The 57,671-nt window shown below is 31.4% G+C and carries 56 protein-coding genes (1 of these 56 cut by a window edge); 45 read left to right on the plus strand and 11 right to left on the minus strand.

Going from position 1 to position 57,671, the window contains the following annotated elements; translation table 11 throughout:
- Positions 1–59 precede the first annotated feature (59 nt).
- The 12 genes from M4I21_RS15805 to M4I21_RS15860 all read left to right on the plus strand — a co-directional run bounded on the left by M4I21_RS15805 (position 60) and on the right by M4I21_RS15860 (position 9,256).
- On the plus strand, positions 60–620 hold the full coding sequence (locus M4I21_RS15805) for a hypothetical protein (RefSeq protein WP_249560198.1): 561 nt from the start codon (positions 60–62) through the stop codon (positions 618–620).
- Positions 598–1,425 (plus strand): class I SAM-dependent methyltransferase, encoded by an 828-nt coding sequence (locus M4I21_RS15810; protein WP_249560199.1) that lies wholly within the window; start codon positions 598–600, stop codon positions 1,423–1,425. The genes M4I21_RS15805 and M4I21_RS15810 overlap by 23 nt, the downstream gene beginning before the upstream one ends.
- 364 nt (positions 1,426–1,789) lie before the next feature.
- Positions 1,790–2,296, plus strand: coding sequence for an OmpH/Skp family outer membrane protein (locus M4I21_RS15815; RefSeq protein WP_249560200.1), 507 nt, complete (start codon positions 1,790–1,792; stop codon positions 2,294–2,296).
- A 134-nt stretch (positions 2,297–2,430) separates the two neighbouring features.
- On the plus strand, positions 2,431–3,129 hold the full coding sequence (locus M4I21_RS15820) for a DUF6891 domain-containing protein (protein ID WP_249560201.1): 699 nt from the start codon (positions 2,431–2,433) through the stop codon (positions 3,127–3,129).
- Between the two features lie 173 nt (positions 3,130–3,302).
- On the plus strand, positions 3,303–3,710 hold the full coding sequence (locus M4I21_RS15825; RefSeq protein ID WP_249560202.1) for a hypothetical protein: 408 nt from the start codon (positions 3,303–3,305) through the stop codon (positions 3,708–3,710).
- A gap of 19 nt (positions 3,711–3,729) precedes the next feature.
- Complete coding sequence (locus tag M4I21_RS15830) at positions 3,730–4,155, plus strand: hypothetical protein (protein ID WP_249560203.1); 426 nt, start codon at positions 3,730–3,732, stop codon at positions 4,153–4,155.
- Between the two features lie 136 nt (positions 4,156–4,291).
- A complete protein-coding gene (locus M4I21_RS15835) occupies positions 4,292–4,600 on the plus strand; it encodes a hypothetical protein (protein WP_249560204.1) in 309 nt (102 codons plus the stop codon).
- Between the two features lie 38 nt (positions 4,601–4,638).
- Positions 4,639–4,983 carry a hypothetical protein gene (locus tag M4I21_RS15840; protein ID WP_249560205.1) on the plus strand — a complete coding sequence of 115 codons (345 nt, stop codon included), beginning with the start codon at positions 4,639–4,641 and terminating at the stop codon, positions 4,981–4,983.
- A gap of 379 nt (positions 4,984–5,362) precedes the next feature.
- On the plus strand, positions 5,363–6,187 hold the full coding sequence (locus M4I21_RS15845) for an SDR family oxidoreductase (protein WP_249560206.1): 825 nt from the start codon (positions 5,363–5,365) through the stop codon (positions 6,185–6,187).
- Positions 6,188–6,203: 16 nt separating this feature from the next.
- Positions 6,204–7,058, plus strand: coding sequence for an SDR family NAD(P)-dependent oxidoreductase (locus tag M4I21_RS15850; protein ID WP_249560207.1), 855 nt, complete (start codon positions 6,204–6,206; stop codon positions 7,056–7,058).
- 26 nt (positions 7,059–7,084) lie between these two features.
- A complete protein-coding gene (locus M4I21_RS15855) occupies positions 7,085–8,335 on the plus strand; it encodes a metallophosphoesterase (RefSeq protein ID WP_249560208.1) in 1,251 nt (416 codons plus the stop codon).
- Between the two features lie 9 nt (positions 8,336–8,344).
- Positions 8,345–9,256 carry a helix-turn-helix domain-containing protein gene (locus tag M4I21_RS15860; RefSeq protein ID WP_249560209.1) on the plus strand — a complete coding sequence of 304 codons (912 nt, stop codon included), beginning with the start codon at positions 8,345–8,347 and terminating at the stop codon, positions 9,254–9,256.
- Positions 9,257–9,306: 50 nt separating this feature from the next.
- Here M4I21_RS15860 and M4I21_RS15865 read toward each other — a convergent pair whose 3' ends face one another.
- Positions 9,307–10,713: a sensor histidine kinase gene (locus M4I21_RS15865; protein WP_249560210.1), complete on the minus strand. Its 1,407-nt coding sequence runs from the start codon at positions 10,711–10,713 to the stop codon at positions 9,307–9,309.
- A 237-nt stretch (positions 10,714–10,950) separates the two neighbouring features.
- A complete protein-coding gene (locus M4I21_RS15870; RefSeq protein WP_249560211.1) occupies positions 10,951–12,324 on the minus strand; it encodes a sensor histidine kinase in 1,374 nt (457 codons plus the stop codon).
- Positions 12,325–12,614: 290 nt separating this feature from the next.
- On the opposite strand from M4I21_RS15870, the gene M4I21_RS15875 reads away from it, so the two are divergent.
- Together M4I21_RS15875 and M4I21_RS15880 are read left to right on the plus strand one after the other, a co-directional pair.
- Positions 12,615–12,965 (plus strand): YciI family protein, encoded by a 351-nt coding sequence (locus M4I21_RS15875; protein WP_249560212.1) that lies wholly within the window; start codon positions 12,615–12,617, stop codon positions 12,963–12,965.
- Between the two features lie 2 nt (positions 12,966–12,967).
- On the plus strand, positions 12,968–14,212 hold the full coding sequence (locus M4I21_RS15880; protein ID WP_249560213.1) for an RNA polymerase sigma factor: 1,245 nt from the start codon (positions 12,968–12,970) through the stop codon (positions 14,210–14,212).
- Here the strand turns inward: M4I21_RS15880 and M4I21_RS15885 are convergent.
- The 3 genes from M4I21_RS15885 to M4I21_RS15895 form a co-directional block, all read right to left on the minus strand.
- Positions 14,202–15,200 (minus strand): phosphotransferase, encoded by a 999-nt coding sequence (locus M4I21_RS15885; RefSeq protein ID WP_249560214.1) that lies wholly within the window; start codon positions 15,198–15,200, stop codon positions 14,202–14,204. The two genes, M4I21_RS15880 and M4I21_RS15885, sit on opposite strands and share 11 nt — an antisense overlap.
- A gap of 153 nt (positions 15,201–15,353) precedes the next feature.
- On the minus strand, positions 15,354–15,755 hold the full coding sequence (locus tag M4I21_RS15890; protein WP_249560215.1) for a DoxX family protein: 402 nt from the start codon (positions 15,753–15,755) through the stop codon (positions 15,354–15,356).
- A gap of 3 nt (positions 15,756–15,758) precedes the next feature.
- Positions 15,759–16,910: a DNA polymerase III subunit gene (locus M4I21_RS15895; RefSeq protein WP_249560263.1), complete on the minus strand. Its 1,152-nt coding sequence runs from the start codon at positions 16,908–16,910 to the stop codon at positions 15,759–15,761.
- A 276-nt stretch (positions 16,911–17,186) separates the two neighbouring features.
- Here M4I21_RS15895 and M4I21_RS15900 point away from each other — a divergent pair, with 276 nt between their 5' ends.
- The 3 genes from M4I21_RS15900 to M4I21_RS15910 all read left to right on the plus strand — a co-directional run bounded on the left by M4I21_RS15900 (position 17,187) and on the right by M4I21_RS15910 (position 21,132).
- Positions 17,187–18,377, plus strand: a complete 1,191-nt coding sequence (locus M4I21_RS15900) for a phosphoglycerate kinase (RefSeq protein ID WP_249560216.1) — start codon at positions 17,187–17,189, stop codon at positions 18,375–18,377.
- A 114-nt stretch (positions 18,378–18,491) separates the two neighbouring features.
- A complete protein-coding gene (locus tag M4I21_RS15905; RefSeq protein WP_249560217.1) occupies positions 18,492–20,108 on the plus strand; it encodes a lytic transglycosylase domain-containing protein in 1,617 nt (538 codons plus the stop codon).
- A gap of 25 nt (positions 20,109–20,133) precedes the next feature.
- The gene (locus tag M4I21_RS15910) at positions 20,134–21,132 is read left to right on the plus strand and encodes a DUF4837 family protein (protein WP_249560218.1); all 999 of its coding nucleotides are present in this window, start codon (positions 20,134–20,136) and stop codon (positions 21,130–21,132) included.
- Between the two features lie 133 nt (positions 21,133–21,265).
- Here M4I21_RS15910 and M4I21_RS15915 read toward each other — a convergent pair whose 3' ends face one another.
- The 3 genes from M4I21_RS15915 to M4I21_RS15925 form a co-directional block, all read right to left on the minus strand.
- Entirely contained in the window at positions 21,266–21,436 is a 171-nt protein-coding gene (locus tag M4I21_RS15915) for a DUF6747 family protein (RefSeq protein ID WP_249560219.1), read from the minus strand.
- 279 nt (positions 21,437–21,715) lie between these two features.
- Positions 21,716–23,809, minus strand: coding sequence for an OmpA family protein (locus tag M4I21_RS15920; RefSeq protein ID WP_249560220.1), 2,094 nt, complete (start codon positions 23,807–23,809; stop codon positions 21,716–21,718).
- Between the two features lie 501 nt (positions 23,810–24,310).
- Positions 24,311–24,505, minus strand: a complete 195-nt coding sequence (locus M4I21_RS15925) for a twin-arginine translocase TatA/TatE family subunit (protein ID WP_283771799.1) — start codon at positions 24,503–24,505, stop codon at positions 24,311–24,313.
- A gap of 178 nt (positions 24,506–24,683) precedes the next feature.
- Here M4I21_RS15925 and M4I21_RS15930 point away from each other — a divergent pair, with 178 nt between their 5' ends.
- The 16 genes from M4I21_RS15930 to M4I21_RS16005 all read left to right on the plus strand — a co-directional run bounded on the left by M4I21_RS15930 (position 24,684) and on the right by M4I21_RS16005 (position 41,918).
- Positions 24,684–25,553, plus strand: a complete 870-nt coding sequence (locus M4I21_RS15930) for a M23 family metallopeptidase (protein ID WP_249560221.1) — start codon at positions 24,684–24,686, stop codon at positions 25,551–25,553.
- A 6-nt stretch (positions 25,554–25,559) separates the two neighbouring features.
- The gene (locus tag M4I21_RS15935; RefSeq protein WP_249560222.1) at positions 25,560–27,059 is read left to right on the plus strand and encodes a GH3 family acyl-acid amido synthetase; all 1,500 of its coding nucleotides are present in this window, start codon (positions 25,560–25,562) and stop codon (positions 27,057–27,059) included.
- Between the two features lie 57 nt (positions 27,060–27,116).
- Entirely contained in the window at positions 27,117–28,802 is a 1,686-nt protein-coding gene (locus M4I21_RS15940) for a DUF6909 family protein (RefSeq protein ID WP_249560223.1), read from the plus strand.
- A gap of 2 nt (positions 28,803–28,804) precedes the next feature.
- Positions 28,805–29,857, plus strand: a complete 1,053-nt coding sequence (locus M4I21_RS15945) for a hypothetical protein (RefSeq protein WP_249560224.1) — start codon at positions 28,805–28,807, stop codon at positions 29,855–29,857.
- Positions 29,858–29,907: 50 nt separating this feature from the next.
- Entirely contained in the window at positions 29,908–30,453 is a 546-nt protein-coding gene (gene rfbC, locus M4I21_RS15950) for a dTDP-4-dehydrorhamnose 3,5-epimerase (protein ID WP_249560225.1), read from the plus strand.
- Complete coding sequence (gene rfbD / locus M4I21_RS15955; RefSeq protein WP_249560226.1) at positions 30,450–31,229, plus strand: dTDP-4-dehydrorhamnose reductase; 780 nt, start codon at positions 30,450–30,452, stop codon at positions 31,227–31,229. Before rfbC ends, rfbD begins: the two co-directional genes overlap by 4 nt.
- Before the next feature lie 76 nt (positions 31,230–31,305).
- Positions 31,306–32,655: a nucleotide sugar dehydrogenase gene (locus M4I21_RS15960; RefSeq protein ID WP_249560265.1), complete on the plus strand. Its 1,350-nt coding sequence runs from the start codon at positions 31,306–31,308 to the stop codon at positions 32,653–32,655.
- A gap of 42 nt (positions 32,656–32,697) precedes the next feature.
- Positions 32,698–33,822, plus strand: coding sequence for a non-hydrolyzing UDP-N-acetylglucosamine 2-epimerase (wecB, locus tag M4I21_RS15965; RefSeq protein ID WP_249560227.1), 1,125 nt, complete (start codon positions 32,698–32,700; stop codon positions 33,820–33,822).
- A 2-nt stretch (positions 33,823–33,824) separates the two neighbouring features.
- On the plus strand, positions 33,825–35,039 hold the full coding sequence (wecC, locus tag M4I21_RS15970; protein ID WP_249560228.1) for a UDP-N-acetyl-D-mannosamine dehydrogenase: 1,215 nt from the start codon (positions 33,825–33,827) through the stop codon (positions 35,037–35,039).
- A 2-nt stretch (positions 35,040–35,041) separates the two neighbouring features.
- The gene (locus tag M4I21_RS15975; protein ID WP_249560229.1) at positions 35,042–35,566 is read left to right on the plus strand and encodes a hypothetical protein; all 525 of its coding nucleotides are present in this window, start codon (positions 35,042–35,044) and stop codon (positions 35,564–35,566) included.
- A gap of 13 nt (positions 35,567–35,579) precedes the next feature.
- Positions 35,580–36,623, plus strand: a complete 1,044-nt coding sequence (rfbB, locus tag M4I21_RS15980) for a dTDP-glucose 4,6-dehydratase (protein ID WP_249560230.1) — start codon at positions 35,580–35,582, stop codon at positions 36,621–36,623.
- A 19-nt stretch (positions 36,624–36,642) separates the two neighbouring features.
- Positions 36,643–37,509 (plus strand): glucose-1-phosphate thymidylyltransferase RfbA, encoded by an 867-nt coding sequence (gene rfbA, locus M4I21_RS15985; RefSeq protein ID WP_249560231.1) that lies wholly within the window; start codon positions 36,643–36,645, stop codon positions 37,507–37,509.
- Positions 37,510–38,202, plus strand: a complete 693-nt coding sequence (locus M4I21_RS15990) for a GNAT family N-acetyltransferase (RefSeq protein ID WP_249560232.1) — start codon at positions 37,510–37,512, stop codon at positions 38,200–38,202.
- Entirely contained in the window at positions 38,199–39,332 is a 1,134-nt protein-coding gene (gene rffA / locus M4I21_RS15995; protein ID WP_249560233.1) for a dTDP-4-amino-4,6-dideoxygalactose transaminase, read from the plus strand. Before M4I21_RS15990 ends, rffA begins: the two co-directional genes overlap by 4 nt.
- A gap of 5 nt (positions 39,333–39,337) precedes the next feature.
- Positions 39,338–40,489 (plus strand): TDP-N-acetylfucosamine:lipid II N-acetylfucosaminyltransferase family protein, encoded by a 1,152-nt coding sequence (locus tag M4I21_RS16000; protein WP_249560234.1) that lies wholly within the window; start codon positions 39,338–39,340, stop codon positions 40,487–40,489.
- Positions 40,479–41,918, plus strand: coding sequence for an MOP flippase family protein (locus M4I21_RS16005; protein WP_249560235.1), 1,440 nt, complete (start codon positions 40,479–40,481; stop codon positions 41,916–41,918). Before M4I21_RS16000 ends, M4I21_RS16005 begins: the two co-directional genes overlap by 11 nt.
- Before the next feature lie 206 nt (positions 41,919–42,124).
- Here the strand turns inward: M4I21_RS16005 and M4I21_RS16010 are convergent, their stop codons facing one another.
- On the minus strand, positions 42,125–43,927 hold the full coding sequence (locus M4I21_RS16010; protein WP_249560236.1) for a heparinase II/III domain-containing protein: 1,803 nt from the start codon (positions 43,925–43,927) through the stop codon (positions 42,125–42,127).
- Positions 43,928–44,296: 369 nt separating this feature from the next.
- Between M4I21_RS16010 and M4I21_RS16015 the strand changes: the two genes are divergently transcribed.
- The 8 genes from M4I21_RS16015 to purD all read left to right on the plus strand — a co-directional run bounded on the left by M4I21_RS16015 (position 44,297) and on the right by purD (position 53,797).
- Positions 44,297–45,127, plus strand: coding sequence for a hypothetical protein (locus tag M4I21_RS16015; protein ID WP_249560237.1), 831 nt, complete (start codon positions 44,297–44,299; stop codon positions 45,125–45,127).
- Complete coding sequence (locus M4I21_RS16020; protein WP_249560238.1) at positions 45,127–46,134, plus strand: hypothetical protein; 1,008 nt, start codon at positions 45,127–45,129, stop codon at positions 46,132–46,134. The genes M4I21_RS16015 and M4I21_RS16020 overlap by 1 nt, the downstream gene beginning before the upstream one ends.
- Entirely contained in the window at positions 46,097–47,359 is a 1,263-nt protein-coding gene (locus M4I21_RS16025) for an O-antigen ligase family protein (protein WP_249560239.1), read from the plus strand. The genes M4I21_RS16020 and M4I21_RS16025 overlap by 38 nt, the downstream gene beginning before the upstream one ends.
- A 76-nt stretch (positions 47,360–47,435) precedes the next feature.
- On the plus strand, positions 47,436–48,515 hold the full coding sequence (locus M4I21_RS16030; protein WP_249560240.1) for a glycosyltransferase family 4 protein: 1,080 nt from the start codon (positions 47,436–47,438) through the stop codon (positions 48,513–48,515).
- A gap of 193 nt (positions 48,516–48,708) precedes the next feature.
- Positions 48,709–49,446: a WecB/TagA/CpsF family glycosyltransferase gene (locus M4I21_RS16035; RefSeq protein ID WP_249560241.1), complete on the plus strand. Its 738-nt coding sequence runs from the start codon at positions 48,709–48,711 to the stop codon at positions 49,444–49,446.
- A 29-nt stretch (positions 49,447–49,475) separates the two neighbouring features.
- Positions 49,476–50,828, plus strand: a complete 1,353-nt coding sequence (locus M4I21_RS16040; protein WP_249560242.1) for an undecaprenyl-phosphate glucose phosphotransferase — start codon at positions 49,476–49,478, stop codon at positions 50,826–50,828.
- Between the two features lie 8 nt (positions 50,829–50,836).
- The gene (locus M4I21_RS16045) at positions 50,837–51,811 is read left to right on the plus strand and encodes a UDP-glucuronic acid decarboxylase family protein (RefSeq protein ID WP_249560243.1); all 975 of its coding nucleotides are present in this window, start codon (positions 50,837–50,839) and stop codon (positions 51,809–51,811) included.
- A gap of 714 nt (positions 51,812–52,525) precedes the next feature.
- The gene (purD, locus tag M4I21_RS16050) at positions 52,526–53,797 is read left to right on the plus strand and encodes a phosphoribosylamine--glycine ligase (protein ID WP_249560244.1); all 1,272 of its coding nucleotides are present in this window, start codon (positions 52,526–52,528) and stop codon (positions 53,795–53,797) included.
- A 99-nt stretch (positions 53,798–53,896) separates the two neighbouring features.
- Here purD and M4I21_RS16055 read toward each other — a convergent pair whose 3' ends face one another.
- The gene (locus M4I21_RS16055) at positions 53,897–54,130 is read right to left on the minus strand and encodes a DUF6341 family protein (protein WP_249560245.1); all 234 of its coding nucleotides are present in this window, start codon (positions 54,128–54,130) and stop codon (positions 53,897–53,899) included.
- A 41-nt stretch (positions 54,131–54,171) separates the two neighbouring features.
- On the opposite strand from M4I21_RS16055, the gene M4I21_RS16060 reads away from it, so the two are divergent.
- From M4I21_RS16060 to M4I21_RS16075, 4 genes are all read left to right on the plus strand, one after another.
- Positions 54,172–55,110: a hypothetical protein gene (locus M4I21_RS16060; protein ID WP_249560246.1), complete on the plus strand. Its 939-nt coding sequence runs from the start codon at positions 54,172–54,174 to the stop codon at positions 55,108–55,110.
- 30 nt (positions 55,111–55,140) lie between these two features.
- Positions 55,141–55,740 (plus strand): DUF4254 domain-containing protein, encoded by a 600-nt coding sequence (locus M4I21_RS16065; RefSeq protein WP_249560247.1) that lies wholly within the window; start codon positions 55,141–55,143, stop codon positions 55,738–55,740.
- A 37-nt stretch (positions 55,741–55,777) separates the two neighbouring features.
- Complete coding sequence (locus M4I21_RS16070; RefSeq protein ID WP_249560266.1) at positions 55,778–56,773, plus strand: glycosyltransferase family 9 protein; 996 nt, start codon at positions 55,778–55,780, stop codon at positions 56,771–56,773.
- A gap of 67 nt (positions 56,774–56,840) precedes the next feature.
- Positions 56,841–57,644 carry a CPBP family intramembrane glutamic endopeptidase gene (locus M4I21_RS16075; protein WP_249560248.1) on the plus strand — a complete coding sequence of 268 codons (804 nt, stop codon included), beginning with the start codon at positions 56,841–56,843 and terminating at the stop codon, positions 57,642–57,644.
- Here the strand turns inward: M4I21_RS16075 and M4I21_RS16080 are convergent.
- Positions 57,628–57,671 carry the 3' portion of a TetR/AcrR family transcriptional regulator gene (locus tag M4I21_RS16080; RefSeq protein ID WP_249560249.1) on the minus strand. 565 nt of this gene lie beyond the right edge of the window, so only the last 44 of its 609 coding nucleotides appear in the window; its start codon lies off the right edge, out of view; the stop codon is at positions 57,628–57,630. The genes M4I21_RS16075 and M4I21_RS16080 overlap by 17 nt on opposite strands.

A 57,671-nucleotide genomic window follows, 5' to 3' on the forward strand; every position in this document is an offset into this window, starting at 1 on the left:
TAATTCTTGGTTTAATTTTTGTTGCTACTAAAAACTAGATTCATCTTAAAAAACCGAAAATGAAAAATGTATTTGTTGTTGCCGTAGTTTTATGTTTATTTCATTCCTGTATTCCTTTGCGTGTTGCTCCCAATATTCAGGATTATAAAATTACCAAAGGCAAAACTTTTAAGAGGGGTTTGCCAAGGCAGCAGGTTTTTGTTTTTGAAGATCCAAAAAACGAAAGTGAATTCTATAAGTACATAGACACAAAGTTTCAGTTGTACAATACGGATGTTTTTGATAATGTTCCTTTTTTTATAAATAGTACTCCGTACTACTTTTCGTTTTACGAAGTAGAAAAGAAAGATAAGAGCATTGATATACTTACGCCAGCTCTTGGTGCTTTAGCAAATAGGGCAATAGGCTCTGAGGAAGATCCTTCTCATCTTTTTAATGATGAAGCTCACGTGCGTATAGATGGCAATTATTATATTGCTATAATTGCTTACGATGAGAGTGGAAAAGATTGTTTGGATAAAAAATCGCTTTCACGTCCTTTAGTTTTAAACTATCTTCGTGCTTTAAAGGAAGAATATTTAGTTACGCACAATTACAATGAAGTTTTATTTAAAAACTAAAGACCACTCTGTAACTCAAGAAGAGTTTACATTAAACTATAATGAAGATTTGGATATGTTGGTTACAGATCCGCAACCAGAGAATTTAGAAGTGTATTATGAGAGTGATGATTATATCTCTCATACAGATTCTAAAAAAACAGTTGTAGACAAAATGTACCAAACTGTAAAAAATTATAGTTTAAAGAAAAAGATACAGATCTTAACCAAGTTTACTACAGGAGAAAAAACCTTACTAGATGTTGGTGCAGGTACGGGCGATTTTTTAATTACAGCCAAAAACAATAAGTGGATTTGTGATGGTGTGGAGCCAAGTATCTCTGCAAGAGAAAAAGCAACACAGAAGGGTTTAGAACTTTTTAGGAGCTTAGATACTTTACCAGAAAAAAAATACAACGTAATTACGTTGTGGCACGTTTTAGAACATTTGCCAAATTTGGACCAACAAATAAAAACCTTGGAATCTAAATTAACCGATGACGGAACTCTAATTGTAGCTGTTCCTAATTTTAATAGTTACGATGCCAAACACTATAAAGAATTTTGGGCTGCTTATGACGTACCTAGACATTTGTGGCATTTTTCTAAAACAGCAATAAAAAAGATTTTTGCAAAACATAATATGAAACTGATACAAACCCAGCCAATGTTGTTTGATGCATTTTATGTTGCGCTATTATCTGAAAAATACAAAACCGGAAACCAGAATATGTTAACAGCATTTTATAGAGGTTTACGTTCTAATATATCTGCGATGAAGACTAAGGAACATTCTTCTATCATATACATCCTAAAAAAGAGTTAAAACGTATTTTAAAGCGATTTAAGAAGGGTTTGACACTTGTAACGAGTACTAAGTCCTTTTTTATTTTTTAATTAATACTGAGTTATTTATGAAAGCCTTTTTTTATAGTTTTTAGTTATCAATCACACTTATTTTTATAGTTTTTATTGATGATAGTTTTTATTTATCGAAATAGTACCTCTTTATTTGTTTTTGTTATAGTTTGTGAAATGAAGTTTTTTTAGAAAAAGATCGAAAAACTAAATTTTAATCAATTTTAAAACTAACACCAGTTTTTGTTGAAGATTAAAAAACTTTTCTATTTTTGCTCAACTTAAATTTTGACTTTCCGTCGGTTCGGAAGTTTTATATTAAAAACCTAGAAATGAAAAAAATTATTTTTGCACTTGCATTCATCGGTTTAGTAGGATGCCAACAAAGTAAAATGGGTTACGTAGATAACGTAAAACTAATGAACGATTATAACGAGAAAGTAGATCTTGAAGCTAAGTTTAAAACTAAGATTGAAGCTTTTGGTAAAAAAAGAGATAGCGTACAACAAGCTTTTCAGATGGAGGCGCAAGCATTCCAAGTAAAGGCTCAGAAAATGGCACAGGCTAAAGCACAAGAAGAGTACGGTATGTTACAGCAAATGAGCCAACGTATTGGACAGCAGTTGCAAGCAGAAGAAAAGCAATTACAAGTAAGTAGCCAAACAGAAATGGATAGCTTAGTTGCTAAAGTAAAGAGAGAGATTAAAGCATATGGTACAACAAACGGTTTCTCTTACATCTTTGGTGGTGGAGACGGTGGTAGCGTATTATACGGATCAGAAGCAGATGATCTTACAGATGAAATTACTAAGATCTTAAATGATAACTACAAGAAATAATAACTTGTAAGTTACACATATTAAGAGCCTCAGCATTTGCTGAGGCTTTTTTGTTTTTAACTCTAAATTAAAAAATCTATATTTATAGTTCTATAATTTGTACGCTTGCGTAAAAGTGCTACTAAAACAGTTGTATGACTAAAGAAATAAAGACAGAAGCATTAGAGATGATTAAAGAAAATGTTCTGTTTGGTTTTTATAGTGAAAAAGAAATATTTACCAGCATAAGTGATGCGTTTTACGATGCCGAAGATTTTGATAACGATTGGCTTACCAAAGAAATAGGCAAACAATTTGTAGCGCATAAGAATAATAGTAAGAGCTGGAACAGGCAGACTATATTTACAAGACTTGTATCTGTTTTTGATCAACTAAACAAAGAAAAAATAGTAAGCCTACATAAAGCCGGCTACACCAGGCAAGATGCTCAGGACGATTGTAGAGAAATAGTAGATGAACTAGGTGCTATTGGTATAATAGCAAAAGGATATTGCTATTACCACGCTCAAGACTTACAGAGAGCGTTAGGAGAAGACGGAATGCTTTATATTGGATATGATAGTATAGAACCAACAGATAGTGCAGCAGAAGCCGTAGCAAATAGAATTGTTACCTTGTTAAGAGAAAATGGCTTTACGGTGTCTTGGAACGGATTTATAGACACAAGAATAGAGATTAAAAACATTACGTGGCAAAAGGTTTATGATGGAGTAGACTACAACTACAGCCGTATTTTTTCTATTATTGAAGAACACCACGCGCCAAAAAATAACCTAGAAACTACCACAAATAATACGACCCAAAAACCTTTCTGGAAATTCTGGAAACACTAATATTTAGGGTGTAGAACAACTATTTTTTTATTTTAAACTGAATATTACGTAGGTAAAAACTGTCTATTTTTTAGCTTTTTACGTATTTCTGTAATTTTTATTGCCATTATCTTTTATATTTGAGAGGCTATTCTTTCCCTCTCCAGAGGTTTAATACATTAAATTGATATAAAATGAATGAAATATTAAAAATTATTGAAACAAGGAATTTGTATGCCCATTTAATTTTATTTAAAATATATCTAGCTTCTAAAGGAAGAACAGATCGCGGTTATAGTGGCAATTTGCGTAAAGATATTCAAGAACTATTTGGAGAAAATTTTAATCAAGAGGATTTTCTAATAGCAGAGCAATATCTAAATAGTAAAGGTTATCTTTTTCAGGAAAACTATATGTTCAGTTCTTATGGTAGGGATTATTTTGAAGATTGGATTAGAAATTTCTTAGAGATAGAAAATAAAGACATTGAAGTTCTTGAAAGTAAACTACCTGCCAAAATATTTAATTTTTTTGGTATTGTTGAAAAAGGAAGAAGTGTATTAGGATTTCTTAATAATTTAAAAGAGCTTACGACGGAATAACAAATTTAAAGCTGGCTTTATGAAAATCAGATACACTAAAAAAAAGGTAAATACCAATATTATAATGTCAACAGCTTTTGTTATATACTCATTTTACCAATCGGTTTATATCTCAATTACTGAAAATACAATACACTGGTTTGCCTGTTTTATGTTTATTATTGCGTTAGCTTGGTTTGTACAAAGCATACTAAAATCTACCTATTATTACCTGTCTATAGAAAATGGTATTATAAAAGAAAGAAATTCTTTTCGTAAAAAAATAGCATTAGAAGATATAAGTTACTTAAGAAAAACAGATGACCAGTATATTATAAAAACAGCAAAGTCGGAGTTGGTTGTTTATAGTAAGGAGGTAGAAATAGAATCTCTTAAAAACTTAGATAAAGTATTAGCAATTTTAAACTTGCCAGCAGAAAAAAATCCTTTTGCAGTTAGTCCGTAATTTTTTATTTAAGCTTAAGTTAACCACTTTAAAAAAACCAACGTTAGTTTTGTTGCTATTATTGGTTTAGTCTCTAAAAAGTGCTTAAAACAGCTTTAAAACAGAGGTTATTTGCGCTACACTGTAAAATTAAAATATGAATAAGATAAATTTTAAAAAGTGGGCATTTCATTTTACTATTTGGAGCATTATTATAAATGGAATATCCCTATTCTTTAAAATAAACTTTAATAATAGTACTGGTGAAATATATAATTATGAAGAAAGAATATTTTATTTAACTATTCTTTCTCAGCTAATGTTGTTACTAGCTATGGTGTTTTTGGTAATAAGCATTGTAAAAAAAGAAAAACGTAATTACCAATTCTGGACCACTCTTGTCTACGTGCTAGTTTTTGGTATTTTCCCTACTTTAATTCTTATGTTTGGTTATCACTTTATTTAAAAAAACCAAATGGTATTATATTCTAATTTAGAGCGCTTATGAAAGTTATAAAACTCATTCTTGTTTACATTCTTTGGGCAATTTTAATTTGTCTTTCTTCGCTTGGGCTAGTCCGTTTGTGGATGGGGCCAAAAAAAGTATCGGCAACATTTTTAGAGCAATTAATGGCTTGGGGTTATGGGTTAACTTTAATGGTAGATTCGGTTGTAATTGCATCTATATCATTAATTATTTTTATTTTTTTAGACCTTTTTTATATCAAGAAGAGAGTAACACTAACAAAGCCAATTGTAGTTAAACTAATTCTTGTTCTAATTTTAACCACAATAGTTGCAGTTTCTTATCTAGGTTTAGATTATTATTTTAAAATAAATAATATGTAATGCCGCTAAATGAAGATAGAATACAAAATTTTTAATCTTTTGTTTTTTGGGATTTTAAGTGTTCTATTTTTGTTTTGTTCGTAGCTACTTTTAAAATTAGAGTACAATAAGCACCTAACTTTCGGAGATATATTTACAATAGTTGCAGAGTATTGCTACTATTAGTACTTTTTCTTATTCCAATATATATATATATGTATTACCGGTTATATAAAATTAGTAAAACAGAAATGGAGAATTAATTATGCACTATTTCTATAGGATATTTTTTTATTAAGCCTCAAATAAGCAAAAAGTATACAAGAACCCGAAATTAATATAGAACTACTAGCTCTGTCCCCTATAATTTTGCATCATAATTAATCTTTTAAAGAATTAAATGATGAAAAAAACAATTTTTATAACAGGAGCAAGTAGTGGAATTGGTAAGGCAACAGCACTATATTTTCAGGAAAAAGGATGGAATGTAGTTGCTACAATGCGCAATACCGATTCAGGAAAAGAATTAGCAGCTTTGCCAAATGTCTTAGTAACAACGTTAGATGTTACAGACAGTAACTCTATACAAACAGCGGTTAGTAATGCTACATCAACATTTGGAACTATAGATGTATTACTAAATAATGCAGGTTATGGTATGTTGGGTACTTTAGAAGCAACTCCTGTAAAAACAATTCGCCAACAATACAATGTAAATGTTATTGGTCTTTTAGAAACTACACAAGCCGTTTTGCCAATTATGCGTAAACAGAAATCTGGAACTATTGTAAATATTTCATCAATGGGTGGCCGTATTGCATTGCCTTTAGGTAGCGTATACGGAGCAACAAAATATGCTGTAGAGGGTATCTCTGAAGCTTTGCAGTATGAGCTAGAACCGTTGGGCATTAATGTTAAAATTATAGAACCGGGTGTTATTACATCAAACTTTAGCAAATCTGTGGCATTTAATGATGAAAACATTACGGATTATAAAGTAGTTGTAGATAAAATAATGAAAACCTACAAAGGAGGAGAAAGTAACGAGGCCTTTCCTGTTAGCGAACCAATTACGGTTACTAAAGTTATAGACAAAGCTATTCACGACACAACAAATCAGCTTAGATTTCCTGCGGGTAATGATGCCGAACAAATGTTAGATGCAAGAGCAAAACTATCTGATAGTGAGATGATAACAATGCTTAAGGAAAACTTTGGTATTTAATTAAAAACGGCAAAAAATGAAAAGTATTATTATATCTGGAGCTACCAGTGGTATTGGTAAAGCGCTTGTTGAGGCATTAATTTTAAAAGGAAATTATAAAATAGGAATTATTGGGCGTAACCAAGAAAAGTTAAAGGATTTAACCAAGAGTAATAACGCAGAGAGCAATCAGATTTTTACCTATAAGGCCGATTTGTCTTCTTTAAAGGAAACTAAGAAAATAGCAAAAGAGATACTCTTAGATTTTAATGAAATAGATTTCTTAATAAACAATGCAGGAGTGTATTTGTATGAAAAGGAAATTACTCCTGAAGGGTTTGAAAAAACGTTGGTAACCAATTATTTATCTACGTTTTTACTTAACAAAATTCTTGTCCCTATACTTGTAGAAACGGCAAGTAAAAAGGGAGGTGCGCAAATAATAAATACGGGCTCTTCTGGTCATAAAAGACCTGTAAATTGGGGCGACTTAAATTTTGAAAACACGGCCTATGACGGACCTTTTGTTTATGAACATTCTAAGCACTTAATAATCTCACATACGTTTAACTTAGCAAAACAATTGCAGAACACAAATGTGAGGGTTAATACAATTCACCCAGGTTTTGTAACATCAGGATTAATAAAGGGCAAAAAAATGCCGTTCCCTATGAATATATTAACCAAAATTTTACCCATATTTATGGGGATTACACCAGAGAAAGCAAAGGAAACCTATCTTTGGTTATTATTTAATGAGGAGGCAAAGCAATTAAACGCGACTTATATTGATAATAAAAAAGTAACTAAGGTTTGGCCGCCTATAAGAGATGAAAAAGCTCAAGAACGTTTAAGAATAGAATCTGAGGGGTTAATTTCTAATTTTCTATAACTAAAAATACCAAACAACCATTTTCTATGAAATTTCGTTTACTAATTTTTCTTGTAATTTCTGCGCTTCTATTAATAGATTTATACGCATTTCAAGCCGTTAAAAACAGCACTAAAAATTTATGGGTTTATATACTTTATGGTGTATTATCTGCTGGGGTTTTAGTGTATCTTATATCTATTATTGTGAGGTATGATAATACTGCAGGCCCAGGAAAAGAGAGTTTAGCCTTTGGAGCTGTTTTTGCTTTGTTTTTGGTGCCAAAACTTATCGTAATTACCTTTTTGTTTGGAGAAGATATTATTAGGGTTATATCTGGGGTGTACCACTATTTTACACAAAGTACTACTGGTAAGGGTACAGGAGATTTTATTGCACCTAGAAGAACATTTATTAGTCAGTTAGCCTTAGGGATTGCGGCAGTGCCTTTTGCCTCTATTGTTTACGGTATATTTAAAGGAAAATACAATTATAAAGTTATATCGCATACACTTTATTTTGACGATTTACCAAGTGCTTTTGATGGTTTTAAAATTACGCATATTACAGATATACATTCTGGTAGTCTAGAAGATACTGAAAAAGTAGAATATGCTATAGACTTAATAAACCAACAAGAGACAGATATTATTTTATTTACAGGCGATATTGTAAATACCAAAGCAGAGGAAATGGATCCTTGGATAGAGACTTTTAAGCGCATAAAAACCCCTGAATTTAGTAAATATTCGGTGCTTGGTAATCACGACTACGGAGAGTATGTAGAGTGGCCATCAGAAACCGAAAAGGAAGCTAATTTTAATGCAATTAAACAGATTCACGAAAAAATAGATTTTAAATTGTTATTAAATGAAAGTGTGTATCTAGAAAAGGACAATGAAAAATTGGCGCTAATAGGGGTAGAGAACTGGGGACATAATTTTAAACAAGCCGGAGATTTAGATAAAGCATCTAAATTAACAGATAAAAGCGATTTTAAAATACTAATGAGTCACGACCCTAGCCATTGGGAATATCAAGTAAAAGAACACGCACACAACTACCAAGTTACGTTAAGCGGACATACACACGGATTACAATTTGGTATAGAAATCCCGGGATATTTTAAATGGAGTCCGGCGCAGTTTATGTACAAACAATGGGCAGGATTGTATAAGGAGTTTGGAAGGTATATAAATGTAAATAGAGGTTTTGGTTTTCACGGTTATTCCGCTAGAGTAGGTATTTGGCCAGAGATTACAGTAATTACATTAAAACAAAAAAAGACAAATAGTTAAGGACAGGGAATGAAACAAAATTTTATAAATATCGATTCTATAAGTGATGTAAATGCTATTTTTAATGCAGAGTCACCAGACCATCCATTGGTTTCCGTAATTCGTATAAACAACCCTAATATTCGTAAAAAATTTGATAACGAACACTTTATTATCAACCTATATAGCATTGCAATAAAAGATATTTCTATAAAAGATTTAAGTTACGGAAGAAACAAATTCGATTTTCAGAGTGGTACAATGATGTTTATAAAGCCTGGTCAAGTAATTTCTCCAGGAGACGAGGAAAAGGGAGTAGATGATGATGGTTGGATGTTGTTTTTTCACCCAGATTTAATTCGTCAATCTCAGCTTTCTAGTAAAATTAATTCGTACGATTTCTTTTCGTATGACCTGCATGAAGCATTGCATTTATCTAACAAAGAACGCAACGAACTTAAAATATTGGTAGATAAAATTGAAACAGAATATTCTCAAAACATAGACAGACATAGTCAAACTGTAATAGTCTCTACTATAGAATTAATACTAAATTATGCTACTCGTTATTATGATCGTCAGTTTTTTACAAGATCGGTTTTTAACAAGGATAAGGTAAGTGAGTTTGAAGAGCTACTTGCTGCATATTGTGACTCTGACCAGTTGCAAGAAAAAGGAATTCCTTCAGTACAATATTTAGCAGAAGCGTTGCATATGTCGCCCAAATATTTAACCGAAATGTTGAAAAAGGAAGCCGGCCGCAGCGCACAAGATCATATTCACCAAGTTTTAATATCAAAAGCCAAAACAATACTTTTAAGTTCGGATAAAAGCGTAAGTGAAATAGCCTTTGAATTAGGGTTTGAATACCCTCAGTATTTTAGTACTCTTTTTAAAAAGAAAACACAATTTAAACCTAGTGAATACCGTAGTCTTAATTAGCCATCTATAGCACTACCAAGCACTATTAAATAGGTCATTTAGTATATTTATTATGTGTTTTTTAAATATGTATTAATTGTAAACCTAAATGTAGCGCCAATTTCGGAGTTGTTTTCTAAGGTTAATTTGCCGCCAAGCATCTCTGTGTAGGCCTTTGCAATAGTTAAACCAATACCAGAACCATGTAATGCATTTTTATGGTCCACATCTACTTGGTAAAATGCTTTAAAAATGGCATTAAACTTATCTTTAGGAATGCCTATACCAGTGTCTTTAATTAGAAATTCTATAGTGTTTTGGTCTTTGTAAAAGCACCTAAAGTCTATGGTTCCTTTTTCGGTGTACTTAATAGCGTTTTTTAAGAGATGTTTTAGCACTTCTATAAGCTTTTCTTTGTCAGAATAGATAATGGCTTCAGTTGTACTAATTAAGTTATTCTTGGTAAATACAATTCCCTTTTCCTTGGCTGCCGGCAACAATATATTATGTACTAGATCTATAACTTCGGTCACATTAAAAGTAGACGCCTCTACAAGCATTAAGCCTGTTTCTACTTTAGAGACATTTACAATATCAGAGATAATATCTAGTAATTTATTACCGTTATTATTTATGAGTTCTACGTACTCTTGGTATTCTTTATCTTCCTTGTTGTATTCCTTTAAAAAATCTGTGCAACCTAAAATACCATACATTGGTGTGCCAATTTCGTGACTCACATTTGTTAAAAAGGCCGACTTTAATTGATCCGATTTTTCTGCCCTTAATTTAGCAGCAACGGCATTGTTGTGCTTTACCACTAGCTCTTGCTGTAGTACGTTTTCTTTAACTAAAGCATTATGTAATTGCTCTATTAAAAATGAAATAGAAAAGACCAGAATAAAGTTAAAGAGCACGTTATTAATGCTAACAACCGCAAATACATCAAAATCATATTCATTAAAAATCGGAAGATGAAATAAGTTAAGGTAGAACGCTGCTATTAAAATTACATATAAAACTACGCTTATTAAAACAGAATTTATACCAGCCTTTCGGCCTTTATATAATGTTATTAGTGCGGTAGTTGTAAATATTAAAATACTTCCGTTTCCTTTAAATCCTAGGTGTAGTAATAAAGCAAAAGATAAAAGATAAAGGTTTATAGAAAATATTGTTTTTTTAGTTTCAAAACTTAGCCCTTTATTAAAAACAATAAAAACTAAAACAAGCACGGCAATTGTATCTGTAACTAAAACAAACCAATCTCCCCTAGTTACTGCAACATATCCGCTGGGCAAATATGATAAAATACCTATTAAAAAGGTGATTAGCAGTATAGAGATAAACAGTTTGTCTCTAAAATAGGCTAATCCTTTTTTCTTATTTAGCTCTTTAAAATTACTGTAACTTACATACCAGGTTATATAAGATTTCCACCATTTCTGAATCATCTTAGGGTTTATTATAGCGTCCACAGCTTACATTTTTTGTTACAAGTGGTTGGTTTTGTTAATAGTTTTACTAAAAGTAGTAATTTTAAAGTTATTACTTTTAACTAGTTCTGTATTAAAACATAACTTTTAATACATTGTTTTCGCTATTTCTGTTTTTGGTGAAGTTATACTAAGGTAGGTTTTTAAGAATGTGATGCATTATGCCGCCAGCCAAATAAATTTATTTGGGTTCTTGTAGAAAAATATTTTCAGCACTTTTTATAAATGTATATTTATGGTAAATCTAAAAGTTGTTCCAAGCTCTGTGTTGTTCTCTAGACTCAATTTCCCGCCTAACATTTTTGTATATGCTTTTGCTATTGCTAAGCCAATACCAGAACCGTGTAATGCATTTTTCTGATCAGTATCTACTTGGTAAAAAGCCTTAAAAATAGAATCAAATTTATCTTTCGGAATTCCAATTCCGGTATCTTTTATTAAAAATTCAATCATATTTTCATCAGTGTAATAACACCTAAAATCTATAGTTCCTTTTTCAGTGTATTTAATGGCGTTTTCTAGTAATTGTTTAAGAACCTCCTTTATTTTTTCACTGTCTGAGTGTATAATTGCTTGATTGACATTAATTAAGTTGTTTTTGGCAAAAACAATACCCTTTTCTTTAGCAGCAGGTGCCAAACTTGTATGTATCTCGTCTATAATATCTATAATATTAAATGTGGAAGTATTCACCTCCATTAAACCAGTTTCTACCTTAGAGATATTTACAATGTTTGCTATTAAGTTTATTAATTTAGTGCCATTGTCTTCAACAAGACCTACGTAGCCTTGATATTCTTTATCGTCTTTATTATATTCTTTTAAGAAATCTGTAGACCCCAAAATACCGTACATTGGTGTGCCAATTTCGTGACTTAAATTTGCTAAAAATGCAGATTTTAGTTGTTCAGATTTTTCAGCTCTAAGCTTAGCAGATACTGCATTATTATGTTTAATTACGAGTTCTTCTTGTAGCTTAGTCTCTTTTATAAATGCCCTATGTAATTGGTTTATTAAGAACGATATAGCAAGAATAACGATTAGGTTAAACAGTAAATTATTTAGGGCTATTATAATAAACTCTGTAAAATGATAATTGACGGTATAAATAAGTGCAATGACGTCAAAATAGTAACTTAACAAGATACCAGTGTAGATTAGCACGGCTATAAAAAAAGCATATATACCACTTCTACGCCCACTATAAAGTGTAATAATACTTGTAGTCATAAACAGTAGCGTGGGTCCATTGCCACTTAACTCGTGGTTTATAAATAACACAGTAGACAATAGTAATAGAGTGGCAGAAAAAATATTTTTTTTGGCTCTTAAAGTCAGGGGTTTAAAAAAAGTAAGAAACAGTACAACACCTAAAGCAAAACTATCTGTGATTACCACAATCCAATTTTCATTTATAAAACCAACAATGATTGTTGGTACATAAGCTATAAAACCAATAAGTGTAACTAATAGTAATATTGAGATAAACAAGATGCTTCTAAAATAAGCTATGCTTGTTTCCTCTTTTTCTTGTGTAATACTAGTATAATCTAAATACCATTGCAGGTAAGATTTCCACCATTTTTGAATCATTTTCTGTGTGTATATGTAGTACACTAGTAACAAGAAAGTTGCTAATGCTCGGGGTTTTTAATTGACTACATACTAGTAACGGGTTTAGAACATTTCTATTTTTTAGAATGTTGGTTTTTCGTTGAACGGGTTGATTTTAGTAAAAAAAGTAAAAATAATTTTACCAAACGTGGTGTTTTTTTAACTAAAAGTAAAATTTCAATTTAATTTTTTAATAGTGTCCCCTTTTTTATTTTGGTATCGTTATAAGGTTGAAGTTTAATTTATTACTAATTTTAAAACAAAAAACAATGAAAGATTTTATGCTAATTTTTATTGGTAAAGAATATACAGATCTTGGCCTTTCTCCAGAACAAATGCAAGAACGTATGGGTAAATGGTTTGCTTGGAGCCAAAAAATGGAAAAGCAGGGTATTGTAAAACACGGAGAGGCTTTACATCCAGTAGTAAGACAAATTAGTGGCCCTAACAGAACGGTTACAGACCGTACAGCTGCGGAACTTAAAGAAATTGTTGGGGGTTATTATATGATAAAAGCTAAAGATTTAGATGCAGCATGTGCAATTGCACAAGATTTTCCAGATTTTGATCTTGGTAATACCGTAGAGGTACGTGAGGTAATGGTTTTTGATAATTTCTAAGAATGCAAGAACAACAAGTAATAGACCATCTTTTTAGACATCAGTACGGAAAGATGGTTTCTATTTTAACGCGCATTTTTGGATTCAAAAATTTTGAACTTATAGAAGACGCCGTACAAGATACTTTTGCAAAAGCTACTGTGCAATGGCGTACTAAAATTCCTGAAAACCCTGAAGCTTGGTTCACTACAGCATCTAAAAATAGGGTGATAGATTTATTGCGAAAGATAGATGCTGATAAAAACCGAATAGAGAAGTTGAATTATAGCGCTTCGGCAATCTCGTTTACCAATCTATTTGAAAAAGAAGAAATACAAGACAGTGAGTTACGAATGATTTTTACAGCTTGTCATCCGGAACTAAACGCTAATGACCAAATTGCGTTTGCATTAAAAACTATTGGGGGTTTTAGTACCTCAGAAATTGCTGCGGCATTGCTTATAAAACCAGAAACGGTAAAGAAACGTTTAACAAGAGCCAAGAAAACAATTGTAGACAGAAACATAGATTTTAGGTTTCCGTCAAAGGATAGGTTGCAAGAACGATTGTATATTGTGCTAGAAGTAATTTATCTTATTTTTAACGAAGGTTTTCATTCTAACCATAAAAAGTTATTGGTGCGTAAAGAATTGTGCGGAGAAGGGCTTAGATTAACTAAAATGATTTTATCTAAACAAGAGCTGAGGTGTGGAGCTAGTTATGCCTTATTTTCTTTAATGTGTTTTCATTCGTCTCGTTTAGAGACTAAGATAGATTCAGATTTTAATAGTATCAATTTAAAAAATCAAGACCGTACCAAATGGTATTTTCCTTTAATTAATTTGGGATACAATGCTTTAGAGAAAGCAGAAGACTATTTAGATTTTTCTGCATATCATTTAGAGGCGGCCATTGCGGCAGAACATGTAAAGGCCAAAACGTTTGAAGAAACTAATTGGGAAAAAATTCTAGAACTTTACAGCCAGTTACAAGAGAATGATAAAAATGCAGTAATTTCTTTGTCTATGGCAATTGTGTTTATACAACTACAGCAACCAGAAAAAGCGTTAGAAATACTAGAAGAGGTATGTCCGTCTATCCTAGGGCAACGATCTTATTTGTACTATGGGGTAAAGGCAAAATATTACCAAAGTACGGGTGATATAGGTGCTGCGATTAATTCTTTAAATACAGCCATTACTAAAGTTGCCAACCAGGTAGAAAAGGCATATTTAATTAAGAAAAGAGATGTGTTGCTTACACTATAAAAGCAGTTGGATTTTCTTCGCAAAAGCTTGTCCAATTTTTTAATCTTCCTAAATACATTTTTAGATAGTTTTCACTTAAAAATATGTTAGACCAATCAAAACGTTGTGCTTGTACCCCTAAATAAAATAACCAAATAGCTTTGCCGGCTGTAGGTATTACGTCTAATTCTTGTTTTGTAAGTGCTCTTTGTTCTTGATAACCTTTTAAAAACTCTTTTACTTTTAAGTCATAAGCCTCCTTATCTGTTTCTATATGATAAAGCTGCATACAGAAATAAGCAACATCTAGAACCAAAGAACCATTACCGCAAAAATCAAAATCAAAAATTGTAATTGCTCTATTGTCGGTAATACTCATATTATCATACCAAATATCTAAATGAATAATACCTTTTGGTATATCATCTAATGCTATATTTTTAAAGGTGCTTGCAACTTGTTCTCCTTGTGCTTTAACAAATTTAAGCTCTGGTAAATCTTCAGAAAAGTAGTTTTTTAAAAAGTTATAGGGCTTATAAACAAGGGTCTCTGTGGTGTAGTTCACTCGCGCTACAGTTTTATCAATAGTAACATTGTGTATGTTGCTCATTAAAGCACCAATTGCAAAACTAGTTTCGTGATCTATAAACCTAACTTTTCCCCCTTCAGCAAAAGAAAAAAGTATAGCATAACGTTCGCCTTCCGGAGCTTGTATTGTTTGCAAATAGGCACTGCTTTTATCTTTTAAAGCATAAGACACGGATAACTCGTTACTTTTTAAAAGCTCTAAAAGCTTAATCTCTTCTAAAATTTCTTGTTTAGATCTCCAATTACAAGAATACACACGCAAAACATAGGTAGTTTCTTTATTTTTTAGAAAGTAGGTATGGTTTATACCTGTTCTAAATAAAGTACAGGTAAAATCACTAGATAAATTGTATTGTTCTTTTACCAGCAAGCCTAAAGCTGTTGCAGAAAGGGTAGAGGCAGTTGCTGGAAAATGTGTCATTTTTTAAAGAATAATCTTCCGCTTGCAATGTAAGCAGCTGCCGGAATTAAGATGAGGTAATTGTAATTTGTTATTTCAAAATATAAAAAAGACAATGCCATTACTATGACTAGCAACAGCATTAAAATTTCGAATTGTTTTTTCTTCAAATTTCTACTTATTAGCTAAAAGGTAAAGTAGAAATATAGCAGGCATAAAGTAAATAACTATGGTTTTTGCACCTTCGTAATCTTTAGCTATTCGCTGACCAAATAATAAGAATAATAATGTAATACAAGATAAAATGGTACCGTAAATAGCCATATTACTTTGTCCGTCTAAAATAAACTGCACCACACCAACAGCACAAAGAGCGCCAGCAATAACCTCTATAATTAAGATGATACCTAATAATAACGGAACCGTATTTTTTAAAGGTGTTTCACTAAAATGACCTTTTAACCAAGATAGGTTTCCTTTCCAGTCAGCAACCTTATCAAAACCACTTTGTAAAAAAGTAATAATTAAAAAGATTAGCAATAGTACTTCTGTAATATTCTCGTGTAAATTGTTCATTTTTTAGCTTGCTTTTTTATGTAAAAATCTTGTTAGTTTTATAGATAAATCGGTTAAAATTAGTTTCGCATTACCGTTTCGCTCTATGTGGTACATTGCTGTTTCTAGCTCTGTAATAATGTCTATAATGTTGTTCTCATGAATAAAAGGAGCAAACTTTTCTAGTTTAAAACCTTCTACGTGTATTTCCATAAATGCCAACTCTTTTGTGTTGTAATTTACCAACATTGCTTGGCGCATTATAGCCATGCAATAAGTCAAGAATTTTTTTTGAGTTTCTCTTCCGGTTTTTGCAATTTCGTTACTCCACAAAATTAAATCTTGTATAGCAGCTTTGTTTCCTTTTGCTCTAAAAGCGGAACGCACCCATTGTACAAACCATTTTTCAAAAACAAGATCTTCAGAAGTATTATTCATCAAATCTAATGCTTTATTAAAATTGCCATTAGCTTCATGTGCAATTTTAAAAGCGTTTTGTTGGTCTAATCCTTTTTTTAGTAATGCAGATGTTATTGCGTCTTCAGCCAAAGGCGGAAAATGTAAAATCTGACACCTAGAGCGTATGGTTTGTATTATTTGCTCCTCGTCTTCAGCAATTAAAATAAATATGGTTTTTTCTGGTGGTTCTTCAATAAGCTTAAGCAATTTGTTTGCTGCGGCAGTATTCATTTTATCAGCCATCCAAACAATCATCACTTTATAACCACCTTCATAAGATTTTAAGGACAATTTTTTTACAATGTCTTGGGCTTCATCTACACCAATCTGACCTTGTTTTTTTTCAATACCAATAAGTCGGTACCAGTCAAACAAATTGCCATAGGGTTGCTCGTGAACAAACTGTCGCCAATCTTGCATATAGTGGTTACTAACTGCGTGACTTTTTACTTTATCTGAGTTGGTTACCGGAAATGCAAAATGCATATCTGGATGCGATAAATTTCCACATTTTAAATTACAAGCTTCTATACCACCAGTATTTTCTGCTTCTGTATTTTTACACAACATGTATTGTGCATAAGCAATTGCCATTGGTAAAGTACCACAACCTTCATTCCCTACAAATAATTGTGCATGCGGAATTCTACCTGCATCTGCGCTTAAACACAAGTGCTTTTTTATATGAGAAAGTCCTAAAATATCTTGAAATAGCATAGCGTCAAAGATATGTAAAGTGAACACAATTAAAAATTTTGTTATAGAGTAAAAATAGAAGCTTTTGGCTTTTGCTGTTCTCGTTTTGTTTAAAATGATATCCAAGTAAATGTAAATAACATAAAAATGATACCTTAAAAAGCTTTTTATGATAATGAGATTGACTTTACACTGTGCAAAGCTAAAAATACTGTTAATGGTTTTACATGCTATACTTAAATCTTTACATTTGGTGTTTGTTAAACGTAACAGAGCTAAATTAAACCTAAGTACAGTATGAAAACAATAAACGATTTTAATTTTGAAAACAAGAGAGCATTAATCCGTGTAGATTTTAATGTTCCTATGGATGAAAATTTTAATGTAACAGATACTAACCGTATTGAAGCCGCAAAGCCAACAATTATAAAAGTGTTAGAAGATGGTGGAAGTGTTGTTTTAATGAGTCACTTAGGTAGGCCAAATGGACAAGTTGTTCCAGAATTATCTTTGGAGCATATTTGTAGTAAAGTATCTGAGGTTTTAGGAGTACAAGTAAATTTTGTGGCAAGTTCTGTAGGTGAAGAAGCAGAAAAAGCGGCTTCTAGTTTAGAAAACGGACAAGTATTATTGTTAGAAAACTTACGTTTTAACGCAGAAGAAGAAAAAGGCGGAGAAGCATTTGCAGAGCAACTGTCTAAATTAGGAGATGTTTATATTAATGATGCTTTTGGTACAGCGCACAGAGCACATGCATCTACAACTGTTGTTGCTAAATTTTTTCCGGAGAATAAATGTTTTGGTGCTTTATTAGCTAAAGAAATTATAGCTATAGAAAAAGTAATGCAAACAGGTGAAAAGCCTGTTACTGCGATTTTAGGAGGAGCAAAAGTTTCTTCTAAAATTACAATTATAGAGAATATTTTAGATAAAGTAGACCACTTGATTATTGGTGGTGGTATGACGTATACTTTTGTAAAAGCTAAAGGCGGACAAGTAGGGGATTCTATCTGCGAGGACGATAAAATGGAATTAGCATTAGAAATTTTAAAACAAGCAAAAGCAAAAGGAGTAGAAGTACATATACCTGTAGATGTAATTGCTGCAGATGATTTTAGTAATACTGCAAATACTAAAATAGTGGATGTAGATAAAATTGAAGCTGGTTGGCAAGGTTTAGATGCCGGACCAAAAACCTTAGAGATCTTCAAAGAAGTTATTTTAAAGTCTAAAACAATACTTTGGAATGGCCCAATTGGTGTTTTTGAAATGGAAAATTTTGCAAACGGAACTATTTCTATTGGGAATAATATAGCCGAGGCTACAAAAAACGGTGCTTTCTCTTTAGTGGGTGGTGGCGATTCTGTTGCGGCTGTTAAACAATTTGGTTTTCAAGATAAAGTTAGCTACGTATCTACTGGTGGTGGGGCAATGTTAGAAAGCTTAGAAGGGAAATCTTTACCTGGTATTGCCGCTATTAAAGCATAAAATTTAGGTTAGGCATAATTGTTGAGTGTTGTAAAAAGCGTTAAAAATTTTATTTTTAAATAAAAAAGTGCGACTTTACACCGCACCAACTAAACACGCCAAAATATAATTAAAATGAAAAGTATTTATTTAGGAGTACTGTTGCTCTCTAGCGTCTCTATTTTTGCACAAGAAAAAGATAGTGTTTCGTCTGTTACAGCAAGTCAGGAAATATTAAGTGTTATAAAAAATGACACTGTAGATTCTATAGCAAAAAAAGCAAGTAATACGCCTGAAAAGGTGAAACCTATTACTGCTCTTATTGTAAAGGATTCTAACAAGACAAAGTATGAGTTGGCAGATCATAAAAATGCAGCTGCTTACGATCGTTTGTGGCTAGAGCAAATGCGTAAAAGTGCTTCTCTTTATGATACGATCTATACTAAAATAGCAGATGAACGCATAGAGGATATGAAGGTTAGTCACATAGACTTGCCTACAGATACTTTAAAAGCGAGGTTGGCTCGTTTAAATGCAAAAACACCTTTTAATGTAGAATATAACGAGTCTTTGGAGCGCGTTATAAAATCGTACCTTACTCGTAATAGAGGTCTAATGGAACGTATGCAAACTGTTAGTCAGTTTTACTTTCCTATGTTTGAGCAAGAGTTAGATAACTTTGATATGCCTTTAGAAATGAAATATTTGGCTATTATAGAATCGGCGCTTAATCCAAGGGCTAAATCTAGAGTTGGTGCAACTGGTTTGTGGCAATTTATGTACGGTACGGGTAAAGAACAAAACTTAGAGGTTAATAGTTATGTAGATGAACGTAGCGACCCTATAAAATCTACAAGAGCAGCGTGCGAGTATTTAACACGCTTGTATAGTATTTATAACGATTGGGATTTAGCATTAGCAGCATATAACTCTGGACCAGGAAACGTAAACAAAGCAATTAGACGTTCTGGAGGATATACAAACTACTGGAATATTAGAAATCATTTACCTAGAGAAACAGCGGGTTATGTGCCTGCATTTTTGGCTACTATGTATATTTTTGAATATGCAAAGGAACACGGTATATCTGGTGAAGTAGTAGAACGTCCTTATTTTGAAACCGATACAGTACACGTTAAAAGTCTTTTAACTTTTGACCAGATTTCTAGATTTACCGGTGTTACAGTAGAAGAGTTAGAAGTTTTAAATCCATCATACAAATTAAATATAATTCCTTTTCAGGAAGGTAGAGATCACTCTTTACGTTTGCCAACAGGCGTTATGGGTAAGTTTGTAACTAATGAAGATGCCATATATGTGTTGGCAGAAGAAGAGTTAAAAAAAGAAGAAAAGCCATTAGCTAAATTGGTAGAGGCAGAGTCTCAATCGAGATATAGAGTTAGAAGTGGTGATTTTCTTGGTAAAATTGCAGAGAAATTTGGAGTTAGGGTTAGTGAAATTAAACGTTGGAACGGATTAAGAAGTAACAATTTAAAAGTAGGACAGCGTTTAACCATTTATTCTAGAAACTCTAAGGCAATAGCATCGGCAAAACCACAATACAAGAAAAAGTCTATTCCGCCAGGGGCTAAGACACATACAGTGCAATCTGGAGACTCACTTTGGACCATTTCTCAAAAATATTCTGGAATTTCTGTTGATAATTTAAAAAATTGGAACGGTATTAGCGGTAAGAATCTTAAGCTAGGTACAAAAATTATGTTGTGCGATTGCTCGGATAAAAAAATATAACCGTAATAAACCAATTAGTCATTAGATGAAAAAATTATCAATCTTAGTTTTTGCTATTTGTTTAGCGTTAACGTCATGTAAAGAAGGTGGTAGCACCAAAGAAGATTTTACACCAGGCTCTATAGGGCAGGTAAACTCACTTACTGTAGTAATGAGTAATGAACTTTGGGAAGGCAAAGTAGGAGATAATGTTAGAGATCATTTTGCTGCATCTGTAGTTGGTATTGCTTGGAACGAACCTATTTTTACATTGCGCCATTTGCCAGAAACGGTATTTACAGGAGCAGTGCGTAAAGCTAGATCTGTTTTAGTTGTTCAAAAGAAAGACACCACAAATATGTCTTACATTAATTCTAACATGTATGCACGTCCACAAAACGTAGCGGTTGTTATTGGATCAACTGAAGAAGGACTTATAGAAACGATTAATAAGCAGGCAGATCACATTATTTCAGAATTTAATAAGACAGACTTAAAGGTTACACAAGGTAACTTTAAACGCTCTTTAAATACCGAGACAGATATACAGGATAAGTTTGGTGTTAAAATGGATATACCTTCCGTTTATAAAGTTGGTAAAAGTGAGGATAATTTTGTTTGGTTAGACCGTAGTATTAAAAACGGTACTATGAATTTAATTGTGTATAGTTTGCCTTGGGATTCTTTTAGTAATGATGCTACTTTTATTAGCGATATAGTAAGCAAAAGAGATTCTATAGGTAAAAAATACATTCCAGGACCTAACGAGGGTACGTATATGGATACAGAAAAGGCATTTGCGCCATCTGTTTTTCCTGCGCAAATTGGTGGTAAAAAAGCTGCTGAGGTTAGAGGTCGTTGGGAAATCTATAATTACTCTATGGCTGGCCCATATGTGTCTTATATTATAAGTGATAAAGAAAACAATCGTAAGTTGGTTGTAGAAGGCTTTACATTTGCTCCTGCAGCTGTTAAGAGAGACTTTATGTTTGAGCTTGAAGCAATTATTAAAACATTGCGTTTTGTGCCTAACACGGCCAAATAACGACTTACACACATAACAGATATAACTAAAAAGGCTCCAATAAAATTGGAGCCTTTAATTTTCACATAGTATTGCACAATTAAATGCAATGGTTAGTCTTTAATTTGTTCTTCTGTTTAAATCTAATTGCCATTTAAACAAAAGCGAAACCCGTAAGTACTCTATACAATAAAGCATAAGCTGCAACGGCGATCAAGGTAAAAGAGAACCAAGAAAACGCTTTCAGATAATTTTTAAGGATAAAATGCCCAAGGTTTTTAAATCCATTTAAATAGATTTCTTTACAAAGTAAAATTCCTTTCATAAGCTTGCATTTAAGTTAATAAGTCATGAAAGTCGTGTATGTACTTGGTACAAAGCAAAGATTCTAGATAAAGCGTGTCATAAAAAGGTTCTACCCCCACTTAAAAAAATATCATCGATAAACAACAGTATCAGGTAGTTAGCTGTATTTTTTTCTTGTAAGTAATGCCTTATAGCTTATAAAGGATTTATAGTATTTGTAAAGCAAAAAAAATCTCAAGGGTACACCTTGAGACTTTTTATTTATAGTTTATTTTTTTAAATAGCGGTGTGTTTTGTATTACATGTCTACAATTATAAATTCTGAACGTCTGTTTTCTTGGTGTTCTTTTCTACTGCAACGAACTCCATCTGCACATTCATTTATTAATTGTTCTTCTCCATAACCTGTAGCACTTACAATTCTACTTGCGTCTATACCTTTAGAGATTATATATTTTTCTGTAGATTTTGCTCTTTTATCTGATAAATACTTGTTGTAAGCACTATCACCCCTTGCATCTGTATGAGATTCAATTTTAATTCTCATTTCTGGATACTCGTTCATTACAGAAACAAGTTTGTCTAATTCTTCTCCTGCATCTTGTCTTATGTAAGATTTATCAAAATTAAAGAAGATTTTTTCTGTTTTAAGTTTCTTAATTCCGTTTTCAATGGCAATCATTTCATGAAGCTTTCTCATAGCAATTCCCACATTTACTACTTCATTCTCTTTAGTTGTTGTTGCCAGTTCTTCTCCAAAGTACGTTTCTTTGTTGGTTTGTATTTTATATTTAGTATTACTGTCTAAATCTTCAAAAACAAAACTACCATCGTCTTCTGTTAAGATCTCTTTAAGCTTAATATTGTTTTCATCTAACAATACAATTAAAGCTTTAGGCATAAGTTCTCCTGTTACAATTTCTGTTACTACACCAGCAATTGCATTTTGGTTTACCTCTTCTACCATTAAATTCTTAAACGAGTAAATATCGTCATCCCCTTTACCACCTTGTCTGTTAGATGCAAAGTATCCTTTTTGTGTTTCTTCATTAATAATATAAGAGAAATCGTCTTTATTACTATTTATTGGTTGTCCAACATTAATAACATCTTTAAATCCGTCTGCATCATATGCAACTTCATATACATCTAAACCACCTAGACCTACGTGTCCGTTAGAAGAAAAATATAGTTTTTTTCCATTAATAAAAGGAAACATCTCTTTTTGCTCTGTGTTAATTTTTGGACCTAGGTTTTTAGGAGAAGAAAATAAACCATCTTCTAAAACGTCTACAACAAAAATATCTGTTTCACCTATACTCCCTGGCATATCAGATACAAAGTATAATTGTTTTCCATCGGGACTTAATGCAGGATGTCCTGTAGAATACTCATCGCTATTAAAAGGTAACTCTACAGCTTCTGTCCAATCACCGTCTATTTTTTTAGACATATACAACTTAAGATTGTTTACGCCGTTTTTATCTCTTCTTAATTTTTTACCATAGTTATTTCTAGTAAAATACATTGTTTCGTTGTCTGGGGAAAACGTAACAGATGCTTCGTGGTACTTTGTATTTACTTTTTTAGAGAATTTTATAGCGTCTTTTAAATCGTCTGATTGCTGATTAACTTTTGCAACATATAAGTCTAAATAAGGTTGGTTATTCCACTTGTATTTTCTTGTACTAAAAAAAGAAGAATCCTTTGCAGATGCAAATACAATTTCTTCTTTGTTGTAAAACATTGGAGAAAAATCTGAATTTTCTGTGTTTACAGATAAGTTTTTAAGTTCTGAATTTGGCTTTCTACTTAAAATACCATCTAAAACTTGCTCGTTACGTTCGCTAGATTCTATAGCTAAACCAGACTCTAAGGGAGCATCTTTTTTCATACGATTGTACAAACGCATAAAACGCTTTGCCTTTCCATATTTTCCATTCCCCTTTAATGCGTGAGAATATTTAAAAATTTGATCAGCACTTAAATCATCTTTATAAGTATCATATAGAATTTCATACCAATGGTAAGCCATTTCCATATTGGTATTGTAGTAATGAGAATCTCCTGCTTTTTGTAATATTTCTTGAGTGTAATTTTCTTTGTCTTTTTGTAAAGCCTCATCATACAATTCTGCTGCTTCTGCGTACCAAAGCATATCAAAATAAGCATTAGCCCTTTCAATTAACTTGTTGTTGTCTGCCGATTTGGACTTTTTAATTATTTCGGTAGTCTCTTCATCATCTGTATATGAGTAGTTATCTATGGCCAAAACGGGATAATTAACCTCTTTAGTAGGGCTGTTTTGGGTAGTGGTAGTTTCTTTTTTCACTTCCTGGGAGAAGATACTTAAAGAAAATAAAAGCAGACAAGTAGGTAATATTTTTTTCATTGGGAATTGTTAAAAAAATCGATTGGATTTTATTTTACAGAAGCAAAACTCACATTTATATGTTACTTCTATGGCTAAGTTTTTAAGTTCGTTATGGTATAATTATACCACGTATTAATTCTTTCGGTTAAGTTTATAGGTCTTAAAGAAGAGCGTCTATAGCTCTCTTATTCTATAAGTAACGCTTAAAATTAACTTTTCGTGTATAACTTGTTAATAAATACATATACAGCTGGGTTGAAGTAATGTATATCTTTCTTACGTGAAGGGGGTTAAAATAGATAACTTAGATAGAAAAGCTCTCTTGTTTGTTAGATGGAGCACCAAAGATACAAGACCCATACATAGGGATGCTTTTATTGTTGTGTAAGTGAAGAAATATGTGTTTAAAAAGGGATAATTATGTTACGTAAAAGATCCTTCTTGCTTTGATTCGATATTTGTTGAAAACAAAAAACCCCGCATAAATGCAGGGCTTGTGTAAATTTATATAGTGAAAAATTACTTTTTCTCTTCTAGCTTGTCATCATTAGAATCATCTTCTTTAGAAGCATCCTTAAATTCCTTTATTCCGCTTCCTAAACCGCGCATTAATTCTGGTATTTTTTTACCTCCAAAAAGCAATAAAACAGCAACAACTATAAGTGCTATAGATGCACCACCTGGTATGGCTAACATAATATTTGATGAAATCATAATAATTAAATTTTGTAGAACAAAGATAATAAAAACTAAATACAACACTGTTAATATTATAAATAGAATTAGTTTTTATGCAAAGAGTAATTAAATTAGGCATTAATAACTTAATTTTGATGCTTAGCAACCCTGATTTGTTAGTGTAATAAAATTCTAAAGTTTATATTTGTTTGTTATGGCAAAAGAAAGTAAAAAAAGAAAGGAAATTAAACGCAAGCTTTTAAATAAGTATCGTTTGGTTATTCTTAACGAGGATACTTTTGAAGAAAAAATTTCATTCAAACTTAGTAGGCTTAATGTTTTTGTACTTGGCTGGGTTTCTACTTTTGTTTTAATTGCATTAACTACAGTACTTATTGCATTTACTCCGCTGCGAGAATACATACCTGGTTATTCATCTACTAAATTAAAAAGACAAGCAACAGAACTTACGTATAAAACAGATTCTCTTGTAAATGTTTTAAATTATACCAATAAGTATTTATCTAATATACGTATGGTTTTAAGTGGTGATGTGGCTAATAATAAAATGAATAGAGATTCGCTTTTTGAGCAGGTTAAAATAGATCCAAATACAGTAGACCTTAGTCCAATTAAAGAAGATTTAAATCTAAGAGCGCAAGTTGCCTTAGAGGATAAATACAATTTATTTGGCAACACAAAAACGGAATCGTCATTGGTGTTATTTTCACCTGTAAGTGGTACAATTTCCCAAGATTACGATAAGGATAAAAAACATTTTGCTGTAGATGTTGTAGCTCCAAAAGATAGTCCAATAAAATCTGTAGCGCAAGGAACTGTAATATTTGCAGATTGGACAACAGAAACTGGGTATGTAATTATAGTAGAGCATAAAGATAATTTACTGTCAGTCTACAAACACAATAGTACGTTGCATAAATCGCAAGGAGAAGTTGTAAAAGCCGGTGAGGTTATAGCAACTATAGGAAATACGGGCGAGTTAACAACGGGTCCTCATTTACATTTTGAACTGTGGAATAATGGAACTTCGGTGAACCCAACTAATTATATCGATTTTAAATAATAAATTATGTCTTTAAAATCTTTTGCAGCAAAAATCTTTGCTAAAAAAATAGTGACTAAAAATGCCAAGTGGATTTCTAACCCAATTGAAACCCAAGAAAGAGTATTTAAGGAATTAATAGAAAAGGCAGCAAACACAAAATTTGGTAAAGACCATAATTTTGATTCAATTAAGACTCATAAAGATTTTGTAGCTCATGTACCCGTAAGAGATTATGAGGCATTAAAAAATTATGTGGACGAGGTTGTAGAAGGTAAAGTGGATGTGCTTTGGCCAGGAAAGCCTGCTTATTTTGCTAAAACTTCTGGCACTACATCTGGAGCTAAATATATTCCTATCACTAAAGAATCTATTAAATACCAGATTGAAGCATCTAGAGATGCAATTTTAAATTACATTCACGAAACAGGACAGGCAGATTTTGTAGATGCTAGAATGATATTTTTGCAAGGAAGTCCTGTTCTACAAGAGAAAAACGGAATAAAATTAGGTCGCCTTTCAGGAATATCTGCACATTATGTTCCAAAATATTTGCAGAGAAATAGATTACCAAGTTGGGAAACCAACTGTATTGAAGATTGGGAAACCAAAGTAAATAAAATAGTAGAAGAGACAAAGGCAGAGGATATGAGCGTTATTGCTGGTATACCATCTTGGGTACAAATGTATTTTGAAAAACTAGAATCTACCACCGGGAAAAAAGTCGGGGATCTATTTCAGAATTTTCAGTTGTTTATTTACGGAGGAGTTAATTATGAACCTTACCGTGCAAAATTTGAGAATCTAATAGGTCGTAAAGTAGATAGTATAGAGCTTTTTCCGGCTAGTGAAGGTTTCTTTGCGTATCAGAATTCTCAACAAGAAAAGGGAATGTTATTGCTCTTGAATTCTGGAATTTTTTATGAGTTTATAAAAGCAGGTGAGTTTTATGAAGATAATGCAGAACGCATCACGCTAAAAGACGTAGAATTAGGTGTAAATTATGTAATGATAATTTCTACTAACGCTGGTTTATGGGGTTATAATTTAGGAGATACCATTCAGTTTATTTCTAGAGATCCTTATAAAGTAATTGTTTCAGGGAGAATTAAGCACTTTATATCTGCTTTTGGAGAACACGTAATTGCAAAGGAAGTAGAGGAAGCAATGCAAACTGCAATAGAAAAAACGGGTGCTAGAATAAACGAATTTACAGTTGCTCCGCAAACAACACCAAAGGAGAAAGAGCTACCGTATCACGAGTGGTTTATAGAGTTTGAGAAGGAACCAACTAGTATGGCGCAGTTTATTTCTATTTTAGATGAAAAGTTACAAGAACAGAATAGTTATTATTTTGACTTAATTGATGGAAAGGTGTTACAAACCTTAAAAATCACGAAAGTGGATAAAGACGGTTTTAAAAATTATATGATAGGTATTGGCAAATTTGGAGGCCAAAATAAAGTACAACGTTTGTCTGATGACAGAAAACTGGCAGACGGGTTGAAAGAATTTACGTTAAACTAAAAAGTCTACCTTAACAAATTAGTGTTAATTTATGTAGATTTGCAATGAATACTATATATGAATAAGATAATAAATACAACCAGAGCACAAGAGTCTACAAATGCCATTGAGCGTTTGTATATTACAATGAGACACTTGTTTAATAGAGGTTTTTATAAGCCTATGGGTGTTTCAGGAGAAACACTACGAAATGCATTATTGCAATTAAGACCAGAGATTTACGGATCTATAGGAGAAGAAAAATCAGAATTAAGTGGTTTAACCTATGTTTTAGAACGTCTTCCAGAAGGTATAGAACAGTGTAGGTATATAAACTTAACATCGGATGAAGGTTATGGTGATTCTCATTTTAAAGCTATAATTCCAGCAAAAAGAAGAAGAGATTGTTACCGCATAGACGAGGATCAAATGAATATTGTAATTACCAGAGGTAGATCTGATATTTATGATATTCTAACACACCTTACATTTCTGTTTATTGAATCTGAGAAAATATGTAAGCGTGTTTTAATAGAGGATACTAAAAAAACAATTAGAGACTGGAGTAAATTAGAAGCTGCTTTAGAAACAGAAGAATTAACTCAGGCTGAACTAGAAGTAGCATTAAGTTACACTGCAAATATCTTAGGTAGATCTTTTGTTGAGGTAAAAGCAATGCATCAGGTTTTTGCAACTAAAGAGAATCCAGAAAAGTTTTTACGTACCATTTATTGGATGGGTAAATTAGCAATTGAAGAAGAAACTCTTGGAGACAAAAGAATAATTACGTTTAGTCCAGTTTTACGGGAACGTTTAGGGCACCATATACATGGAGACCGTTGGGCGTTAACTATAAAAGAGACACTAGAAGAAAACGGAATATTACACAGGCCAATTCATATCATTAGTGCAAATATGCATAGTGTAATGAATTCATTATTTGCTAAAAAAGCATTGGCTAAAGAATATCCAAATTCTAAAGATAGCTTAGAGATTTACGAGGATTTAAGTAAAGAGAAGAATAATAAGTTAAGAGCTAAGGTAACTGCTTATGCCAAGAAAAATGGTATGATCTCTTTAAAGGATACTTCAGGAACAAACATAGATGTTCAAATTTTTGATACAGCTAAGTTTGGAGATAGCGCTTGCTGTTTTGACCTTCCAAAAGGGACATCGGAAGATGATAAACCAGTTATTTTTGTAATGGATTATGCTTTTGGCGAACAGGCTTACGAGACTATTGATGAACTACTAAAACCATATGAAAAAGCAGACGAAAAAGAATTTCTAAATATTGAGTCGGTCTCTATTATGGGGAAAGCAGGAATATTAGAAGGAGGTAAAGGTGACATTATGATTGCTACTGCTCATATTTTTGAAGGTACAGCAGATAACTATCCATTTAAAAACGAATTATCGGCATCTGATTTTGAAGGTCACGGTCTTAAGGTTTTAGAAGGTACGATGGTAACTGTATTGGGAACTTCTTTGCAGAATAAAAATATCCTGCAATTTTTTAAAGACTCTACTTGGGGTGTTATTGGTCTAGAGATGGAAGGTGTACATTACCAAAAAGCAATACAAGCAGCCTCTAGAATAAGAAAAAGTATTAAGGAAGATGTAAAGGTTAGGTATGCATATTACGCATCAGATAATCCATTAGAAACAGGAGGTACATTAGCATCTGGAGGTTTAGGAACAACAGGGGTAAAACCAACATATTTAATTACAGACAAAATATTAAAACAATTATTTAATTCATAATAATGAGTAACAATCAGCAGCCACAACCAGCTTCAGAAGAAATAGATTTAGGACAGCTATTTCAGTTAATAGGGAGTGCTTTTAAAAAACTATTTGCTTTTATAGGGGGTATTTTTAGCGGTATTTTTCATTTTATAATGTTGTTTTTAATCTTTATTCAAAAGCATTTTATAAAGTTTGTTATAGCAGGAGTGGTAGGTGTTGGTTTAGGTGTCTATTTAGATTTAGGGAAAAAAGATGTTTTTGTTTCTAGTATGGTGGTAGAGCCGAACTTTAATAGTGTACAACAGCTATATAATAATATTAGTTTTTACAATGAACTCGCAAAAGCTCAGGATTCAATAAGTTTGGCAAGTGCTTTAAAGATAACAGCTATAGAAGCGGCTAGTATTAAGAAGTTTGAAATAGAATCGTATTCAGATGAAAACCAGAAGGTACTATTGTTTGATAAGTTCGTTAGAGAGTTAGATTCGACCACGGTAAAGAACTTAGATTTTGAGGCTTATTTAAAAAACTTTAATACGTTTGATGCGCGCTTTCATAAAATAAATCTTGTAAGTACAAATAGTGAAGTTGCGAAAAAAGCTCAACCTGCAATAGTACAATCAATAGCTAGTAATACTTATTTTAAAGAACAAAAGGCAACTAATGATAAGAATATTGTCTTTCAGGAAGAAATTTACAATCAGCAGTTAAATGAAATTGTGTCGCTTCAAGAATTGTATAAAGATGTAATGATTAAAGAGGCTTCAAAAGAAATTGGAGGCACTAACATTAGCTTAGCAGATAACGATGGTGGAAAAAACAAAGAAATTGAACTTTTAAAAGAAAGGGACGATTTAAAAGAGAAATTTGTAGCGTTAAATTTAGAAAAGGCGAATAAGGCAACTATTCTTAATGTAATTTCTGATTTTCCTTCAAGGGGAGTTAAATTTGGAGGGATTACCAATCAGTACAAATTCTTATTGCCTATATTATTAGTGTCTTTAGTTTTAATATTATTATTGTTGTTAGAGTTAAATAAGGCGTTAAAGAATTATACTGGTAAACGATAGGGTGCTATTTTAAAATTATTCTTCTTAAAAGGAATACTGAATAAGTAATAATGAAGATTATAAAAACGGAGTTAGAGGGTTGCTTGATTATAGAACCAACAGTGTTTAAAGATAGTAGAGGATACTTTTTTGAGAGCCACAATACTGATCATTTTAATAAAGCTTTAGGTCAAAATGTTAGTTTTGTTCAGGATAACCAATCATTTTCTACGAGAGGGGTTGTAAGGGCATTACATTATCAAAAAGGGGGTAGTGCACAGGCAAAGTTAATTCATGTATTAAACGGTGTTATTTTGGATGTGGCAGTAGATTTAAGACCTAACTCCAAAACTTACGGAGAATATTTCTCAATTGAGTTGTCATCAGAAAATAAAAAACAATTATTTGTGCCAAGAGGGTTTGCGCACGGATTTTCTGTTTTAAGTGATACTGCTGAGGTTTTATATAAGTGTGATAACTATTACAACAAAGAATCTGAAGGAGGAATAATTTATAACGATTCAACTTTAAATATTGATTGGAAGCTTAAATCAGAAGAAATCAAAGTTTCACAAAAAGATCTAGTTTTACCAACTTTTAAATCGGCCTTACTATGATAAAAATAGTAGTCACTGGTGCAAACGGACAATTAGGACGGTGCTTTCAAAAAGTAAAAGATACTATTAGTGATATAGAGTTTATATTTTGTGACTCTAAGGATTTGGACATAACCGATAAAGAAAGAGTACAACTTTTTTTCGAAAAGAATGAATTCGACTACTGTATAAACTGTGCTGCATATACCAATGTAGAGCAAGCAGAGAAAACTCCTGAAAGGGCCTACTTTATTAATGGCGAGGGAGTTAAAAATATTGCAAAAGAGTGTAAAAAGCATAACGTTATACTGTTTCATATATCAACAGATTATGTTTTTGATGGAGAAAAAGGTTCTCCTTATTTAATATCAGATATAACGAACCCTATTAATGAGTATGGAAAGTCCAAGTTAATGGGAGAAAACTATATTGTTGAAATACTAGAAAAATATTTTATAGTAAGAACATCTTGGTTGTATTCAGAATTTGGACATAATTTTTATAAGACCATTCTTAATAAAGCTAAAAAGGGAGAAGATTTAACTGTTATAGATACGGAAACAGGTTGCCCTACAAATGCAAATAATCTAGCAAAATATATTTTAGAATTAGTTAGTTCTAATAATAAAGGTTTTGGGGTGAAGCATTTTACGGATAATAAGCCAATGACATGGCATAGTTTTGCCGAGGAAATTTTAAAAAATAATCAGTTAGATAGGACTACAAAGCTTGTAAGGGCTAATAATTATCGTAGTTTTGCTAAAAGACCTAAGAATAGTACACTTTTGTGTGATTAGTTTAGGTTGAAATAAAAAGTGTCAAGTGATAAAGAAGATTTGTTGTATTGGAGCAGGATATGTTGGGGGGCCAACAATGGCTATTATTGCCCAAAAGTGTCCAGAGATTGAAATTACAGTTGTTGACTTAAATCAGAAACGAATAGATCAATGGAATGATCCTGATGTATCTAATATTCCGATATATGAGCCCGGTTTATCTGATGTGGTTGCAGAGGCAAGAGGAAGAAACTTGTTTTTTGATACTAATATAGATAAAGCTATAGATGAGGCAGATATGATTTTCATCTCTGTAAATACGCCAACCAAAACCTACGGTAAAGGTAAAGGTATGGCGGCAGATTTAAAATATATTGAGTTGTGCGCAAGGCAAATAGCACGAGTTGCAACGTCTGATAAAATTGTAGTGGAAAAATCTACCTTGCCTGTTAGAACAGCTCAAGCTCTTAAAAATATATTAGATCATACAGGAAACGATGTTAATTTTGAGATATTATCTAACCCAGAATTTTTAGCAGAAGGCACTGCTGTATCAGATTTAACTAATCCAGATAGAGTTCTAATAGGGGGTCAGCAAGAAACAGAAAAAGGGAAACAAGCAGTTCAGGCTTTGGTAGATATTTATGCTAACTGGGTTCCTAAAGATAAAATTTTAACCACGAATTTATGGTCATCAGAATTATCTAAACTAACTGCAAATGCTTTTTTGGCACAACGAGTGTCATCTATTAATGCGATGAGTGAGTTGTGTGAAATTACGGGTGCCAATGTAGATGAGGTCGCAAAGGCGATAGGAATGGATAGTCGTATTGGTCCAAAGTTTTTAAAATCATCCGTTGGTTTTGGAGGTTCTTGTTTTCAAAAAGATATTCTAAACTTGGTATATATTGCTAAATCGTATGGTCTAGCCCAAGTCGCGGATTATTGGGAGCAAGTAATTTTAATGAACGATCACCAAAAGAGAAGATTTGCGCATAATATTGTTAAAACATTATACAATACCGTATCTGATAAGAAAATAGCATTTTTAGGCTGGGCATTTAAAAAAGACACCAACGATACTAGAGAATCTCCTGCAATATATGTAGCAGAAGAGTTGTTGTTAGAACAGGCTAAAATATCGGTTTGGGATCCCAAGGTTAAAGACGTGCAAATTTTTACAGATATTAATGCAATAGGTTCAATAGAGTCTAATGACATAGAGAATAGATTAGCTGTTGCTAAAGATCCTTATGAAGCTTGCAAAGAATCGCATGCTATAGCTATTTTAACAGAGTGGGAGGAATTTAATGCCTATGATTGGCAGCGTATTTATGATAATATGCACAAGCCAGCCTTTGTTTTTGACGGTAGAGGCGTGTTAAATAAAAATAAACTTCAAGAAATAGGTTTTGTGTATTACAGAATTGGTGAGGGAGGCGTTTAATTAAATCCTTTCTAGAAAATTTAAAGATATAAATTACAATTAATGAAAAAGAACCTAATCATATTTGGTACTAGACCAGAAGCTATAAAAATGGCTCCATTGGTAAAAGAATTTTTAAAGCATTCTGATACCTTTGAAACCAAAGTTTGTATCACGGCACAACATAGGGAGATGTTAGATCAGGTGTTATCCTTTTTTGAGATTACTCCAGATTACGATTTAGATTTAATGAAACCTAATCAGAATTTATATTCTTTAACAGCAGATATTATTACTGGTTTAAAGCCAATCTTAGAGGATTTTAAGCCAGATTTTGTTTATGTTCATGGAGATACTACTACAACAATGGCATCAAGCATAGCTGCTTTTTATTCTGGAGCAAAAGTTTGCCACGTAGAAGCAGGTTTAAGAACATTTAATAAAAGATCTCCATTTCCGGAGGAAGTAAATAGAAGTATTGCTGGCTCAGTTGCTGATTATCATTTTTCTCCAACTACAACGTCACAGCAAAATTTATTAAATGAAAATGTGAGGCAAGAGAATATTATAGTAACAGGTAATACTGTTATAGATGCGCTTCAGTTTAGCTCTAATAAAGTGACATCAGATATGTATTCAGATGATGAAGTTGAGAGGCTGAAAACAATTGTGGATACATCTAAGAAATTAATATTGGTTACTGGGCATAGAAGAGAAAATCACGGACAAGGTTTTATTAATATTTGTAGTGCATTAAAAGAGTTATCCTTAGGTAATGAGGATGTACAAATTATTTATCCAGTGCATTTAAACCCTAATGTACAAAAGCCTGTTTATGAGCTTTTAGATAATGTGAGTAATATAAAATTAATTGCACCTTTATCGTACCCTGCTTTCGTATGGTTAATGAGTCAATCTTATTTAATTATTACTGATAGTGGAGGGGTACAAGAAGAGGCTCCAAGTTTAGGTAAGCCAGTTCTCGTTATGAGGGATACTACAGAAAGACCAGAAGCTGTAGAAGCAGGCACTGTGTTTTTAGTAGGAACAGATAAAGGTAAAATAGTTTTAGAAGCGAATAAATTGCTTCATGACAAAGAAGCATATTCTGTTATGAGTAAATTACACAACCCCTATGGTGACGGGACTTCTTGTCAAAAAATAGTCGAATTTATTTCAAAATTATAATTATGAGTAAAAGTCCAAGTGTTGTAATGATTGGTTTAGGTTATATAGGCTTGCCAACAGCAGCTTTAATAGCGCAAAATAAAACTTACGTTCACGGAGTAGATATTAATCCAGATGTAGTAGAAACTATCAATCAAGGGAAAATACATATTGTAGAACCAGAATTAGATATTGCGGTTGCTAATGCAGTAAAAGAAGGCTATTTAAAAGCTGCTACAACGCCCGTAGAGGCTAATACCTATTTAATAGTTGTTCCTACCCCATTTAAAGCTAAAAATGAACCAGACATTTCTTTCGTAGAGTCTGCAACACGAGCTATACTACCATTGTTAAAAGAAGACGATTTATATATAATAGAGTCCACTTCGCCTATTGGTACTACAGAGAAGATGATGAAAATCATTTATACTGAAAGACCAGAATTAAAAGGAAAGTTGAATATAGCTTATTGTCCAGAGCGTGTACTACCAGGAAACGTAATGTACGAACTGGTACATAATGATCGTGTTATTGGGGGTGTTGATGAAAAATCAACTGAAAAAGCTATTGCGTTTTACAAGCAATTTATAAAAGGTGACTTGCATAAAACGAATGCACGTACAGCTGAAATGTGTAAACTAGTAGAAAACTCTTCTAGGGACGTACAAATAGCATTTGCTAATGAATTATCACTTATATGCGATAAGGCAGATATTAATGTGTGGGAACTTATAGAATTAGCTAATAAACACCCCAGAGTTAATATATTACAACCTGGTTGCGGAGTTGGAGGTCATTGTATAGCTGTAGACCCTTATTTTATAGTTTCAGATTATCCATTGGAATCTAAAATAATAGGCACGGCTAGAGAAATAAATAACTATAAATCGTTTTGGTGTGCAGAAAAAGTACAAACAGCCAAATTAGAATTTCAGATAAAACACGGCCGCAAGCCAAGTATTGCTCTAATGGGATTAGCATTTAAGCCTAATATTGATGATTTAAGAGAGTCACCAGCTAAATACATTGCACAAAAGGTATTACAGGGTGCTAATGATGAGGAATATTATATTGTAGAGCCTAATATTACAGAGCACAAGGTATTTAAGCTAACAGATTATAAAGAAGCTGCAAGCAAAGCAGATATTATTGTGTTTTTAGTTTCTCATGATGAGTTTAAATCGTTAAATATCGCTACAGATAAAGTTGTATTAGACTTTTGTGGGGTAAAAAAATAATTATGAATAACAATTTTTATTTTTGTCTGATACTTTTAATAATTTTTTCATGCGAAAATAAACCAAAAGAAGAAGTTTTTTTTAAAAAAGATTTAAATTATCACTTGAGTACAAACTTAAAAGAGTTAGATAATAGTGTTGGAATTGAAGAAAAATTAACGGATGATGTTTATTTAAGAGGATTTGCTTTTTATGAGAAAGGAAAAGATAGCTATGATTTGATATTAGAGTTCCAGGATGATATTACCAGTGAAATAGTATCAAAATACACTTTTGCTGTTGAAGGTTTTGTTAGTGAAGACTATTTAGAGAACCTTTCAGACTATGCTACGTCTAGAAATAGAAAGTATGAAATTTGGATTGGAACTTATAAATTAAGGAAAACTAATAATTATTGTTATCTTGTTATAGGCATAAAAACAAAAATTAAAAAATTTAACCTTATTAAGTTTTACTTATATGACCAAGCTGGTTACAAAGGAGATATTGGTAAACGAGTTTTATTTTATAATTATAATATATATTAAGCGAAAAATTTAAATGAATATATTAATTACAGGAGGAGCAGGTTTTATTGGTTCGCACGTGGTTAGGCATTTGGTTACTAAGTATCCTAATTATAATATTTTTAATCTGGATGTTTTAACTTATGCAGGCAATTTAGAAAACTTAAAAGATATTCAATCGGCCGATAACTATACTTTTTTAAAGGTAGATATCACAGACGAACAATCAATAAATAGACTGTTTATAAAACATAAATTTACAGGAGTAATCCATTTAGCTGCAGAAAGTCATGTCGATCGTTCCATAAAAGAACCTTTAGCCTTTGCTAAAACAAACATTTTAGGAACTATTGTGTTGTTAAATGCGTTTAAAAGTCTTTGGCAAAATAATTGGGAAGGTAAACGATTTTATCACGTAAGTACAGATGAGGTTTACGGTAGTTTAGGAAAAACAGGTTTGTTTACAGAAACAACATCCTACGATCCAAATTCACCTTATTCGGCATCAAAGGCTAGTTCAGATCATTTTGTACGTGCTTACGGTGAAACTTATGGTATGCCTTATGTTATTAGTAATTGTTCTAATAACTATGGGCCAAACCATTTTCCAGAAAAATTGATTCCTTTATTTATAAATAATATTATAAATAATAAAGCCCTTCCTGTTTATGGTGATGGCTTATTTACAAGAGATTGGCTATATGTTAAAGATCATGCTGTTGCTATTGATTTAGCTTTTCATAAAGGTGAAAATGGAGAAACTTATAATATAGGAGGCTTTAACGAATGGACGAATATTGATCTAGTTAAGATTTTATGTACATTAATGGATGATAAACTAGGGAGAAAAGAAGGAACTTCACTGAAGTTAATAACCTATGTTAAAGATCGTCCAGGACACGATTTGCGATATGCGATAGATGCTTCAAAAATAAATAAAAAGCTAGGTTGGAGACCATCGGTTACTTTTGAGGAAGGACTAAAAAAAACGATTGATTGGTATTTAGAAAATAAAGAATGGTTAAATAATATAACCTCTGGTGATTATCAAGAATATTACAATAATCAATATAATTAAAGTTTTAAAAGTATAAAAAATGAAAGGTATAATATTAGCCGGTGGTTCAGGTACTAGACTTCATCCTCTTACTAAGGTTGTTTCTAAGCAGTTATTGCCGGTGTATGACAAGCCAATGATATATTACCCACTTTCTGTATTGATGTTATCTGGGATTCGCGAGATTTTAATAATTTCTACGCCGATGGATTTACCTAACTTTAAACGTTTATTCGGAGATGGTTCTCAAATAGGTTTGAAAATTAGTTATGCAGAGCAGCCATCACCAGATGGGTTAGCACAGGCATTTATTATTGGAGAAGAATTTATTGGAGATGATGATGTTTGTTTAGTATTAGGAGATAATATTTTTTATGGAGCTGGACTTCAAAAGTTACTTTCAAATTCTGTTAATATAGTTAAGGAAGAAAAAAGTGCTGTTGTTTTTGGTTATTATGTTGAAGACCCAGAGCGTTACGGGGTTGCAGATTTTGATACAGAAGGTAATGTCTTGAGTATTGAAGAAAAGCCAGTTAAACCTAAATCTAATTTTGCAGTTGTAGGTTTGTATTTTTATCCAAACTCTGTTGTGAAAATATCAAAACAAGTTAAGCCATCTCATCGTGGAGAGTTGGAAATAACTTCAGTAAACAAAGACTATTTAGAACGAAAGCAATTAAAAATGCAAGTATTAAGTAGGGGATTTGCTTGGTTGGATACAGGGACGCATGAAGCCTTAACAGAAGCTACAGAATTTGTAAAAGCTGTAGAGAAACGAACTAGTCTAAAAATAGCTTGCCTAGAAGAGATTGCATATCGAATGGGCTATATATCGAGAAAGGAGCTAGCAAAACTTGCTGAAAATTATAAAAAAAGCGGATACGGCAATTATCTTAAAAGGATATAAATGAATATTATTAAGCTAGATTGGGACAGTGATTTTTTTGGATATACTATTGGAAGAGTTGATGTAAAAAGCCCTGGGGCTTTTGATTTTCCAAAATTTAAAAAAAATGCAGCTTTATACAGGTTAGTTTATTTATTTTCAGATCAAAAAATAGAGTCTAGTAAGGTACAATTAGTTGACACAAAGCTTACCTTTAGTAAACAGTTAGAGCACGCCAACCTTGATGAAAATAGTAAGGTGAGTATATTCTTAAAAGGTAAAGATGATTTTAAAAAAATAGAGAAACTTGCTTTGCAAAGTGGAAAATATTCAAGGTTTAAAATTGATTTAAATTTTAAAAAGAATGAATATGAGCTTTTATATAAGAAATGGATAAGAAATTCTATTTATGAAGAAAAAGCAATAGAGGTTGCTATTTTTAAAGATAGCCAAGAAATTTTAGGCTTTTTCACCTTAGAAAAGAAAAGTGATTCTTTATGTGATATTAGTTTGGTTGCAGTTGACCAAAACGCCAGAGGGAAGAAAATAGGTACTAAATTAATTAATTTTGCAATATCTCAAGGAGTTAAAAAAGGGTTTAAAGATATTCAAGTTGTTACGCAACTAGAAAATCTACCAGCTAAAAATCTATATGAAAAGTGTGGGTTTAAAATTTGTAAAACAGAATATATATACCATTATTGGAATTTATGATACCATTCAATAAACCATTTTTAGTAGGAAAGGAAATTCGATATATTGAAGAGTCTGTAAAATCCGGAAAGATTTCAGGCAATGGATATTTTACAAATAAATGTCAAAAATATTTTGAAGACAATTTTGGGTTCAAGAAAGCCTTATTGACCACATCTTGCACAGATGCATTGGAAATGACGGCAATGTTAATGAATATTAAGCCCGGAGACGAAGTAATTGTGCCATCCTATACTTTTGTGTCCTCTGCATTAGCATTTGTTCGTCAAGGAGCTAATATTGTGTTTGCTGATAGTCGCGATGATCATCCTGGTATAAATGAAAATGGAATAGAAGCTTTGATTACTTCAAAGACTAAAGCTATTGTAGTAGTACATTATGCTGGTGTTGCTTGTGATATGGATGTAGTAATGGGTATTGCAAATAAATATAATTTATTTGTTGTCGAAGATGCTGCTCAAGCAATTGATTCTTATTACAAAGGAAAACCCTTAGGAAGTATTGGACATTTTGGAACATTCTCGTTCCATGAAACTAAAAATATAATTTCTGGAGAAGGGGGTTTGTTAGCCATTAATGATGGTCGGTTTGTTGATCGGGCTGAGGTTATTTGGGAAAAAGGAACTAATCGTTCTTCTTTTTTTAAGGGAGAGGTTGATAAATATGGTTGGGTAGATACGGGATCGTCTTTTCTTCCATCAGAGCTGGTAGCTGCTTTCTTATATGCGCAGTTAGAACACTTAAAGGAGATACAACAGAAGAGAGAATCGTTATGGAACGTTTATTATAGCGCATTAAAAGAATTAGATAATCAAAATATTTTAAAATTAGCTAGCTTGCCTAATTTTGCGACAAATAACGCCCATATGTTTTATGTGATTACAAAAAACATAAAAGAACGTGATGCGTTAATAGCGCATTTAAAAGGTAATGAGATACATGCCGTATTTCATTACTTGTCGTTGCATAAGAGTCCCTATTATACAAAAAACAATACACTAGAGAGTGGTCAAGAATTACTTCAATCAGATAGATATACGGATTGCCTAATACGCTTACCGCTCTTTTATAATTTAAAAGTAAGTGAAGTAAATATGATTTCAAAAGTGATAATCGACTTTTTTAAATGAGAATATTGCATATAGCAACAGACGAAAAATTTATAAATAGTATAAGTTGGCAGTTTGGAAATATAACTAATACTGAGAATTATTATGTAATCTTATTAGATTCCATTGATTCTAATATTAAATATGTTACGCTCGATGAAAAATTTAAAATTGTTGTAAAGAATAAAAATGGACTTGATTTCTGTATTAAGGAAATAGAAAAACATGATATAGTTATTTTTCATGGCCTTAATTATTTTCAAAGTCAAATTGTTCTAAAGACTAATAATGTGTCCAAATTAGTTTGGTTCTTTTGGGGAGGCGAGTTTTATGACAACCCTAAATTGCTGAAATTAAATTCTATTGGGGATAAAACAAAGGAGCTTTTTGTTAATACTACTATAAAGAATAAGCTAAAAAGAATAATACGACCATTATTTTATTTTTTAAAGAATCATACAAAAACGCCAGAACGGACAGTTTTGGATGCTGCTAAAAAAATACATCATTTTGGAATTCTTTACAAAGAAGAAATGGATTACTTTAAATCTTTAGGGTGTTTGTCTGACGATGTTTCTTTTTTTAAAATGACCTATTATCCGTTAGATTTTATCTTTAAAGGTATAGAAAACATTAAAGTGAGCGGAACTAATATTTTAATTGGTAATTCGGCTTCTTTAACAAATAACCATATAGAAGCATTTGATTTACTCAAGGACATTAAGCTTGAAAACAGAAAAATAATCGTGCCTTTAAGCTATGGAGATAAGAATTACGGAAAATCTATAAGTCATATTGGAAAAACTCTTTTTGGGCAAAATATGATGCCACTTTCTGAGTTTATTACTTTAAATGAATTTAATACACTTTTAAGTAGCTGTAATGTGGTAATAATGAATCATTACAGGCAACAAGCTGTTGGGAATGTTATTGCTGTTTTGTGGATGGGATCCAAAGTTTATTTAAATGAAAGTAATACACTTTATCATTATCTAAAACGTATTGGTATTGCAGTTTTCTCTATAAATGAAGAGTTAAAGAAAAACCCTGAAGCGTTTGTAGGCTTAAATGATGCTCAAATCAATAATAATAGAAAAATTTTGATAAGCGAAATGGGTTTTGAGGCGGTTAAGAGCAATATGTTTGAAGGGCTTAAATCTATTCTTAATGACTATTAAAAAACAAGCTATTTCTGGCGTAAAATGGACTACGGTATCAACCATTACTTTGGCATTAAGTGCATTACTTAAAATATCTATTTTAGCACGATTTCTAGACGCCTCAGATTTTGGCTTAATGGCATTAGTAACTTTTGTACTAGGGTTTATGGATTTGTTTATGGATATGGGTATTACGTCGGCCATATTGCATAAACAAAATATTACAAAAAAAGAATATGCTAGCTTATATTGGCTTAATATTGGGTTTAGTTTGGTATTGTTTGTTTTAATAATAGTACTAAGTCCATTAGTAGCCTCTTTTTATAACGAATTAGAGCTTGTTAGACTTATTCCTTTATCAGGTGTAATTATTCTGTTTTCTGCTATAGGAAGACAGTATAAAACCATTTTTCAAAAAGAGCTACTGTTTAAAACAATGGCTATAGTTGATATAGCCTCTGTAATTGTTTCACTAATCTCTGCGATTAGTTTTGCCTTTTATGGTTTTGGTGTCTATGCTTTAGTATATGCCGCACTAATACAATATGGTTTAAATAATAGTGCTTATTTTATTTTAGGAATTAGAAAAAATCCTGTATTGTTTCATTATAATTATTCTGAAACAAAACCTTTTTTGAAGATAGGTGTTTATCAAGTGGGAGGGCAAGTTATTAATTTTATCAATCGTGATTTAGATGTTTTAATTATTGGTAAATTTTTTGGAGCAGATATTCTAGGTGGTTATAGTTTGGCTAAACAATTAGTTAAGAGGCCTTTAAGCGTTATTAACCCTATTGTCAATAGATTGGCAACATCGATTTTACCAAGATATCAAACCAATAATTCATTACTTTTAGAATATTTTAATAAACTAATTAAAAGTTTAAGTATTATTAATGCTTTCGTATATGGAGCTGTTGCTGTTTTAGCACCTTTAGTTGTAAGTTTTTTATATGGAAATGGTTACGAAGATATAATACCTTTGGTTAGGTTATTTACTATAATGGTATATTTTAGGTCTGTTTCAAGTTTGGTAGGCATATTATCTATAACTAAAGGAAGAACCGATTTAGAATTTTATTGGAACATAATTACTGCAGTTGTTATGCCTTTGGTTATTTTTATAGGTATAAGTGAAGGAACAGAAATTATTGTATTATTAATGGCCATAGCTCAAATGTTCCTTGTTTTACCTATGTGGTATATGTTTTATTTTAAACAGATTAAAATGCCCTTATTAGAACTAGTTCGGAACATCTTTGTACCATTTTTTATTACAAGTATTATTTATGTATTATATAGTATTACCGCTATTGATTCTATTATATTTCAAGTGTTTGTTAGTGGCGTGCTTTTTATGGTTTTAATGATATATTTAATTAAAACGGATAAAGAGGTCTTAAGCTATATAAAATCAAACAAATATGTTAAGAACTACATTAAATGAAAAATGAATCCGTTAGAATATTGGATGCATACTAACAAGGAATTAAAACTGTTTCTAGATAATTATTTTTCATCGCATATAAATCTTGTCCAAAACTCTCAATTAAAACAAGACTGTATTACAAATTATAATACCGGAAATGGTATCGAGAAAATGCAGGTAATATCTTTGCTAAGTGCGCTTAAGTTATTTTTCAATTAATCGGTTTAGTTTAAGTTTATTTTATGTTCTATGTCATCTTTAGTATAAAAAAGAATGTTATTTTTTATATAAGGATTTGTAACAGGTAAATTATATTGTTTTGATTCTATCAATATTATTGTTTCCATAAATGGGTCGTCAGAATTTAAAATTATTTGTTTAGAGTCCACGATTTTAAAAGGACTGACTGATCTAAAAAAGTCTTTTTCTAGAAAGGTGTTTTTTACACCTGTCGTAAACATTGAAACTGTAATGTTATTTGGCATAGAAAATACAACTTTATTGTTTGTGTTTTTTATTTTGGAAACTCCTTTGCCTATATTAAAAATTTGCTGTAATGTTTCTGCTTTTTTAAGTCCATTAACATCATCTTTTACCACTATTAAGTTTGGTTTAATAAAGAATAACTGTCTGTTAACAGTTAGCGAGTCATACATGTTGTGAGACGCTTCAATCATTTCATAAGTGTCTCTTGTTGTATAGCTATTTAATTTTGAGTATTGGCCTTTTCTCCCAAGAGTATAATCTTTATTATTAACAACTATTGTATTGTGAGCAAATACAGACATCAGTAAAGGACGATTTATTTTATCGTAGCCATAATATCCTTGATCTGTGAAAACATCTGTCCCTAAGGTGTGATAAACAAACGAAAGATCGTCGTGATGTTTATGTACTTTGGATTTATAATTGGCAAATAGTGCTAAATAGCTTTTATCGGTTGTTTTGGATCTCAATGTTGCAATGTTGTTTTCAAAACTAACCATAGAATTTAGATTATAATTGCTTAATAGAGCATGTAATCTGCTATCGTTTTCAAAATCAGAAACTAGTTTCGGAGATAATTTTTCAATTTGACTATCTCCCCACAGTGGAAATGTTAAATCTGGTTTGATTAATTGGACTAAGATGTCGTTCATTTTTAAATATTTTAAAAGCTTGTCTGGAGGTGTAGTACCTTGTCCAATAAGTTTAAAAATGTTTTTGTAAAGATTGTGGTTAAAAATATGATATGTCATAGAATGCTCTTTAGCAAGTCCACTTTTATCTATAATCTTATCAAAACTATTTAGTGCCCTTTTTGAGGCAATATTTTTAAGATCTTCTGATATAAATCTGTTGCTAATAAATGCTTTAGAAGAGTATAGTAAGGAGCGGTCCATCATTAAGGAATGGTTATGGACAGAATAATTTGTTGGATCAACCATGAATTTAATATTTTCAGATAAATGGTTAAAACAAATTTGAATAAAAGAGATGTCTGGTTTATTTAAACCTAATTCGTTGCTTATTGTTTGAAAAATATGAGTTGTTCTGAAAGCACACGAATGGTCGTACCATGAAAACTTTGATGTAGTAAAATTTTTGTTTTGGTGTAGTTTGATATAGCTTTTAATATAAGCTTTAGCTTTATTATGATATTTTATCTCATTTGTGTTTTTGTAAGCGTGATTAAGTGATGATACAAATAGTAAATTTTGATAATATAATTGCCATGTGTCGTTTTTGAGTGGGTTTTCTGTCCAATCTATAGCATCAATATTAATACTAAACGATTTAAGAGAATTTAAAACTATAATGCTATCATTAATTATACTGTTAGCTATTTTAAGTAAGGTATTACCTTTATATGGAACTGTACGAGGTATTTCATTAAAGAGAATATTCTCTTTTAGATCAGAAATACTGAATTGGTAATTGGATTTTTTGTAATTAAAATTAATTTCCTTCTTTTGGGCACTTACCGATTGAGTAGAAACAAGAAACAAGAAACAAGAAACAAGAAACAAGAATTTATTCAATTTCATAATTATGAATGATTTAATTTTATTTCCAAAAGTAATAATTATTATAGCAGAAGATGTATTTTTGCTATCTAACATTTTGTTTTGAATAAGTTAATACGATCGTTGCTTGTTATTCTTTTTATGCTTCAGGGCACAAATGATTTTAACAGTTTAATTTTAATGCTTTACATTATCCTATTAGGATGTGTATGTTTTGTTAATAACAATCGGGTTAAAATGCCTAGTTATTATATTCTAGCATTAGTAGTCTATTCCTTTTATTTGTTTTTAGGTCTTATTAATGGTCATGATAGTCCTCTAATAGATATTAAATTTCAATTTTTTTCATTTCTTTTTTTCTTTTTATTGTTAAATCAAAATATTAATATTTTGAAATTATTATTTTTAATAAATGGTATTGTATTTATCATATATTTTTTACTATTATTTAATTTAATACCTAATATTTGGAATGAAAATACTTTAGGACATGGAGGACGTGTATACGGCCCATCAATAATTTCTATTAATTTGTTGTTCTTTTATTACTTAAAAAAAGGGAAAGTGTTTGACAGAAAGCTTGTAATAGCTGCAATGATGGGGTTGCTTTATATTGCGCTAACTACAAATTTCATGAATTTAGCAGTGTTTGTTGCTCTTGCCTTTTTGTTAATGGTGAATTTTAAAAAACTATTGAAGCCTATTTATTTGGTTTCTATTATTATTATTATTATTGGAGGTTTGACTTATTTAAATTCCCCCTATGTTCCAAAATTAGTGGCAGCTAAGATGAAATATATTTATAAACCTTGGGAATATGGAAGTCTTAAAACTAGGGTAAAAGATTTTAATCAGGTTGTTGAAAATGAAGATTTTGGAGTTTTTAAATCTTTTTTTGGTGAGGGTTATGGTACTAGTTCCCAGGTTTATCGCTATAATCCTATATCCATATCTTTAAGTAGAACTTTTAGTTTTCAAGAAATTGATAATGGCTTTTATTATATATACCATAGAGGTGGATGGACTTTGTTTGTTTTATTTGTACTTAGTCATCTCTATTTGTTTTTTAAAATTAAGCTGCTTAAAGGTAGGTTAGGTTTTGTAGTATTTGTTTTTTTTACCTGTATTCTATCTATTCATTATTTTAATTACTATTATTATTTGTTGATTCCTTTTTTTATTCTTGACGATAAAAGAGTAAATACTAAAACAGTTGTGTAATGAATATACTATATGTTGTTCCTGATTTAAATAAAGTTTCTGGTGGGCCTAGAACAAGAATAACCATGTTTAAAAACGTTTTTATAAAAAACGGTGGTGTAGTTATAGAAAATGGAGATAAGTTGTTTAAAAGTATAAAGCCAAGGAAGTTAAACCTAGTATATGTTGAATCTGCAACAAATAGAGTTGGTTTGCTAGATGTAGTCTCTTTATTTTTTTTAAGGTTGTATTCAAAAAGAGTAACGGTGTTTATAAGGGATATATATATCGAGTTGTTCCCGGAAGAATATAAAAAACCGAGGAAAAAAATAACGCTTATATTAAACAAAATAAGTAATTTTTATTTGGCACTAATCGCAACAGATATGGTGTTTCCGACTAAAGATATGGGGAAAGTCTTTTTTGAAAAAAATAATTTTTACCCCAGTCGTGAATATACAGATTTACCTCCTGGTACTTTGAAAACAAATAAGAGTTATAGTATACCTAGTTTTAATAAAAAAGTCGGAATATTATATTTAGGTAGTACAAAATATGCAAATGCAGGGTTTGATAAATTTATTGATTTTTCTAGAGCATATTCTAAATATTATAATTTTTTTGTATTATCTGGAGATAAAGGTTTGGCATCTAAATTTAAAGAAGAAGAAATAGCTTTTGATAAAGTTGTTCATTCCGAAATCCCTTCGTTTATTAAAAATCATAATATTGCTTTTGCAATACATACAAGACCAAGAAATTTATATGATGATTTAACTTTTCCGATAAAAGTGTTGGATTTTGTTGCTATGCAGCTTCCTTTTTTTTCAGAAAGACACGTCCCAATTGTAAAATTGTTGGGAGAAAGCTACCCTTTGTTTTATGGTTTAACTAATCAAGAAAAAATTCATTTATTCATTCAAAATATGGATGAAGAAACTTATACTTCTGTAGTAGAGCACTTTAAGGAGGTTACATCAAGAAATAGTTATGATAAAAGATATAAAAAGTTGCTTAGTCAACAATAGTTGGCAGGACATTTTTTTTAAATTGAGCACATATTTTTATGTTATTACTTTTCCTTTGTTTTTAAATTTGAATACAATTGCTTTGTGTTTATTTGTTTTTGGTAGTGTTATCACATTTAAAAGGCATCGAGGATTTATAAATTTAAAAGAAAATAAATTGGAGATTATTTCTTTTTTATTTCTTTTTCTTGCGTTTGTTTTTGGTTTTTTCCTTTCTAAGGATACCACTAGAGTACTTAAAGATATAGGGAGAACTTTGCCTTTAGTTATAATCCCTATAAGTGTTTTACTGCATAGAAAAAGTGATTTCAATTTTAAAAGTATATACATATCATTAGGTTGGGGGTTATTTATTGGAATGCTGATTTGTTGGTTTAATATTATAAAATCTATACTTTCAAGAGAAAATTATTTAAAACAAGCATCATATTTTTTTGAGTGGATCTATACAGATGCAAATTTAGTTAAGCCATTGGGTGTTCACCCGAGTTATTTTGCGGTATTATTAGTGCTCTTTATTAGTGTTTTATGTTTTGATAAGATTTTTATGAAACTGCAAAAAAATAAGTTAAAATTAATTCTAATTCTTGCACCGTTCTTTCTTTTTTTAATAGAGACAAATAGTCGTGTAGGTATAATATCATTAATAGTTATTTTTCTTATTCATGCATTAAAAACATTTAGAATCAAACTAATTTTAGGGGTAGTTTTGTTGATTTTTTTGACTGGACTATTATCACTTAAATTCAATTATTTAGGTTCTAAATTCAGTAAAATTATTAGTCTTAATGGAGAAGTTAAGTTTGAACGCTTTCAGCGTTGGAAAGAGATTGCTAATGTATTTAATGAAAAAGATAAATTAATATTAGGGGTAGGTTCTGGTGATGCAAGATTGGTGTACCGTAGGGCATATTATAATGGAGGATTTGACCTAGCACTTAGAAATAATTATAATGCACATAACCAATATCTAGAATTTTTTGTTTCTAATGGGATTTTAGGATTGTTTATTTATTTGTTTCTGTTAATTGTTTTTTATAAAAGCACAAAAATAAAAGGGAGTTCTATGCATTTTTTTGTTGTTTTTATTTTGTTTTCTATGACAGAAAGTTTTTTAGGTAGAAGTCAAGGAGTAATGATTTTTTCTTTTTTTTATTCTATACTAGTTTTAAATTATAAGCCTATTAATCGTCATGAAAAAATAGTCAAGAGGTTTTTAATTTAAAATTTTATTAATGTTAAATTTAGGTTTTAGGTTAGAGAAAATAAAATTGTCTTAATGAATCACTAATGTCAAAAAAATGAAAATATTTTTAATATCCAATATGTTTCCATCTTCCAAAGATCCCGTTTATGGTGTGTTTGTTAAAAACTTTAGAGACCAATTGTTGGCTCAGGGCATGCGGTTTTCGTGCTATTCGCTAATTTTTGGTAAATCTCATTTGATATTTGGTAAAATATTAAAATATGCAAAATACTATATTTCAATTGGCTTTAATTTTATAAAAAAAGATTATGATGTCATTTATGTCCATTATTTATCACATAATACACCTATCTTATTGTTCTTACTTTTTTTATTTGGAAAAAGTAAACCTATAATTATTAATACCCATGGATCGGACGTTACTAAGTCTAAGGATAAGTATATTGATAAATTGAACGAGCGGTTGTTAAAAAAAATAGACTTAATAGTTGTGCCTTCTCAATATTTTAAGGAGCTAATCTTAAAACAATATTTATCTCTTGAGGAAGAAAATGTATTTGTATCCCCTTCTGGGGGTATAAACAGGGAAACCTTTTACTGTAAAATAAATAAAGAGTCTAACAAGGAATTTAGGCTTGGTTTTGTATCTAGGATTGATAAAAATAAGGGATGGGATGATTTTGTTAATGCATTGAGAATTCTTGAAAAAGATGGGGTAAATTTTAAGGCTCTAATTGCAGGAAGGGGAGACGATGTAGATGAATTACTTGACTTAATTTCCGTTAATAAACTTCAACAAAAAATTATTTATGTTGGTGTATTGGATCAAAATCAGTTGTGCGATTTTTATAATGAATTAGACGTTTTTGTTTTTCCTAGTAAGTTGTCAGAAAGTCTCGGTTTGGTTGGTTTAGAAGCTATGAGTTGCGGAATACCTGTTATTGGAAGTGGTATAGCAGGAATAAAAACATATGTTAAAAATAATTTTAATGGATTTTTATTTGAGCCTGGTAATATACAAGACTTAGCAGATTGTATAAAACAATATTCCGTATTTAGTGATATTAAAAAAAATGAGTTTTCACTAAATGCTATAAATACTTCTGAGAAGTATGACTCTAAATATGTTACTAAAAATTTAATTTTAAAATTAAAAGAAATTGTTATTTTATAATGTATTCTATTTTTGTTTTTAAGTTTGTAATGAATAAAGTATTTTTTTTCGATTGCTTAATTATGTATTAATTTGAGTTCAGGTTAATAATAGCTATTAATACTATTTATTTAGATTAAATAAAAAGAAGATTTTTTTTGTAAAAATAAAAGATGTTTTACATGTAGCCTTTACGTAAATTTAATTTTCTATAATGAAAGATATAAACATACTTAACACCCATATTCATAATTTAAGTATGGAAGAGACTTTAGAAATTATAGATGCTACAATTTCTAAAGGAGAACAATTACACCATGTAGTTGTGAATGCAGGAAAGATAGTAGCAATGCAGAGAGATATGCAATTGCGCCAAAGTGTTAATGAAAGCGACTTAATTAATGCAGATGGCCAGGCAGTAGTGTGGGCCTCTAAAATTTTAAAAAAACCATTAAAAGAACGTGTTGCGGGCATAGACCTTATGGTTAACCTGGTTGCTTTGGCTGCTAAAAAGAAATATAAAGTATTTTTCTTTGGAGCAAAAGAAGAAGTGGTTAAGGAGGTTGTAAATATATATTCAAATCAGTATTCTTCAGATATTGTTGCTGGTTATAGGAATGGTTATTTTAAAAAAGAAGAAGAGCAGGATATTGCTCGAGAAATAGCTGAGAGTGGAGCAAACATCCTATTTGTGGCTATTAGTTCTCCTACTAAGGAAAACTTTTTGTACGAAAATAAAGAGCTTTTAAAAAAAGTGAACTTTGTTATGGGAGTTGGCGGTAGTTTCGATGTTGTTTCAGGTAAGGTAAAGCGTGCTCCATTGTGGATGCAAAATTATGGTTTGGAATGGTTTTATAGGTTTGCCCAAGAGCCAAAGCGAATGTGGAAACGTTATTTAATTGGTAATTCTAAATTTATGTACCTAGTTTTAAAGGAAAGATTAAAAAGTTAATATCTTTGACTTTTACATCAACTCACTAAATGCTATCTAACCAACACAGATTTTCTTCTTTATTAATTCCATTATCATATGGGCTAGATTTGCTTATTATAAATCTATTTGCTTTTTACCTGCCTATTAATTTTGAGAATGCACTACTATTTCATTTTTACCTATCCGGAGCTTGGATTGTATTATCATTAAAAAGTAATTTTTATGAGGTATATAGATATAGTAAGGCAACCAGGATACTAATACTACTGTTTACTCAATTTGTTTTTTTCTTTTTAATATTATATGCTTTTATAGGTTTTTTTAAGCAGCCCAATATTAGTAGACTTAATCTAGGTAAGTACTTTTTGTATGTAGGCCTGGTAATATCTATTGTCAAGTTTTTAAATTATTACCTTTTAATGAGTTACAGAAAAAGGATAAAAGGTAATTTAAGAAACGTTGTTGTGATTGGTAAAAACAAAAAGGCAGATCAGTTGGTAAACGTTTTTAGGGAGCGTGTAGAATATGGTTTTCAGTTTTTTAAACAGTTTTCAACTAAGGTAGATGATTTTAATCTAGATGATAGTTTTGAGTATATCTCTAAAAATAATATAGATGAAATTTATTGTTCGGTTTCAGAGTTAACCAACAAGGAAATGACAAACCTTATTAATTTCGCGGATAACAATTTAAAAACCTTAAAGTTTATACCAGATAATAAAAACATCTTTTCTAAAAAATTAAAATTCGAGTACTATGACTACATACCAGTACTTTCGTTACGTGAAATTCCTTTGCACGAAGGGATAAATTCCTTTGTAAAACGATTGTTCGATGTGGTTTTTGCTTTACTGGTTATTGTTTTCCTTTTATCTTGGCTTATCCCTTTAATGGCAATTATCATAAGTATAGAGTCTAAAGGCCCTGTTTTTTTTAGACAAAAAAGAAACGGTGTAGATAATGAAGAGTTTTACTGTTATAAGTTTAGGTCTATGGCACCAAACAATGATGCAGATAACCATATGGCTACTAAAAACGATATGCGTATTACCAAAGTGGGTCGGTTTATACGTAAAACTAGTATAGATGAGTTGCCTCAGTTCTATAACGTATTATTTGGGTCTATGTCTGTTGTTGGTCCACGACCGCATATGGTAAAGCATACAAGTGAGTATGCAACTAAAGTAAATAAATACATGGTAAGACACTTTGTAAAACCAGGTATTACCGGCTTAGCACAAGTAAGAGGGTACAGAGGAGAAATAGAAAAAGACGAAGACATATTAAATAGAACCAAATTCGATATTTTTTATATTGAAAACTGGTCTTTATTTTTAGATTTAAAAATTATAGTACAAACCGTACTTAACGCTGTTTCTGGAGAAGAAAAGGCATATTAATACATACAATGAAAAAAGTACTTATAACTGGAGCAGCAGGATTTTTAGGATCTCACTTATGCGACAGGTTCATAAAAGAAGGTTTCTACGTAATTGCAATGGATAATTTAATTACGGGCGACTTAAAAAATATTGAGCACCTTTTTCCATTAGAGAATTTTGAGTTTCAACACCATGATGTTTCTAAGTTTATTCATATTCCAGGTAAACTAGATTATATATTACATTTTGCATCACCTGCAAGTCCAATAGATTATTTAAAAATTCCGATTGAGACGCTTAAAGTGGGTGCTTTAGGTACACATAATTTATTAGGGGTAGCAAAAGAAAAGAATGCAAGAATACTAGTTGCTTCTACATCTGAAGTATACGGAGATCCATTAGTGCACCCGCAAACTGAAGAATATTACGGTAATGTTAGTCCAGTTGGGCCACGTGGTGTGTATGATGAGGCAAAGCGTTTTATGGAGTCTATTACTATGGCATACCATCGTTTTCACGGAATAGAAACTAGAATAGTACGTATTTTTAATACCTACGGACCAAGAATGCGACTAAACGATGGTCGTGTTGTACCAGCGTTTATGGGTCAGGCTTTACGAGGAGAAGATTTAACGGTCTTTGGCGACGGAAAGCAAACAAGGTCCTTCTGTTATATAGATGATCAAGTAGAGGGTATTTATAGGCTTTTAATGAGCGATTATAGTTACCCCGTTAATATTGGTAATCCGCATGAAACCACTATAGGTAAATTTGCAGAAGAAATTATAAAACTTACAGGAACAGATCAAAAGGTAATTTACAAGCCATTGCCAACAGATGATCCAATGCAAAGACAGCCAGATATTACAAAAGCAAAGGAATTGCTAGATTGGGAACCACAGGTTTCTAGGTCGGAAGGATTAAAAATAGTTTTCGATTATTTTAAGTCATTATCTCCTGAAGAACTTCAGGATAAAGAACATAGAGATTTTTCTAAATAGAGAGTCAAGAAAACAGAAAACAGAAAATAGAGCAGAGAGCATAGATAAAAGAGTTTCGTCTTATATCTTGTTTCTAACAGCGTAGCGGTCTTGTTTCTTGATTCTATTAGTGAAACGGTCTTGAATCTAATTTCCGCAAGAGTAAGTCTATATTCTTTGTTCTAACAGCGTAGCGATCTTTTTTCTTTTTAGAGTCAAGAGTCAAGAGTCAAGAGTCAAGAGTCAAGAAAACAGAGAATAGAGTATAGATAAAAAGAGATTTTGATCTTGTATCCTGAATCTAGCAGTGAAACGGTCTTGAATCTAATTTCCGCAAGAATAAGTCTATATTCTTTTTTCTAACAGCGTAGCGGTCTTGTTTCTTTTTATAGTCAAGAGTCAAGAGTCAAGAGTCAAGAAAACAGAGAATAGATAAAAGATATTTTTGTCTTGCATCCTGAATCTAGTAGTGAAACGGTCTTGAATCTATTTCCGCGACAGTAAGTCTATATTCTTTGTTCTAACAGCGTAGCGATCTTTTTTCTTTTTCTAGAGTTAAGAGAAGAAAAAATAGAGAAGAGAAAATAGATCATAGATAAAAGAGTTTCGTCTTATATCTTGATTCTAACAGCGTAGCGGTCTTGTTTCTTGAATCTAACAACAAAGCGGTCTTTTTTCTTCTTTTTTAAAGGATATTAATTCGTCATACTGTATTTTTGAACAAACTTTTACATTATGAATATTCTTATCCTTGGATCTGGCGGTAGAGAACACACTATTGCTTGGAAACTAAATCAAAGTAAAAAGCTTAGCAAACTCTTTGTAGCACCTGGTAATGCTGGGACTGCTTCAATCGCAAAGAATATACCAATTGGTGTAAACGATTTTCAAGCTATTAAAGAAGTTGTTCTAACAGAGCACATAAATATGGTTATTGTTGGCCCAGAAGATCCTTTGGTTAATGGTATACACGATTTCTTTTTAAACGACATCGACCTAAAAAATATTCCTGTAATAGGACCACAAAAGGCAGCTGCAACTTTAGAGGGTAGTAAAGACTTTGCAAAGGAATTTATGATGCGTCATAACATACCTACAGCAGCATATAAAAGTTTTACAGCAGAAACTCTGGCAGACGGACAAGCTTTTTTAGAAACTCTAAAAGCTCCTTATGTTTTAAAAGCAGATGGATTAGCGGCTGGTAAAGGTGTTTTAATTTTACAAGATTTAGACGAAGCTAAAAAGGAATTAGCGTCTATGTTGGTAGATTCTAAATTTGGGGATGCTAGTACTACTGTTGTTATAGAAGAATTTTTAGACGGAATAGAACTAAGTGTTTTTGTACTTACAGATGGTAAAAACTACAAAGTATTGCCAACAGCTAAAGATTACAAGCGTATTGGCGAAGGAGATACGGGCTTAAATACAGGTGGTATGGGAGCAATTTCTCCTGTTCCTTTTGCTAGTGAAGAGTTTATGAGTAAAATACACTCACAAGTAGTAAAACCAACGGTAGACGGACTTGTAAAAGATAATTTACCATACAAAGGCTTTATTTTTATTGGGTTGATAAAAGTTGGTGACGAACCAAAAGTTATAGAGTATAACGTACGTTTAGGAGATCCTGAAACTGAAGTTGTTTTACCAAGAATAGAGAATGATTTAGTCGATGTGTTTACGGCAGTTGCAAATCAGACACTAGATACAATAGATATTAAGATTGATGAAAGAACTGCAACTACTGTAATGACGGTTTCTGGTGGTTATCCAGAGGCGTATGAGAAAGGAAAAGAAATTACAGGATTAGATACTGTAGATGGCTCTATTGTTTTCCACGCGGGTACAACATTAGAAAATGGTAAAGTTGTTACTAGCGGTGGTCGTGTAATGGCTGTAACGTCATTTGGTGCTAACTTTAAAGATGCATTGGCACAATCGTATAAAAACGTAGAAAAGCTTCATTTTGATAAAATGAACTATAGAAAAGATTTAGGTTTCGATTTGTAGGAGTCAAAACCTAACATAAATAAAAACCCAACTAACATACCTTGTGTATATAGTTGGGTTTTTTATATATAAGTTTAGCCGGTACAGCTAAATAAATATTTAAATTTTAATAAAAGAATGTGCGGTTACACTCTTATCTTCTTCATTTTTATTAGAATGGTCCTTAAGTTGTAACATCCAATATACCATTGCTACGGCACCAATAATCATAAAAATCCAGTTAAGCGTATTTGCTGCCCACCAACTTTCTAGCTCCAATGCACGTAAAGCATCCAAAGGTGCAAAAAGTACATTAACAAATAAATCCTCTATTGCTTTAAAAAATGTTTTCATCTTATATGTATATTTACCCTGCAAAAATATAAAAACTCTAGATGATTTCAAGCTTTTTTGGAAAAACAAAACCTATTAATTACATAATTGTACTTACACTCTTGTTTGTATCCTATTGTTTGGTGCGTTTTCTGGGCAAAGACGTTGTATTTACACCCGAGTTACTATTTTCAAATTTAGGCATATTTTTGGCCCTTTTTGCCACATTTTTTGCTGTTAATTTTATAGTAAAGCGCAATAAAATTACCAAGGCGAACTCTTTTGCGGTCCTTTTTTATGGTTTGTTATGTATTTTTTTTCCAGAATCTTTGTTAGACTCTAACGCTATTTTATGCAGCTTTTTTCTTGTTTTGGCTACTAGAAAACTGATCAGTTTAAAATCTTTAAAAGAAATTAAGTATAAAATCTTTGATGCAGCAATGTGGATAATTGTAGCGAGTCTTTTTTATGATTGGGCTATGTTATATCTAGTTTGGGTATTTATAGCTGTTTATATTTACGAACCTAAAAACATAAGAAATTGGTTTATTCCTTTTTCTGCCTTTGTTGCTGTTGGTTTGTTAACGGTTGCTTTTTTATCTGCTGTAGATAAGCTTCAATTTATACAGGAACATTATGTGTTTAATATAGATTTAGAGCCTAGTATGTTTTCGGAGTGGGGTAAGACCTCTGTGCTGTTAATTTACCTTATCATAGTTATTTTTGTGGGTATTTATAGTAGTGTTAAATTGGGTAAAACAGGAGCCGGGCGTTTAGCTAGTATGCGTTTAGTTGCTATTTCTTTTACTATTGGCATATTTGTAACCTTGTTTGAGGTGTCTATGAATTCTTTTCCTATTATGGTTACCTTTTTTCCGGCTGCTGTCTTCTTAACCAACTATGTAGATATTATTCGCAAACCTCGTTTTAAAGAATTTGCCCTGCTTGTGGCTATTCTAGTGCCAATATCTGTATTTGTATTTAAGGTTTTACTGAAGTAAAAATTGGTATATTTGTCTAAAATTGACAGCATGTTTAGTGATTTCGCCTTTAAAATATTTAACGAAAGTATAGATAAATACCACATTTTAGATGATGTGTATCAACCTTTTGAAAACCCATATCCAAAAGATGAGATAGCGCATTTATTGTACAGAAAAAACTGGATAGATACGGTGCAATGGCATTACGAGGATATTATTAGAGATCCTAATATAGACCCTGCTAGTGCGTTAGTTTTAAAACGTAAAATTGATGCCAGCAATCAAGATCGTACAGATTTAGTAGAATATATAGATAGTTATTTCTTGGGTAAATTCCAATCAGTACAAGTAAAAGAAGGTGCTACTATAAACACAGAAAGTCCGGCTTGGGCTATAGATAGGTTGTCTATTCTAGCATTAAAAGTGTATCATATGCAAGAAGAAGCAACTAGGACAGATGCTTCTGTAGAGCACAAACAAAAATGTCAAGTTAAATTAGACGTTTTGTTAGAACAAAAGAAAGACCTTTCTACAGCGGTAGATCAATTACTCGCAGATATTGAAGCTGGAACCAAGTACATGAAAGTTTACAAACAAATGAAAATGTATAATGATGACGAGCTAAACCCTGTGCTTCGTGGAAAGTAAACCTCAAGAACATATTTTAATAATACGCTTATCTGCTATGGGAGACGTTGCAATGACGGTCCCTGTGGTTAACGGTTTATTAAAGCAAAATCCAAACTTAAAAGTTACCGTTTTAACAAGGCAGTTTTTTACGCCTATGTTTGCACAATTACCTAATGTACACGTTTACGAAGCAGATGTAAAAGGCAAACACAAGGGTGTAGCTGGTCTTTTTAAATTGTATAAAGAACTTAGAGCAATGCAGGTTACAGCTGTGGCCGACTTGCATAATGTTTTGCGTTCTAATATTTTAAAACAGTTCTTTAAATTTTCAGGTATTCCTTTTGTACAAATTGATAAAGGCAGAGCCGATAAAAAAGCACTTACAGCAAGTAAAAACAAAGTGTTTAAGCAACTAAAAACTACGCAGCAACGTTACATTTCTGTTTTTAGCAAATTAGGATTTCCTATTCAGCTTGATGATTCTTGCGCTTTAGCAAAAGAAAAATTATCTGATACCGCGCTTGCATTACTACCAAAAGAACCTAAAAAATGGATAGGTATTGCACCATTTGCAGCTTTTGAGGGAAAAACGTACCCATTGCCATTAATGGAAAAAGTGGTGTCTCAATTCAATGAGGCCAATACTTATACTATTATTCTTTTTGGTGGAGGAGATAAAGAAAAAGAAGTTTTAGGAAACTGGGAGCAAACCTATAGCAATTGTGTTTCTGTGGTTAAAAAACTAAGCTTTACAGAAGAACTCTCTTTAATCTCAAACTTAGACGTTATGTTAGCTATGGATAGTGGTAACGCGCACCTAAGTGCAATGTTTGCGGTACCTACAATAACACTTTGGGGAGTTACACACCCATTTGCTGGCTTTTACCCATTTGCGCAGCAAAGCACAAATGCATTGTTAGCAAACAGAGAAAATTACCCACTTATACCAACATCTGTTTACGGTAATAAATTTCCGCCTGGTTATGAAAAAACTATGGAAACCATACTGGCAGACGATGTTGTGAAAAAGATTTTGGAGGTTGTTGGGTAGTTATTTGGGATTGTGATATTCATACATAGTTTAGTGTAAAATTATTTTAAAGTTTAATTAAAGAAGTATGGATAAAAAATTATTTCCTAATTCAATTATACAATCTCTATTAGTATTTTTAATATTTTTTGTTATCAACGGCATTATTGTGTCAGTATTAGGTTTATTTACAGACAATTTAGACTTTAAAGTCACCTTAAATTTTATACTAAGCTTTTTATGCACTTTTCTTGTAATTTATATCGTGAATAAGAAAAGAGGGGTATCAGTAAAATTCTCTTTTCGTGTAAAGAATTATCAATTGTTGTTTCTCTCTTCACTTGTTGTAGTTACATATGTTCTTGGAATTTCTACCCCTATTTTCAAATCGTTTTTATTACCATTATTTAATGGGGCTGGAGAGGAGTTGACTAATCCTTTTAATAATTTACCATTTACTATTTCTACAATTATTTTTGCTCCTGTTTTAGAAGAGATTTTATTTAGAGGCTTATTCTTAAAAGGTTTTTTGTTAAAATATTCAGTTAAGAAAGCTATTGTTGTGTCTACAATTTTGTTTGCAGTTATACACTTTTTACCTTCTCAGATAATAAATGCATTATTACTAGGCCTATTTTTTGGGTATATGTATTACAAAACAAAAAGTATTGGGTATACAATTGTTCTACATTTTTTGGCTAACCTAACTAGCTTTGTTGCTGGATATATTAATTTTAAAAATGCTAAGTCTGTAATTAGTCCAATTAATGATGTTTATGGAGATTTATCAGTATATATAATAGTAGTTTCAGTTATTATTTTAATTATTTCTTCAATTATGCTAAAAAACACCTTAAAAAGCCATAATTCAACCTCTACCGCTTCACAGTAATAGTTTTAAAATAACTACGCAATTGCT

It is taken from the genome of Cellulophaga sp. 20_2_10 (genome assembly GCF_023476645.1).
Lineage (GTDB): Bacteria > Bacteroidota > Bacteroidia > Flavobacteriales > Flavobacteriaceae > Cellulophaga.

Excerpts from the sequence above, each read along its gene's own strand:
- rfbD (WP_249560226.1), top strand. The coding sequence starts at position 30,450 with ATGATAAAAATAGTAGTCACTGGTGCAAACGGACAATTAGGACGGTGC.
- M4I21_RS15810 (WP_249560199.1), top strand. The coding sequence starts at position 598 with ATGAAGTTTTATTTAAAAACTAAAGACCACTCTGTAACTCAAGAAGAG.
- M4I21_RS15880 (WP_249560213.1), top strand. The coding sequence starts at position 12,968 with ATGCAAGAACAACAAGTAATAGACCATCTTTTTAGACATCAGTACGGA.
- M4I21_RS16035 (WP_249560241.1), top strand. The coding sequence starts at position 48,709 with ATGAAAGATATAAACATACTTAACACCCATATTCATAATTTAAGTATG.
- M4I21_RS15925 (WP_283771799.1), bottom strand. The coding sequence starts at position 24,505 with ATGATTTCATCAAATATTATGTTAGCCATACCAGGTGGTGCATCTATA.
- M4I21_RS16005 (WP_249560235.1), top strand. The coding sequence starts at position 40,479 with ATGACTATTAAAAAACAAGCTATTTCTGGCGTAAAATGGACTACGGTA.
- M4I21_RS16060 (WP_249560246.1), top strand. The coding sequence starts at position 54,172 with ATGATTTCAAGCTTTTTTGGAAAAACAAAACCTATTAATTACATAATT.
- M4I21_RS15940 (WP_249560223.1), top strand. The coding sequence starts at position 27,117 with ATGAATAAGATAATAAATACAACCAGAGCACAAGAGTCTACAAATGCC.
- rffA (WP_249560233.1), top strand. The coding sequence starts at position 38,199 with ATGATACCATTCAATAAACCATTTTTAGTAGGAAAGGAAATTCGATAT.
- M4I21_RS15915 (WP_249560219.1), bottom strand. The coding sequence starts at position 21,436 with ATGAAAGGAATTTTACTTTGTAAAGAAATCTATTTAAATGGATTTAAA.
- M4I21_RS15935 (WP_249560222.1), top strand. The coding sequence starts at position 25,560 with ATGTCTTTAAAATCTTTTGCAGCAAAAATCTTTGCTAAAAAAATAGTG.
- M4I21_RS15900 (WP_249560216.1), top strand. The coding sequence starts at position 17,187 with ATGAAAACAATAAACGATTTTAATTTTGAAAACAAGAGAGCATTAATC.
- M4I21_RS15885 (WP_249560214.1), bottom strand. The coding sequence starts at position 15,200 with ATGACACATTTTCCAGCAACTGCCTCTACCCTTTCTGCAACAGCTTTA.
- M4I21_RS15815 (WP_249560200.1), top strand. The coding sequence starts at position 1,790 with ATGAAAAAAATTATTTTTGCACTTGCATTCATCGGTTTAGTAGGATGC.
- M4I21_RS15960 (WP_249560265.1), top strand. The coding sequence starts at position 31,306 with ATGGCTATTATTGCCCAAAAGTGTCCAGAGATTGAAATTACAGTTGTT.
- M4I21_RS16055 (WP_249560245.1), bottom strand. The coding sequence starts at position 54,130 with ATGAAAACATTTTTTAAAGCAATAGAGGATTTATTTGTTAATGTACTT.
- M4I21_RS15840 (WP_249560205.1), top strand. The coding sequence starts at position 4,639 with ATGAAAGTTATAAAACTCATTCTTGTTTACATTCTTTGGGCAATTTTA.
- M4I21_RS15890 (WP_249560215.1), bottom strand. The coding sequence starts at position 15,755 with ATGAACAATTTACACGAGAATATTACAGAAGTACTATTGCTAATCTTT.
- M4I21_RS15975 (WP_249560229.1), top strand. The coding sequence starts at position 35,042 with ATGAATAACAATTTTTATTTTTGTCTGATACTTTTAATAATTTTTTCA.
- M4I21_RS15835 (WP_249560204.1), top strand. The coding sequence starts at position 4,292 with ATGAATAAGATAAATTTTAAAAAGTGGGCATTTCATTTTACTATTTGG.
- M4I21_RS15930 (WP_249560221.1), top strand. The coding sequence starts at position 24,684 with ATGGCAAAAGAAAGTAAAAAAAGAAAGGAAATTAAACGCAAGCTTTTA.
- M4I21_RS15825 (WP_249560202.1), top strand. The coding sequence starts at position 3,303 with ATGAATGAAATATTAAAAATTATTGAAACAAGGAATTTGTATGCCCAT.
- M4I21_RS15820 (WP_249560201.1), top strand. The coding sequence starts at position 2,431 with ATGACTAAAGAAATAAAGACAGAAGCATTAGAGATGATTAAAGAAAAT.
- rfbB (WP_249560230.1), top strand. The coding sequence starts at position 35,580 with ATGAATATATTAATTACAGGAGGAGCAGGTTTTATTGGTTCGCACGTG.
- M4I21_RS15920 (WP_249560220.1), bottom strand. The coding sequence starts at position 23,809 with ATGAAAAAAATATTACCTACTTGTCTGCTTTTATTTTCTTTAAGTATC.
- M4I21_RS16030 (WP_249560240.1), top strand. The coding sequence starts at position 47,436 with ATGAAAATATTTTTAATATCCAATATGTTTCCATCTTCCAAAGATCCC.
- M4I21_RS15875 (WP_249560212.1), top strand. The coding sequence starts at position 12,615 with ATGAAAGATTTTATGCTAATTTTTATTGGTAAAGAATATACAGATCTT.
- M4I21_RS16020 (WP_249560238.1), top strand. The coding sequence starts at position 45,127 with ATGAATATACTATATGTTGTTCCTGATTTAAATAAAGTTTCTGGTGGG.
- M4I21_RS16025 (WP_249560239.1), top strand. The coding sequence starts at position 46,097 with ATGATAAAAGATATAAAAAGTTGCTTAGTCAACAATAGTTGGCAGGAC.
- M4I21_RS15830 (WP_249560203.1), top strand. The coding sequence starts at position 3,730 with ATGAAAATCAGATACACTAAAAAAAAGGTAAATACCAATATTATAATG.
- M4I21_RS16075 (WP_249560248.1), top strand. The coding sequence starts at position 56,841 with ATGGATAAAAAATTATTTCCTAATTCAATTATACAATCTCTATTAGTA.
- M4I21_RS16045 (WP_249560243.1), top strand. The coding sequence starts at position 50,837 with ATGAAAAAAGTACTTATAACTGGAGCAGCAGGATTTTTAGGATCTCAC.
- purD (WP_249560244.1), top strand. The coding sequence starts at position 52,526 with ATGAATATTCTTATCCTTGGATCTGGCGGTAGAGAACACACTATTGCT.
- M4I21_RS16070 (WP_249560266.1), top strand. The coding sequence starts at position 55,778 with ATGGGAGACGTTGCAATGACGGTCCCTGTGGTTAACGGTTTATTAAAG.
- M4I21_RS15905 (WP_249560217.1), top strand. The coding sequence starts at position 18,492 with ATGAAAAGTATTTATTTAGGAGTACTGTTGCTCTCTAGCGTCTCTATT.
- M4I21_RS15855 (WP_249560208.1), top strand. The coding sequence starts at position 7,085 with ATGAAATTTCGTTTACTAATTTTTCTTGTAATTTCTGCGCTTCTATTA.
- M4I21_RS15910 (WP_249560218.1), top strand. The coding sequence starts at position 20,134 with ATGAAAAAATTATCAATCTTAGTTTTTGCTATTTGTTTAGCGTTAACG.
- M4I21_RS15860 (WP_249560209.1), top strand. The coding sequence starts at position 8,345 with ATGAAACAAAATTTTATAAATATCGATTCTATAAGTGATGTAAATGCT.
- M4I21_RS15805 (WP_249560198.1), top strand. The coding sequence starts at position 60 with ATGAAAAATGTATTTGTTGTTGCCGTAGTTTTATGTTTATTTCATTCC.
- M4I21_RS15990 (WP_249560232.1), top strand. The coding sequence starts at position 37,510 with ATGAATATTATTAAGCTAGATTGGGACAGTGATTTTTTTGGATATACT.
- M4I21_RS15870 (WP_249560211.1), bottom strand. The coding sequence starts at position 12,324 with ATGATTCAAAAATGGTGGAAATCTTACCTGCAATGGTATTTAGATTAT.
- M4I21_RS16040 (WP_249560242.1), top strand. The coding sequence starts at position 49,476 with ATGCTATCTAACCAACACAGATTTTCTTCTTTATTAATTCCATTATCA.
- M4I21_RS15895 (WP_249560263.1), bottom strand. The coding sequence starts at position 16,910 with ATGCTATTTCAAGATATTTTAGGACTTTCTCATATAAAAAAGCACTTG.
- M4I21_RS16010 (WP_249560236.1), bottom strand. The coding sequence starts at position 43,927 with ATGAAATTGAATAAATTCTTGTTTCTTGTTTCTTGTTTCTTGTTTCTT.
- M4I21_RS16065 (WP_249560247.1), top strand. The coding sequence starts at position 55,141 with ATGTTTAGTGATTTCGCCTTTAAAATATTTAACGAAAGTATAGATAAA.
- M4I21_RS15850 (WP_249560207.1), top strand. The coding sequence starts at position 6,204 with ATGAAAAGTATTATTATATCTGGAGCTACCAGTGGTATTGGTAAAGCG.
- rfbA (WP_249560231.1), top strand. The coding sequence starts at position 36,643 with ATGAAAGGTATAATATTAGCCGGTGGTTCAGGTACTAGACTTCATCCT.
- M4I21_RS15845 (WP_249560206.1), top strand. The coding sequence starts at position 5,363 with ATGATGAAAAAAACAATTTTTATAACAGGAGCAAGTAGTGGAATTGGT.
- rfbC (WP_249560225.1), top strand. The coding sequence starts at position 29,908 with ATGAAGATTATAAAAACGGAGTTAGAGGGTTGCTTGATTATAGAACCA.
- wecB (WP_249560227.1), top strand. The coding sequence starts at position 32,698 with ATGAAAAAGAACCTAATCATATTTGGTACTAGACCAGAAGCTATAAAA.
- M4I21_RS15945 (WP_249560224.1), top strand. The coding sequence starts at position 28,805 with ATGAGTAACAATCAGCAGCCACAACCAGCTTCAGAAGAAATAGATTTA.
- wecC (WP_249560228.1), top strand. The coding sequence starts at position 33,825 with ATGAGTAAAAGTCCAAGTGTTGTAATGATTGGTTTAGGTTATATAGGC.